Origin of the sequence: Luteimicrobium sp. NPDC057192, from assembly GCF_042670205.1 — a bacterium.
GTDB lineage: Bacteria > Actinomycetota > Actinomycetes > Actinomycetales > Cellulomonadaceae > Luteimicrobium.
The window spans coordinates 129,403-185,586 of record NZ_JBHUWD010000001.1; the positions used below are offsets into that span (position 1 = coordinate 129,403).

At 71.9% G+C, this 56,184-nt stretch carries 53 protein-coding genes and 3 tRNA genes (1 of these 56 only partly in view); 32 read left to right on the forward strand and 24 right to left on the reverse strand.

The window, feature by feature from the left end:
- Positions 1-134: 134 nt before the first annotated feature.
- From ACFT5B_RS00660 to rpmH, 5 genes are all read right to left on the reverse strand, one after another.
- Positions 135-638, reverse strand: coding sequence for a protein jag (locus ACFT5B_RS00660; RefSeq protein WP_386796041.1), 504 nt, complete (start codon positions 636-638; stop codon positions 135-137).
- A 91-nt stretch (positions 639-729) separates the two neighbouring features.
- Positions 730-1,878, reverse strand: a complete 1,149-nt coding sequence (gene yidC, locus ACFT5B_RS00665; RefSeq protein WP_386796042.1) for a membrane protein insertase YidC — start codon at positions 1,876-1,878, stop codon at positions 730-732.
- Positions 1,879-1,919: 41 nt separating this feature from the next.
- Positions 1,920-2,228 carry a membrane protein insertion efficiency factor YidD gene (yidD, locus tag ACFT5B_RS00670; protein ID WP_386796043.1) on the reverse strand — a complete coding sequence of 103 codons (309 nt, stop codon included), beginning with the start codon at positions 2,226-2,228 and terminating at the stop codon, positions 1,920-1,922.
- The gene (rnpA, locus tag ACFT5B_RS00675; RefSeq protein ID WP_386796044.1) at positions 2,225-2,572 is read right to left on the reverse strand and encodes a ribonuclease P protein component; all 348 of its coding nucleotides are present in this window, start codon (positions 2,570-2,572) and stop codon (positions 2,225-2,227) included. Before rnpA ends, yidD begins: the two co-directional genes overlap by 4 nt.
- Positions 2,573-2,581: 9 nt before the next feature.
- Entirely contained in the window at positions 2,582-2,719 is a 138-nt protein-coding gene (rpmH, locus tag ACFT5B_RS00680; RefSeq protein ID WP_036955291.1) for a 50S ribosomal protein L34, read from the reverse strand.
- A gap of 708 nt (positions 2,720-3,427) precedes the next feature.
- Here rpmH and dnaA point away from each other — a divergent pair.
- From dnaA to ACFT5B_RS00735, 11 genes are all read left to right on the forward strand, one after another.
- On the forward strand, positions 3,428-4,960 hold the full coding sequence (dnaA, locus tag ACFT5B_RS00685; protein ID WP_386796045.1) for a chromosomal replication initiator protein DnaA: 1,533 nt from the start codon (positions 3,428-3,430) through the stop codon (positions 4,958-4,960).
- Positions 4,961-5,378: 418 nt separating this feature from the next.
- A complete protein-coding gene (gene dnaN / locus ACFT5B_RS00690) occupies positions 5,379-6,509 on the forward strand; it encodes a DNA polymerase III subunit beta (RefSeq protein ID WP_386796046.1) in 1,131 nt (376 codons plus the stop codon).
- An 85-nt stretch (positions 6,510-6,594) separates the two neighbouring features.
- Entirely contained in the window at positions 6,595-7,497 is a 903-nt protein-coding gene (gene gnd, locus ACFT5B_RS00695) for a phosphogluconate dehydrogenase (NAD(+)-dependent, decarboxylating) (protein WP_386796047.1), read from the forward strand.
- A gap of 82 nt (positions 7,498-7,579) precedes the next feature.
- Entirely contained in the window at positions 7,580-8,836 is a 1,257-nt protein-coding gene (recF, locus tag ACFT5B_RS00700; protein WP_386796048.1) for a DNA replication/repair protein RecF, read from the forward strand.
- Positions 8,826-9,452, forward strand: coding sequence for a DUF721 domain-containing protein (locus tag ACFT5B_RS00705; protein ID WP_386796049.1), 627 nt, complete (start codon positions 8,826-8,828; stop codon positions 9,450-9,452). Before recF ends, ACFT5B_RS00705 begins: the two co-directional genes overlap by 11 nt.
- A 188-nt stretch (positions 9,453-9,640) precedes the next feature.
- A complete protein-coding gene (gene gyrB, locus ACFT5B_RS00710) occupies positions 9,641-11,746 on the forward strand; it encodes a DNA topoisomerase (ATP-hydrolyzing) subunit B (RefSeq protein WP_386796050.1) in 2,106 nt (701 codons plus the stop codon).
- Between the two features lie 94 nt (positions 11,747-11,840).
- A complete protein-coding gene (gyrA, locus tag ACFT5B_RS00715; protein ID WP_386796051.1) occupies positions 11,841-14,480 on the forward strand; it encodes a DNA gyrase subunit A in 2,640 nt (879 codons plus the stop codon).
- A 5-nt stretch (positions 14,481-14,485) separates the two neighbouring features.
- Positions 14,486-15,343, forward strand: a complete 858-nt coding sequence (locus tag ACFT5B_RS00720) for a DUF3566 domain-containing protein (protein WP_386796052.1) — start codon at positions 14,486-14,488, stop codon at positions 15,341-15,343.
- A gap of 95 nt (positions 15,344-15,438) precedes the next feature.
- A tRNA-Ile gene (locus ACFT5B_RS00725) sits at positions 15,439-15,515 on the forward strand.
- Between the two features lie 23 nt (positions 15,516-15,538).
- On the forward strand, positions 15,539-15,658 hold the full coding sequence (locus ACFT5B_RS00730; RefSeq protein WP_386796053.1) for a DLW-39 family protein: 120 nt from the start codon (positions 15,539-15,541) through the stop codon (positions 15,656-15,658).
- A 16-nt stretch (positions 15,659-15,674) separates the two neighbouring features.
- Positions 15,675-15,750: transfer RNA gene (locus ACFT5B_RS00735), tRNA-Ala, on the forward strand.
- 140 nt (positions 15,751-15,890) lie between these two features.
- Here ACFT5B_RS00735 and ACFT5B_RS00740 read toward each other — a convergent pair.
- Entirely contained in the window at positions 15,891-16,319 is a 429-nt protein-coding gene (locus tag ACFT5B_RS00740; RefSeq protein WP_386796054.1) for an ester cyclase, read from the reverse strand.
- Between the two features lie 60 nt (positions 16,320-16,379).
- On the opposite strand from ACFT5B_RS00740, the gene ACFT5B_RS00745 reads away from it, so the two are divergent.
- Positions 16,380-17,009: a TetR/AcrR family transcriptional regulator gene (locus tag ACFT5B_RS00745; protein WP_386796055.1), complete on the forward strand. Its 630-nt coding sequence runs from the start codon at positions 16,380-16,382 to the stop codon at positions 17,007-17,009.
- 102 nt (positions 17,010-17,111) lie between these two features.
- Here ACFT5B_RS00745 and ACFT5B_RS00750 read toward each other — a convergent pair whose 3' ends face one another.
- Positions 17,112-17,927: an oxidoreductase gene (locus tag ACFT5B_RS00750; protein WP_386796056.1), complete on the reverse strand. Its 816-nt coding sequence runs from the start codon at positions 17,925-17,927 to the stop codon at positions 17,112-17,114.
- A 56-nt stretch (positions 17,928-17,983) separates the two neighbouring features.
- Between ACFT5B_RS00750 and ACFT5B_RS00755 the strand changes: the two genes are divergently transcribed.
- Positions 17,984-18,646, forward strand: coding sequence for a TetR/AcrR family transcriptional regulator (locus ACFT5B_RS00755; protein ID WP_386796057.1), 663 nt, complete (start codon positions 17,984-17,986; stop codon positions 18,644-18,646).
- A 66-nt stretch (positions 18,647-18,712) separates the two neighbouring features.
- Here ACFT5B_RS00755 and ACFT5B_RS00760 read toward each other — a convergent pair whose 3' ends face one another.
- Positions 18,713-19,726, reverse strand: a complete 1,014-nt coding sequence (locus ACFT5B_RS00760) for a hypothetical protein (RefSeq protein ID WP_386796058.1) — start codon at positions 19,724-19,726, stop codon at positions 18,713-18,715.
- Between the two features lie 93 nt (positions 19,727-19,819).
- On the opposite strand from ACFT5B_RS00760, the gene ACFT5B_RS00765 reads away from it, so the two are divergent.
- Positions 19,820-20,359 (forward strand): peptidylprolyl isomerase, encoded by a 540-nt coding sequence (locus tag ACFT5B_RS00765; RefSeq protein WP_386796059.1) that lies wholly within the window; start codon positions 19,820-19,822, stop codon positions 20,357-20,359.
- A gap of 172 nt (positions 20,360-20,531) precedes the next feature.
- Positions 20,532-21,239 (forward strand): rhomboid family intramembrane serine protease, encoded by a 708-nt coding sequence (locus ACFT5B_RS00770; RefSeq protein ID WP_386796060.1) that lies wholly within the window; start codon positions 20,532-20,534, stop codon positions 21,237-21,239.
- Between the two features lie 109 nt (positions 21,240-21,348).
- Here the strand turns inward: ACFT5B_RS00770 and ACFT5B_RS00775 are convergent, their stop codons facing one another.
- A complete protein-coding gene (locus ACFT5B_RS00775) occupies positions 21,349-21,612 on the reverse strand; it encodes a cell division protein CrgA (protein ID WP_386796061.1) in 264 nt (87 codons plus the stop codon).
- Between the two features lie 149 nt (positions 21,613-21,761).
- Here ACFT5B_RS00775 and ACFT5B_RS00780 point away from each other — a divergent pair, with 149 nt between their 5' ends.
- The 3 genes from ACFT5B_RS00780 (at position 21,762) to ACFT5B_RS00790 (ending at position 23,572) form a co-directional block, all read left to right on the forward strand.
- The gene (locus ACFT5B_RS00780; protein ID WP_386796062.1) at positions 21,762-22,586 is read left to right on the forward strand and encodes a DUF881 domain-containing protein; all 825 of its coding nucleotides are present in this window, start codon (positions 21,762-21,764) and stop codon (positions 22,584-22,586) included.
- Between the two features lie 177 nt (positions 22,587-22,763).
- Entirely contained in the window at positions 22,764-22,943 is a 180-nt protein-coding gene (locus ACFT5B_RS00785; protein ID WP_386796063.1) for a hypothetical protein, read from the forward strand.
- The gene (locus ACFT5B_RS00790; RefSeq protein ID WP_386796064.1) at positions 22,940-23,572 is read left to right on the forward strand and encodes an aminodeoxychorismate/anthranilate synthase component II; all 633 of its coding nucleotides are present in this window, start codon (positions 22,940-22,942) and stop codon (positions 23,570-23,572) included. The genes ACFT5B_RS00785 and ACFT5B_RS00790 overlap by 4 nt, the downstream gene beginning before the upstream one ends.
- A 106-nt stretch (positions 23,573-23,678) precedes the next feature.
- Here the strand turns inward: ACFT5B_RS00790 and pknB are convergent, their stop codons facing one another.
- From pknB to ACFT5B_RS00825, 7 genes are read right to left on the reverse strand one after another with little or no spacing between them, the layout of a single operon-like run.
- Positions 23,679-25,853 (reverse strand): Stk1 family PASTA domain-containing Ser/Thr kinase, encoded by a 2,175-nt coding sequence (pknB, locus tag ACFT5B_RS00795; RefSeq protein WP_386796065.1) that lies wholly within the window; start codon positions 25,851-25,853, stop codon positions 23,679-23,681.
- Positions 25,854-27,317: a protein kinase gene (locus ACFT5B_RS00800; protein WP_386796066.1), complete on the reverse strand. Its 1,464-nt coding sequence runs from the start codon at positions 27,315-27,317 to the stop codon at positions 25,854-25,856.
- Entirely contained in the window at positions 27,314-28,768 is a 1,455-nt protein-coding gene (locus tag ACFT5B_RS00805) for a peptidoglycan D,D-transpeptidase FtsI family protein (RefSeq protein ID WP_386796067.1), read from the reverse strand. The genes ACFT5B_RS00800 and ACFT5B_RS00805 overlap by 4 nt, the downstream gene beginning before the upstream one ends.
- A complete protein-coding gene (locus ACFT5B_RS00810) occupies positions 28,765-30,411 on the reverse strand; it encodes an FtsW/RodA/SpoVE family cell cycle protein (protein WP_386796068.1) in 1,647 nt (548 codons plus the stop codon). The genes ACFT5B_RS00805 and ACFT5B_RS00810 overlap by 4 nt, the downstream gene beginning before the upstream one ends.
- Entirely contained in the window at positions 30,411-31,844 is a 1,434-nt protein-coding gene (locus tag ACFT5B_RS00815) for a PP2C family protein-serine/threonine phosphatase (RefSeq protein ID WP_386796069.1), read from the reverse strand. The genes ACFT5B_RS00810 and ACFT5B_RS00815 overlap by 1 nt, the downstream gene beginning before the upstream one ends.
- 6 nt (positions 31,845-31,850) lie before the next feature.
- Positions 31,851-32,417, reverse strand: a complete 567-nt coding sequence (locus ACFT5B_RS00820; RefSeq protein ID WP_386796070.1) for an FHA domain-containing protein — start codon at positions 32,415-32,417, stop codon at positions 31,851-31,853.
- A gap of 10 nt (positions 32,418-32,427) precedes the next feature.
- On the reverse strand, positions 32,428-33,189 hold the full coding sequence (locus ACFT5B_RS00825; protein ID WP_386796071.1) for an FhaA domain-containing protein: 762 nt from the start codon (positions 33,187-33,189) through the stop codon (positions 32,428-32,430).
- Between the two features lie 302 nt (positions 33,190-33,491).
- Here ACFT5B_RS00825 and ACFT5B_RS00830 point away from each other — a divergent pair.
- A tRNA-Leu gene (locus ACFT5B_RS00830) sits at positions 33,492-33,574 on the forward strand.
- A gap of 489 nt (positions 33,575-34,063) precedes the next feature.
- On the opposite strand, the gene ACFT5B_RS00835 is transcribed toward ACFT5B_RS00830, so the two are convergent.
- Positions 34,064-36,376 carry a hypothetical protein gene (locus ACFT5B_RS00835; RefSeq protein ID WP_386796072.1) on the reverse strand — a complete coding sequence of 771 codons (2,313 nt, stop codon included), beginning with the start codon at positions 36,374-36,376 and terminating at the stop codon, positions 34,064-34,066.
- Between the two features lie 649 nt (positions 36,377-37,025).
- Here ACFT5B_RS00835 and ACFT5B_RS00840 point away from each other — a divergent pair.
- Both ACFT5B_RS00840 and ACFT5B_RS00845 read left to right on the forward strand, forming a co-directional pair.
- Entirely contained in the window at positions 37,026-37,424 is a 399-nt protein-coding gene (locus ACFT5B_RS00840) for a RidA family protein (protein WP_386796073.1), read from the forward strand.
- On the forward strand, positions 37,424-37,981 hold the full coding sequence (locus ACFT5B_RS00845) for a DUF1697 domain-containing protein (protein ID WP_386796074.1): 558 nt from the start codon (positions 37,424-37,426) through the stop codon (positions 37,979-37,981). Before ACFT5B_RS00840 ends, ACFT5B_RS00845 begins: the two co-directional genes overlap by 1 nt.
- A gap of 11 nt (positions 37,982-37,992) precedes the next feature.
- On the opposite strand, the gene ACFT5B_RS00850 is transcribed toward ACFT5B_RS00845, so the two are convergent.
- Positions 37,993-38,976 carry an NADP-dependent oxidoreductase gene (locus ACFT5B_RS00850; RefSeq protein WP_386796075.1) on the reverse strand — a complete coding sequence of 328 codons (984 nt, stop codon included), beginning with the start codon at positions 38,974-38,976 and terminating at the stop codon, positions 37,993-37,995.
- 125 nt (positions 38,977-39,101) lie between these two features.
- Between ACFT5B_RS00850 and ACFT5B_RS00855 the strand changes: the two genes are divergently transcribed.
- Positions 39,102-40,076, forward strand: a complete 975-nt coding sequence (locus tag ACFT5B_RS00855) for a GlxA family transcriptional regulator (RefSeq protein WP_386796076.1) — start codon at positions 39,102-39,104, stop codon at positions 40,074-40,076.
- Between the two features lie 111 nt (positions 40,077-40,187).
- Positions 40,188-43,859 carry a discoidin domain-containing protein gene (locus ACFT5B_RS00860; RefSeq protein WP_386796077.1) on the forward strand — a complete coding sequence of 1,224 codons (3,672 nt, stop codon included), beginning with the start codon at positions 40,188-40,190 and terminating at the stop codon, positions 43,857-43,859.
- A gap of 256 nt (positions 43,860-44,115) precedes the next feature.
- On the opposite strand, the gene ACFT5B_RS00865 is transcribed toward ACFT5B_RS00860, so the two are convergent.
- On the reverse strand, positions 44,116-45,063 hold the full coding sequence (locus tag ACFT5B_RS00865; protein WP_386796078.1) for a hypothetical protein: 948 nt from the start codon (positions 45,061-45,063) through the stop codon (positions 44,116-44,118).
- A 65-nt stretch (positions 45,064-45,128) separates the two neighbouring features.
- Here ACFT5B_RS00865 and ACFT5B_RS00870 point away from each other — a divergent pair, with 65 nt between their 5' ends.
- A complete protein-coding gene (locus ACFT5B_RS00870) occupies positions 45,129-45,695 on the forward strand; it encodes a PadR family transcriptional regulator (protein ID WP_386796079.1) in 567 nt (188 codons plus the stop codon).
- 10 nt (positions 45,696-45,705) lie between these two features.
- Here ACFT5B_RS00870 and ACFT5B_RS00875 read toward each other — a convergent pair whose 3' ends face one another.
- Entirely contained in the window at positions 45,706-46,764 is a 1,059-nt protein-coding gene (locus ACFT5B_RS00875; RefSeq protein ID WP_386796080.1) for a hypothetical protein, read from the reverse strand.
- A 155-nt stretch (positions 46,765-46,919) separates the two neighbouring features.
- Between ACFT5B_RS00875 and ACFT5B_RS00880 the strand changes: the two genes are divergently transcribed.
- Genes ACFT5B_RS00880 through ACFT5B_RS00910 form a run of 7 tightly spaced genes read left to right on the forward strand, consistent with a single transcriptional unit; the run spans position 46,920 to position 52,086 of the window.
- Positions 46,920-47,882, forward strand: a complete 963-nt coding sequence (locus tag ACFT5B_RS00880) for a diguanylate cyclase domain-containing protein (protein WP_386796081.1) — start codon at positions 46,920-46,922, stop codon at positions 47,880-47,882.
- Between the two features lie 25 nt (positions 47,883-47,907).
- Entirely contained in the window at positions 47,908-48,297 is a 390-nt protein-coding gene (locus tag ACFT5B_RS00885; RefSeq protein WP_386796082.1) for a hypothetical protein, read from the forward strand.
- Between the two features lie 34 nt (positions 48,298-48,331).
- On the forward strand, positions 48,332-49,018 hold the full coding sequence (locus ACFT5B_RS00890) for a uracil-DNA glycosylase (RefSeq protein WP_386796083.1): 687 nt from the start codon (positions 48,332-48,334) through the stop codon (positions 49,016-49,018).
- Complete coding sequence (locus ACFT5B_RS00895; RefSeq protein ID WP_386796084.1) at positions 49,015-49,539, forward strand: hypothetical protein; 525 nt, start codon at positions 49,015-49,017, stop codon at positions 49,537-49,539. Before ACFT5B_RS00890 ends, ACFT5B_RS00895 begins: the two co-directional genes overlap by 4 nt.
- Entirely contained in the window at positions 49,536-50,204 is a 669-nt protein-coding gene (locus ACFT5B_RS00900; RefSeq protein ID WP_386796085.1) for a histidine phosphatase family protein, read from the forward strand. Before ACFT5B_RS00895 ends, ACFT5B_RS00900 begins: the two co-directional genes overlap by 4 nt.
- Before the next feature lie 56 nt (positions 50,205-50,260).
- Entirely contained in the window at positions 50,261-50,797 is a 537-nt protein-coding gene (locus ACFT5B_RS00905) for a MarR family winged helix-turn-helix transcriptional regulator (protein WP_386796086.1), read from the forward strand.
- Positions 50,794-52,086, forward strand: coding sequence for an MFS transporter (locus tag ACFT5B_RS00910; protein WP_386796087.1), 1,293 nt, complete (start codon positions 50,794-50,796; stop codon positions 52,084-52,086). Before ACFT5B_RS00905 ends, ACFT5B_RS00910 begins: the two co-directional genes overlap by 4 nt.
- Here the strand turns inward: ACFT5B_RS00910 and trpS are convergent.
- Together trpS and ACFT5B_RS00920 are read right to left on the reverse strand one after the other, a co-directional pair.
- Complete coding sequence (gene trpS / locus ACFT5B_RS00915; protein ID WP_386796088.1) at positions 52,067-53,152, reverse strand: tryptophan--tRNA ligase; 1,086 nt, start codon at positions 53,150-53,152, stop codon at positions 52,067-52,069. The two genes, ACFT5B_RS00910 and trpS, sit on opposite strands and share 20 nt — an antisense overlap.
- A gap of 29 nt (positions 53,153-53,181) precedes the next feature.
- Positions 53,182-54,156, reverse strand: a complete 975-nt coding sequence (locus ACFT5B_RS00920; protein WP_386796089.1) for an NAD-dependent epimerase/dehydratase family protein — start codon at positions 54,154-54,156, stop codon at positions 53,182-53,184.
- Positions 54,157-54,281: 125 nt separating this feature from the next.
- Here ACFT5B_RS00920 and ACFT5B_RS00925 point away from each other — a divergent pair, with 125 nt between their 5' ends.
- Positions 54,282-54,971, forward strand: a complete 690-nt coding sequence (locus ACFT5B_RS00925) for a TetR/AcrR family transcriptional regulator (RefSeq protein WP_386796090.1) — start codon at positions 54,282-54,284, stop codon at positions 54,969-54,971.
- Positions 54,972-55,272: 301 nt separating this feature from the next.
- Here ACFT5B_RS00925 and ACFT5B_RS00930 read toward each other — a convergent pair whose 3' ends face one another.
- Positions 55,273-56,004, reverse strand: a complete 732-nt coding sequence (locus ACFT5B_RS00930) for a DUF4232 domain-containing protein (RefSeq protein ID WP_386796091.1) — start codon at positions 56,002-56,004, stop codon at positions 55,273-55,275.
- Between the two features lie 69 nt (positions 56,005-56,073).
- Positions 56,074-56,184, reverse strand: partial view of a sensor histidine kinase gene (locus ACFT5B_RS00935; RefSeq protein WP_386796092.1) — the final stretch only. Its footprint extends 1,227 nt past the window's final position; 111 of the gene's 1,338 nt are visible here — the last part of the coding sequence; its start codon lies off the right edge, out of view — the gene reads right to left on this strand; its stop codon occupies positions 56,074-56,076.

The following is a 56,184-nucleotide window of genomic DNA, read 5'->3' on the forward strand; positions in this document are numbered from 1 at the left end:
TTTGGTGTTTGGGGGGGGCGCCCCCCCCGGGGGGCCACCCGGCGGGCCCCCGGGGCGGGCCCGTGTTTGGGGGGGGGGGGGGCGCGCCCCCCCCCCCCCCCCCCCGCGACTGGACCCTCACCGACTGCACCCGGTCACACCGGCAGAACCACCACGTAACGCTGAGGCTCGACGCCTCGCGAGTCGCTCGTGAGGCCTGAGGCCGCGACCTGGTCGTGCACGACCTTGCGCTCGAAGGCGTTCAGGGGATCGAGCGCAAGCTCCTTCCCCGTCTCCTTCACCGTCGCGATGGCTGACGTGGCGATCTCGACGAGCTCAGCCCGGCGCCGCGCGCGGTAGCCCGCGACGTCCAGCATGAGGCGGCTGCGCTCCCCCGTCTTGGTCTGGACGGCGAGCCGCGTGAGCTCCTGGAGAGCTTCGAGAACTTCGCCATCAGCACCGGCGAGGTGCCGCAGCGCCGCCGCGTCGTCGGCGACGATCTCGACCGCCGCCCGGTCGTTCTCGACGTCGATCTCGATGTCGCCGTCGAGGTCGGCGATGTCGAGGAGCTCCTCGAGGTAGTCGGCGGCGATCTCGCCTTCCTCCTCGAGCCGCTTCGTCGGGCCCGGCTCGGCGGGGTGCGTCTCGGAGGACGTCATGTGATTCTCCTTCAGTACAAGCGGACGGCCAGCGCTGCGACGCTGCAGCGCCTGGTCGAGGGGATCTCAGGCCGCGGAAGCGGCGCGGGTGCTACCGCTTCTTGCGCTTCTTGCCCGACCCGGGCCCTGCCGGCCGCTGCTTCGCCGTGCCGGCCGAGCCGCTCGGCTTGCCCGCCTGCTTGGTGCCGCTGGCACCAGCCGACTTCGCGGCCTGACTCGTCGAAGCCCCCCGCGCGGGAGCCTCGTCCGCGGCGGTCGCGGGCGGCTCCGCAGCGACGTTCGACTCGGCCACGGCGCCGGCCGGCTTCGCAGGACCGCGGTTCCGGTCCTTGCGCTTGGGCTGCTGACGCTGACCGCGGGGCGCCTCGATGATCAGGGGCTCCTCGGGGATGATCCCCTTGGCGCGGTCGCGCGCTGCCTTCTTCTCCTTGTAGATGCGCTCGGCCTCGGAGCCCGGCGCCGGCATGCGCTTGATCGTGTAGAACTGCTGCCCCATGGACCAGAGGTTCGTCGTGGTCCAGTAGACGAGAACACCGATCGGGAAGTTGATGCCCGAGATGGCGAAGATCACCGGGTAGCCCCAGAGCATGAGCTTCTGGGTCTGCGCCATCGGCCCCTGGAGCGCCGCCTTCGGCATGTTCTTCATCGTCAGCTGACGCTGCGTGAAGAAGGTCGTCGCACACATCGCGACGATGAGGACCGCCGCCGCGACCTTCGCGTTGGTGCCGTCGGCACTCTTGAACACGTCCGAGAGCTGGGCACCGAAGATCTGTGACGTCTCGATGTCGTGCGCGACCGAGGAGTTGATCGGCCCGATCGCGCCTCTGTCGCCGTCAGCGATCTGAGGCAGGTGGTTGAGCACGCGGAACAGCGCGAAGAAGATCGGCGACTGCAGCAGGATCGGAAGGCACGAGGCGAACGGGTTGGTCCCGTGCTTGCGGTACAGCGCCATCGTCTCGCGCGAGAGCGCCTCGCGGGACGCCGGGTCGCTCTTGCCCTTGTACTTCTTCTGGATGGCTTGCAGCTCCGGCTGCATCATCTGCATGCCGCGCGACGCCCGGATCTGCCGGAAGAAGAGCGGGATCAGGATTATCCGGATGACGATCACGAGCCCGACGATCGACAGAACCCACGCAAAGCTGGGCCCTTCGGAGAAACCGATGTGAGTCAGTACCCAGTGACAGGCGTACATGATCCAGGCGACGGCCCACTCGATGGGCCCGAGGATCGTGTCGAACATGTGTCAGAGCTCCCTGGTTCGGGGGTTCCCGTGGCGCGGCATCAGACCGCAGTGCCAGACAGGTGGTGGTGGTCGGTGTGCTGACCCTCGTGCAGGGTCGGCGAACGCCACTCCCCGAGCGGCGGGACGTCGTCGACGCCGCCCTTGCTCCAGGGGTTGCAGCGGAGGAGCCGCCAGGCGGCCAGGACGAGTCCCTTGAGGATCCCGTGCCGCTCGACCGCCGTGACGGCGTAGCTCGAGCAGGAGGGGTAGTACTTGCAGGTGGCCGGCCGCATGGGTGAGACGAAGCGCTGGTACCACCGGATCGGTGCGATGAGCACGCGGCGCGGGAGCGTCCTGGCGAGGCTCATCGAGCGACCTTCCGGAGGGCGGAGCGTACGGCCCCGTCAAGCTCGTCCGACAAGACGGTGAAGCTGACATCGGCCGCCGCGGGCAGCGCGCGGACGACGACCGCCGTGCCAGCCGGAAGCATGCCGACGACCGGGAGCGACGCGGCCCGGAGGCGGCGCTTCACGAGGTTACGGGTCACGGCGTTCCCTACGGCCTTGGATACGACGAAGCCGACCTTGGTAGGTCCGCCCCCTGTTGCGGGAGCGAGATGGACCACCAAGGTCGACCGTCCCGCGCGAACCCCCGTCCGAACGGTTCCGCTGAACTCCTGCGGACGACGGAGGCGGTGCGCTGCGGGCAGCACCGTCGAGGGTCAGGCGGAGAGCTCGGCGCGGCCCTTGCGGCGGCGGGCCGAGAGGATGGCGCGGCCGGCGCGGGTACGCATGCGAAGACGGAAACCGTGGGTCTTCGCGCGGCGGCGGTTGTTCGGCTGGAAGGTGCGCTTGCTCACGGGGCTCTCCAAGAACGTCGGGAGGGTGCGTCCCCAGCAACGCCAGGGATCGCGGTCGTACACGTCTGTTGCTCCGGGACTCGCGTCGTGCTTGCCACACAACCGGGGCACGCGCGACGCGAAGTGAGTGCGCGGGCACGCCAAGAAAGCCCAGAACGGCTGTCCCACGCTACGTCACGACCGGCTGGCGGGTCAAACGCGGCCTGGCGCGACCCGGCGCCAGCCCGCTCGGGGCCACCAGCACCGCCCCGCGTGCGGTCGACGGGTACGAGCGGCCGCCTCAGCGCATGCGCTGCCCCCAGCGTGCCAGAGCGAGAACGGACTCTGCCGACGGGTTCTTTCCACACCTGGGGACGACGAGGGGCGCAGCACCGCTCCGTCATCCACAGCTCCTGTGGGAATCTCCGTCTCCGCAGGTCCCGGGGCTGAGACAAGTCTGGACCGCAGCGGTGCGATCCCAGCGTTTGCACAACGTCCATCCACCGTCCACCGTGGTGTGAACGACGTCACCCTGTTACCCACAAGCTGTGGACAACTATGTGGACAGCGATCCTCCGTGGCAGACTGAACCAGCCCCGCGAGCGGTCCGGCACGCCTGCCTCCGAGTCCGCGCCGGGGCCGTCGTCGACGGCATCACACGGGCGTCCTGCCTCGACGGAGGACTACCCAGCAGACCGCCACCACCCGTCGTCCCGAAGGATCTCGACCGTGCCCAACGAGCCAGCCACCATCGCCGCGGTCTGGTCCGCAGCACGAGCACAGCTCGAGAGCGACCCGGACGTCACGCCTCGCCAGCGGGGGTACGTCCGGCTGGTGGCCCCCCTCGCGCACATCGACGACACGGTCTTCCTCAAGGTCTCGGACGAGCCCATCCGCTCCTTCATCGAAACCAACCTCCGCGCCGACCTCGTCGGGGCCTTGGCCGGCGTCCTCGGGTACGAACCCAAGCTCGCCATCTCGGTCGACCCCGACCTGCAGATCGACGACGCCGACGTCGAGCCGTTCGTCCGCCAGGCTGCCACCTCGGCCGCGGGTGCGGCCACGGCCCGCCCCGGTGTCGAGGAGGACGCCGACCGCGCGCCGCTCGCCGGGACGCACGCCGCCTTCGGCACCACGGTCCCGCTGCCCGACGCCGGCGCGCCGGGCGGGATGCGGGCGGCGCAGCACGCGCCTCGCCACGCCGAGCCGTCCGCGCCGCTCGGCGAGAACAGCCGGCTCAACCCGAAGTACCTGTTCGAGACGTTCGTCATCGGCGCGTCCAACCGGTTCGCGCACGCGGCCGCGGTCGCGGTCGCGGAGGCTCCGGCGAAGGCGTACAACCCGCTCTTCATCTACGGCGACTCGGGCCTCGGCAAGACCCACCTGCTCCATGCGATCGGCCACTACGCCCAGAGCCTCTACCCGAACGTCCGGGTGCGGTACGTGAACTCGGAGGAGTTCACCAACGACTTCATCAACTCGATCGGAGAGGGCAAGGCGGGGGCGTTCCAGCGGCGCTACCGCGACGTCGACGTCCTCCTCATCGACGACATCCAGTTCCTGCAGGGCAAGGAACAGACGATGGAGGAGTTCTTCCACACGTTCAACGCGCTGCACAACGCAAACAAGCAGGTCGTGATCACCTCCGACCTGCCGCCCAAGCAGCTCAACGGCTTCGAGGACCGCCTGCGGTCCCGGTTCGAGTGGGGCCTCATCACGGACGTCCAGCCGCCGGACCTCGAGACCCGCATCGCGATCCTGCGCAAGAAGGCGCTCCAGGAGCGCCTGGACGCCCCGGACGACGTGCTCGAGTACATCGCGAGCCGGATCTCGACGAACATCCGCGAGCTCGAGGGCGCCCTGATCCGCGTCACGGCGTTCGCGAACCTCAACCGCCAGCCGGTCGACCAGTCGTTGGCCGAGATCGTCCTCAAGGACCTCATCACGGACGACGACGCCGGCGAGATCACCGCCGCGAGCGTGATCGCGCAGACGGCCGCGTACTTCGGTCTGACGATCGACGACCTGTGCGGCAGCTCGCGCTCGCGCGTGCTCGTGACCGCCCGGCAGATCGCCATGTACCTGTGCCGCGAGCTGACGGACCTGTCGCTGCCGAAGATCGGCCAGCAGTTCGGGGGCCGCGACCACACCACGGTCATGCACGCGAACCGCAAGATCAGCGAGCAGATGGCCGAGCGTCGCTCGATCTACAACCAGGTCACGGAGCTGACGAGCCGGATCAAGCAGCAGCATCGCGGCTGACGAACGTTTTGCCCGCTTCGACGTTGTTCACACTTGTGCACAAGCCTGTGGATGAATGTGGACGGCGGTCCGTGAGCCTGTGGACCGGCGGCCGGCGGCGGTGGACGCGATGTGTGCACGGATCGGACGTCCACATCGGGCGCGACTTGTCGACATCCGATCCCCCACGATGTCCACAGGGGTGGAGAACCTCTGACCTGCGGCGAGACACGTCTTCCACAGTCTGCACAAGGGCTATGACGACGACGAGACCTATCTCCGAGGGGCCGCCACGCGCCGTCAGAGCGTGCGGTGGTCCCGGGCGCACGGCTCGGCTGACGGTGTCGGTCCTGTCGCGTAGGGTGCTTCCAGGAATGGCGCGCTCGTACCGCACCCGGTCGGCGCCACAGAGCAGGGCTGGCACCGAAGAGGGAGTGGCATGAAGTTCCGGGTCGAGCGTGACGTCCTCGCCGAAGCCGTCACGTGGACCGCGCGCACGCTGCCCACGCGTCCTCCGGCGCCCGTCCTCGCGGGCGTCCTGCTCGACGCCGACGCCAGCGGTGTCCTCGGCCTCGCGAGCTTCGACTACGAGGTCTCCGCACGCTCCCAGGTCCCCGCGGACGTCGCCGAGGCAGGACGTGCGCTCGTCTCGGGTCGGCTCCTCGCCGAGATCTCGCGCTCGCTGCCGGACAAGCCGGTCGACGTCGCGCTCGAGGGCTCGAAGATCACGATGACCTGCGGTGCGAGCCGGTTCACGCTCCTCACCATGCCCGTCGAGGACTACCCCGCGCTCCCCGCGATGCCGGAGACCTCGGGCTCGGTGTCCGGCGAGGACCTCACGCACGCGGTCGCGCAGGTCAGCGTCGCCGCCAGCCGGGACGACACGCTCCCCCTCCTCACCGGCGTGCGCGTCGAGATCGAGGGCGAGAAGGTCACGCTGCTCGCGACCGACCGGTACCGGCTGGCGCTCAAGGAGCTGACCTGGAAGCCGGCGTGGCCCGACTTCTCGACCGTCGCGCTGGTCCGTGCCCGCACGCTCTCCGACGTCGCGAAGTCGCTCGGCGCCTCCGGCGACGTCGACGTGGCCCTGTCCACGGGGCAGGGCGTCGACCTCATCGGCTTCGAGGCCGGCGGCCGCCGGACGACGTCGCTCCTGGTCGACGGTGACTACCCGCCCGTGCGGCGGCTGTTCCCCGACGAGACCCCGATCCACGCGGTGGTCGCGACCCAGCCGCTGATCGACGCCGCGAAGCGCGTCGCGCTGGTCGCGGAGCGCAACACCGCGATCCGGCTGTCGTTCACCGACGGCCAGGTCGTCCTGGACGCGGGCCAGGGCGACGACGCGCAGGCGTCGGAGGCGCTCGAGGCCAAGCTCGAGGGCGACGACATCTCGGTCGCCTTCAACCCCCAGTTCCTCCTCGACGGCCTGGGTGCCCTGGGCGCCGACTTCGTGCGCTTCGGTTTCACGCACCCGAACAAGCCCGTCGAGTTCACCGGCCAGGACTCGCTCGACGGTGTCGAGCGTTCCGACTACCGGTACCTCCTCGTCCCGATCCGCTTCGCGAGCTGACCGCGCGTCCGCGGACGGGGCGAACGGACCACCGACCTTCATCAGCACGCCCGGACCGACGAGCCCGAGCAGGAACGGAGCGACCATGGAACCCGTCCGCCACCTCGGACTCGTCGGGCTCGGCCGGATGGGTGCGGGCATGCGCGAGCGGCTGCGCCGCGCCGGCCTGACCGTCACGGGCTACGACCGCAACCCCGACGTGTCCGACGTCGCGTCGCTCACGGACCTCGTCGCGGCTCTTCCCGAGGGCGGCCGGGCGGTCTGGGTCATGGTCCCCGCAGGAGCCGTCACGCAGGGCGTCATCGACGAGCTCGCCGGCCTCCTGGGCCCGGGTGACGTCGTCGTCGACGGCGGGAACTCGCGCTACACGGACGACCAGCTCCACGCGGCGGCCCTGGCCGAGCACGGGATCGGGTACGTCGACGTCGGCGTGTCGGGCGGCGTGTGGGGCCTGCAGAACGGCTACGCGCTCATGGCCGGTGGGGACGCGAAGCACGTCGAGGCGCTCCTGCCGGTGTTCGACGCGCTGCGTCCCGAGGGGCCGCGCGAGGAGAGCTTCGTGCACGCCGGCGAGGTCGGCGCGGGCCACTACGCGAAGATGGTCCACAACGGCATCGAGTACGGCGTCATGCAGGCCTATGCCGAGGGTTACGAGCTGCTCGAGGCCAAGGACATCGTCACCAACGTGCCCGGCACGTTGCGCGCGTGGAGCCGCGGCACGGTGATCCGTTCCTGGCTGCTCGACCTCTTGGTCAAAGCCCTCGAGGAGGACCCGGACCTCGCTGCCATCGACGACTGGGTCGACGACTCGGGTGAAGGTCGGTGGACCGTCGACGAGGCAATCGAGAACGCCGTCCCGCTCCCCGTGATCACGGCCGCGCTGTTCGCCCGGTTCGCCTCGCGACAGCCCGACTCCCCCGCGCTCAAGGCGGTCGCGGCCCTCCGCCAGCAGTTCGGCGGCCACGCGGTGAAGCCCGCGGGCTCGTGACCTGCGCGTCCGCGGCGACCTCGGGGACGCCGTCCGCCCTCGTCCCGCCCGCTTCCCCGCCCCGACGACGACGCAGCACGTCATGTACGTCTCCCACCTCTCCCTGACGGACTTCCGGTCGTACCCGTCGGTCGACCTCGAGCTCGAGCCCGGCGTCAACGCGTTCGTGGGCCCGAACGGCCAGGGCAAGACGAACCTCGTCGAGGCGGTCGGCTACCTGGCGACCCTGCGCAGCCACCGGGCGCCGACGGACGCCGCGTTGATCCGCGCCGGGGCGAGCCGCGCCGTCGTCCGTGCCCGGGTGGTGCGGGGCGACCGGGCGAGCACCATCGACCTCGAGCTGGTGCCCGGGAAGGCGAACCGGGCGCGGATCAACCGTGCCCCGGTGCCGCGACCGCGCGACGTGCTCGGGCTGGTCCGCACGGTCGTGTTCGCCCCGGAGGACCTCGCCCTCGTCAAGGGCGATCCCGACGGTCGACGACGGTTCCTCGACGACCTGACCGTCCTCCTCGTGCCCCGGATGGCGGGCGTCCTGCAGGACTACGAGCGGACGGTGCGGCAGCGGTCGGCGCTGCTGAAGTCGGCGGGATCGGCACGGTTCGGCCGCGGTCGGGGCCGGACCGCTCCCCCGCCACCCGAGGACGGTGAGGCGCCGTCGTCCGAGCTGTCGACCCTCGACGTGTGGGACGCGAAGCTTGCGGGGCTGGGCGGCCAGATCGTCGCGCTGCGGGCACGTCTCGTGGCCGCCCTCACGCCGTACGTCCACGACGCCTACGAGGCCGTGAGCGCCGGCCAGGGGGCCGCAGCGACCACGTACCGCCCGTCGCCCGGGCTCCCGGACGAGGGTGCCATCCCGAGCCCCGCCGACGCGGAGGCCGCGCTCCTCGCCGCCATGGCCGAGCTGCGCCCCAGGGAGCTCGAACGCGGGGTGTGCCTCGTCGGTCCGCACCGCGACGACGTGGAGCTCCGCCTCGGCGACCTGCCGGCGAAGGGCTACGCGAGCCACGGTGAGTCGTGGTCGTTCGCGCTGGCGCTGCGGCTGGCGTCGTACCGCCTCCTCACGGCGGGACCGTCGACGCTGCCCGTCGGCCCGGGCGGCGGCGACGACGCGCCGTGGGCCGACCCGCTCGGTGCGGGCTGGGCCGAGGACAGCGAACCGGTGCTCGTGCTGGACGACGTGTTCGCCGAGCTCGACGCGCGCCGTCGGGACCGCCTGGCAGACCTCGTCGCCGATGCCCGGCAGGTCCTCATCACCGCGGCGGTCGCGGGAGACGTCCCGGCGAGCCTCGTGGGAGCGCGGTTCGACGTCCACCAGGGTGAGGTCACGCGTGTCCCGTGACGAGCGGCGCCCGGACGTCCCCGATCCCGAGCCCTCGGGCCGGGACGGGCGCGGTCCCGCCGCGCCCGACGACGACGCGCAGCCCCGCGACCCGGCCCTCCCGGTCCACGAGGTCGCGGACGACCTCACTCCCCCGCACGAGGTCGCGCGCGAGGCGCTGGCGCGCGCCAAGCAGGCCGCGCGGGCCAAGGGGCTGCGTCCGGGCGTCGTCCGGCGCCCGCTCGTCGCGGACGGACCGCAGCGCGTCCACAACCCCGGGGGCCGCGACCCCCAGCTCGTGGCCGACGTGCTCGCGAACCTGCTCAAGGCCCGGGGGTGGGTCGAAGGCGTGTCGGTCGGGGGCGTCGTCGGGCGCTGGCCGGAGGTCGTGGGCGAGTCGGTCGCGGCGCACTGCGTGCCGGAGTCCTTCGACGACAAGGTGCTCGTCGTCCGGGCCGACTCGACGGCCTGGGCGACGCAGGTCGAGCTGCTGGCGCCGAGGCTCCTCGAGGCGTTGGCGCGGGAGGTCGGCGCGGGGGTGGTCGAGCAGGTGCGCGTGCTCGGTCCCGGGGGCCCGAGCTTCCGCCGCGGACGCCGTTCCGTGCAGGGCCGGGGGGCCCGTGACACGTGGGGTTGAGGGCCGCGTGGAGGTTGTGGAGATCGCTGTGGATAAGGGCCCGCTTCCGGGCGTTTCCAGCGATTCCCAGGTAGACTGTGTGGTGTACAGACGCGCGTGGGTCACCACCTCCGCCGCCGGCACCAGGCTGGTGAACGGCCGGCCCGAGTGTCACGAGCACGACAGGTGGTGACGTCCACGCGCGAGTCATGACGGGAGAGTTGTCGCACGTGACGGAAACGACCGGTAACCCAGGTTCCGAGACGACAGGTGGTTCGCCGGGCGGCACGTACGACGCCAGCGCCATCACCGTGCTGGAGGGTCTGGAGGCCGTCCGCAAGCGGCCGGGCATGTACATCGGCTCGACGGGTGAACGGGGCCTGCACCACCTGGTGTACGAGGTGGTCGACAACTCCGTCGACGAGGCGCTGGCCGGCTACGCGGACCACATCGACGTGACGATCCTCCCCGACGGCGGCGTCCGCGTCGCCGACAACGGGCGCGGCATCCCGGTCGGGATGCACCCGACGCAGGGCAAGCCCACCGTCGAGGTCGTCATGACCATCCTCCACGCGGGCGGCAAGTTCGGCGGGGGCGGCTACGCCGTCTCCGGCGGTCTGCACGGCGTGGGCGTGTCCGTGGTCAACGCGCTCTCGACCCGCGTGCTCACGGAGGTCCGTCGCGAGGGCTACGTGTGGCGCCAGGAGTTCGCGGACGGCGGTACGCCGGTCACCGGGCTCGAGCGCGGCGAGGAGAACGACGAGACGGGCACCACCCAGACGTTCTGGGCCGACCCGACGATCTTCGAGACCACCGAGTACGACTTCGAGACGCTGCGGGCGCGCTTCCAGCAGATGGCCTTCCTCAACAAGGGCCTGCGGATCTCGCTCACGGACGAGCGGACGCAGCACCACGACGTCCTGGCAGACGAGGTCGTGGGTGCGCCGGCGGCCGGAGACGACACGCCGCCCCAGGTCCCGGCCGACACCGTGACCACGACCGAGAGCGGCGCGATGACCGTGAGCTATCGGTACGACGGCGGTCTGACGGACTACGTGCGCCACCTCAACGCCGCGAAGCGTGTCGAGATCGTCAACCCGGAGATCATCGACTTCGAGTCCGAGGACACCGACAAGCACATCTCCGTCGAGATCGCGATGCAGTGGACGACCGCGTACTCGGAGTCTGTGTTCACCTACGCCAACACCATCACGACCACCGAGGGCGGGACGCACGAGGAGGGCTTCCGTGCCGCGCTGACCTCGCTGATCAACCGGTACGCGAAGGACAAGGGCATCCTCAAGGAGAAGGACGACAACCTCACGGGTGACGACATCCGCGAGGGGCTGACGGCCGTCCTCTCGATCAAGCTCGGCGAGCCCCAGTTCGAGGGCCAGACCAAGACGAAGCTCGGGAACACCGAGGCCAAGACGTTCGTGCAGCGCGTCGTGAACGAGCAGCTCGGCGACTGGCTCGACTCGCACCCGAACGAGGCGCGCGACATCATCCGCAAGGCCATCCAGGCGTCGGCGGCTCGTGTGGCGGCCCGCAAGGCGCGCGAGGCGACGCGCCGCAAGGGCCTGCTCGAGTCGGGCGGCATGCCCGGCAAACTCAAGGACTGCCAGTCGAACCGCCCCGAGGACTGCGAGGTCTTCATCGTCGAGGGTGACTCGGCGGGCGGTTCCGCGGTGCGCGGGCGCAACCCGCACAACCAGGCGATCCTCCCCATCCGCGGCAAGATCCTCAACGTCGAGCGCGCGCGCCTCGACAAGGCTCTCTCGAACCAGGAGGTCCAGGCGCTGATCACGGCCTTCGGGACCGGGATCGGTGAGGACTTCGACCTCGCGAAGCTGCGCTATCACAAGATCGTGCTCATGGCTGATGCGGACGTCGACGGCAAGCACATCTGCACGCTCCTGCTGACGCTCCTGTTCCGCTACATGCGGCCCCTCATCGAGAACGGGCACGTGTTCCTCGCGCAGCCGCCGCTGTACCGCATCAAGTGGTCGAACGCGGAGCACGACTACGTGTACAGCGACCGTGAGCGTGACGCGGTCGTCGCGGACGGCCAGGCCCACAACAAGCGCCTCCCCAAGGACAACGGGATCCAGCGCTACAAGGGTCTCGGGGAGATGGACTACACCGAGCTGTGGACGACGACGATGGACCCGGAGCACCGCACCCTGCTCCAGGTCACGCTCGACGACGCGGCCGCGGCGGACGAGGTCTTCTCGGTCCTCATGGGCGAGGACGTGGAGTCGCGGCGCAGCTTCATCCAGCGCAACGCGAAGGACGTGAGGTTCCTGGACATCTGATCTCTGTCGTCTTGTACATGATCTCGACGCGATCGTCAGCCGATGTACAAGACGCAGCAGTGCCCAGGCCCCACGAGGAGAACAGAGGAATTTCGTGACCGACACCCCTGAGAACGACCAGCCGCAGCAGCCGACCGGGGACGGCACCGCCGTCCTGCACGGGCGCATCGAGGCCGTCGACCTCAACGTCGAGATGCAGCGGTCGTACCTCGACTACGCGATGAGCGTCATCGTGACGCGCGCGCTGCCCGACGTCCGGGACGGACTCAAGCCGGTCCATCGCCGGGTGCTCTACGCGATGTACGACGGCGGCTACCGCCCTGACCGCGGGTTCAACAAGTGCTCGCGCGTGGTCGGCGACGTCATGGGCAAGTACCACCCGCACGGCGACAGCGCGATCTACGACGCGCTCGTCCGGCTGGTCCAGGACTGGTCGCTCCGCTACCCGTTGGTCGCGGGGCAGGGCAACTTCGGCTCGCCCGGCAACGACCCGGCCGCGGCTCCGCGGTACACGGAGTGCCGCATGGCGCCGATCGCCATGGAGATGGTCCGCGACATCGACCGCGACACGGTCGACTTCCAGGACAACTACGACGGCAAGACGCAGGAACCGTCGGTCCTCCCTTCGCGCTTCCCGAACCTGCTGGTCAACGGCTCGGCGGGGATCGCCGTCGGCATGGCGACGAACATCCCGCCGCACAACCTGCGCGAGGTCGCGGAAGGCGTGCGCTGGGCGCTCGCCCACCCGGAGGCGACCAAGGAGGAGCTGCTCGAGGCGCTCATGGAGCGCATCAAGGGACCGGACTTCCCCACCCACGCGACGATCCTCGGCCGGCAGGGCATCGAGGACGCCTACCGCACGGGTCGCGGGTCGATCACGATGCGCGCCGTGGTCGAGGTCGAGGAGATCCAGGGCCGCACGTGCCTCGTGGTCAGCGAGCTCCCCTACCAGGTCAACCCGGACAACCTGGCCGAGAAGATCGCCCAGCTCGTCCGCGAGAACCGCATCCAGGGCATCGCGGACATCAAGGACGAGACCTCGGGCCGCACCGGCCAGCGCCTGGTCATCGTGCTCAAGCGCGACGCCGTCGCGAAGGTCGTCCTCAACAACCTGTACAAGCACACGCAGCTGCAGGACACGTTCGGCGCCAACATGCTGGCGCTCGTCGACGGCGTGCCGCGCACGCTGTCGCTCGACGCGTTCGTCCGGCACTGGGTCGCGCACCAGATCGAGGTCGTGGTCCGCCGCACGCAGTTCGACCTGCGCGAGGCCGAGAAGCGCATCCACATCTACCGCGGCTACCTCAAGGCGCTGGACCAGCTCGACGAGGTCATCGCGCTCATCCGCCGCTCCCCCGACGCCGACGCCGCGCGCGACGGCCTCATGGAGCTGCTGGGCGTCGACGACATCCAGGCCCGCGCGATCCTCGACATGCAGCTCCGCCGTCTGGCCGCGCTGCAGCGCCAGGAGATCATCGACGAGCACGACAAGCTCGAGAACCTCATCGTCGGGTACAAGGCGATCCTGGCCTCGCCCGAGCGTCAGCGCGAGATCGTCCAGGAAGAGCTCGACGAGATCGTCGCGAAGTACGGCGACGACCGCCGGACGAGGATCCTCCCCTACGGCGGCGACGTCTCGATCGAGGACCTCATCGCCGAGGAGGAGGTCGTCGTCACGATCACGCGCGGCGGCTACGCCAAGCGGACGCGGAGCGACAACTACCGCCAGCAGCGGCGAGGCGGTAAGGGCGTGCGTGGCGCGCAGCTGCGCGAGGACGACATCGTCGACCACTTCTTCGTCACGACGACGCACCACTGGCTGCTGTTCTTCACGAACCTCGGCCGCGTGTACCGCGCCAAGGCGTACGAGCTGCCCGAGGGCGGCCGCGACGCCAAGGGCCAGCACGTCGCGAACCTCATGGCGTTCCAGCCGGACGAGCGCATCGCCCAGGTCCTCGCGCTGCCCGACTACGACGCCGCCGAGTACCTCGTGCTCGCGACCCGTCGCGGGCTCGTGAAGAAGACCCGGCTGCAGGAGTACAACTCCCCCCGGTCGGGCGGCCTGATCGCGATCAACCTGCGGGAGGACGACGAGGGCCGCGCGGACGAGCTCGTCGCCGCGCTCCTCGTCGACGCCGGGAACGACCTCATCCTCGTGTCCCGCAAGGGCCAGTCCGTGCGCTTCACCGCGACGGACGACGCGCTGCGGCCGATGGGACGGGCCACGTCGGGCGTCACCGGCATGAAGTTCCGGGAGGACGACGAGCTCCTCGCCGCAGACGTCGTGCGCGAGGACGCCTACCTGTTCACCGTCACGGAGGGCGGGCTCGCGAAGCGGACCGCGCTCACCGTGGAGAACTACCGCGTCCAGGCCCGTGGCGGCCTGGGCATCAAGGTGGCGAACCTGCCCGCATCACGTGGAGACCTTGTGGGGGCTCTCGTGGTCGACCGCGACGACGAGGTACTCGTGATCATGGAGCGTGGAAAGATTGTGCGCTCCGCCGTCGACGAGGTGAACCCGACCGGCCGTTCCACCCAGGGCGTCACGTTCGCGAAGCCCGACAAGGGCGATCGCATCATCGGGGTGGCTCGGAACGTCGAGCGCAACCTCGGTGACGATCGGGATACCGTGGAAGCGACCGACCAGGCCGTGCCCGACGACGGCGCCGACGCCCCCACGGGCGATGCCGGTGACGCAGGGTCAGCCGGCACCGACACGACGATGCGAGGATGAGCCGGATGACCGACGAGAAGCACACCGCTCCCCCGGCGATCGCACCGCAGGCGCCCGCGCCCCGGCCCGACCTGCCGACGGTGCGGGGTCCCGTCGCGGTCCCGCCCCCGCCGCCGTCGTCCGTCGCCACCGACGACCGCACGCACCAGCGCTACCAGGGTTCCGCGCAGACGGACGCCACGAGCGACAGCGGGACCGGTGCTGTGACCTCGACGCTCGCCGCGATGCGGAAGGCCGCCAAGAAGGTCACCTCCGTGGTGACGGGCGAGGGCGGCCTCGAGACCGGCGCGACGCCCGTCGTGGCGTCCGCCTCGGCGCCGGCGCAGACCCAGCAGGCACGTCCCGCCGCCCAGCCGGCGGCCGCGCAGCAGCCCCAGGGCCAGCAGCAGTACGCGTACGCCGGCGCGGCCGGCTACGCGGGCGCTCAGGCGGCTCAGCCGCAGCCGCAGGTCCAGGCGCAGGCGCAGCCCTCGATCCAGCCGACGGCGGCACACGCCGGGTCGGCGCGCCGCGTGCGGCTCGTGGTCTCCCGGGTCAACCCGTGGTCGGTCATGAAGATGGCGTTCCTGCTGTCGATCGCGATCGGGATCATCACGGTCGTGGCGGCCGCCGTCGTCTGGACGATCCTCAACGGGATGCACCTGTTCGCGAACGTCAACGACCTCGTCGAGTCGGTCGTCGGCGACGAGACGCAGGTGAACGTGCTCCAGTACGTGGCGTTCTCCCGGACCATGTCGCTCGCGACGCTGATCGCGGTCGCGAACATCGTGCTCATCACCGCGCTCTCGACGCTCGGTGCGTTCCTGTACAACATCGCCGCAGCGCTCGTGGGTGGGGTGCACGTCACGCTGACGGACGACTGATCGGTTTGGGCGCGGCGGCGCACCTGGGGTAGTCTCAGTGCGCCGCAACCCCGCCGACGGCCGTTCACCACGGTCGCGACGAACTGCGCGGCTACGGGCCTATAGCTCAGACGGTTAGAGCGCTTCGCTGATAACGAAGAGGTCAGAGGTTCAAGTCCTCTTAGGCCCACCACCGAACCCATCGAAGGGGGACGTATGAAGAAGCTCCTGCTGCTCCTGATCGCCGCGGGCGTCGGGATCGTCGTCTGGCGCAAGCTCCGGGACGACGGCGGCGCACGCGATCTCTGGGCCGAGGTCACCGACACCTTCGAGTGACACCGGCTCCGTGTCCGGGGCCATGGCGCAATTGGTAGCGCACCTGCTTTGCAAGCAGGGGGTTAGGGGTTCGAGTCCCCTTGGCTCCACCAGCTCACACCGGTCCGACCTCCGCACGGCGGTCGAACCGGGACCAGGGCGGCGAACGACTCTCCGAGTCGCATCGCCGCCCTGTCGTCTTCGCTGATCTCGATGCCGTCGCCCTCTTCTGACGTCGCCGGTCGCTTCTTCGTCAGGCGTGGCTGGGCGCGTTGCGGGGGTCGAAGCCGACCTGCAGCAGCAGCCCAAGTTGGTCGGCCACACCCCAGTGCTCCACCATCTTCCCGTCCTCGAACCGTCCCACGTCGAAGACGTCGACCTCGACCGGCCGGTTCGTGGGAGGGAAGCCCATGACGGAGCCGGTGTTCACGCCGCGGGCTCGATTCCTGGTCCAGACGATGGCACCGGAGACGACCAGGTCCTCGACGGTGAGCGAGAAGTCGCTCATCCAGCGGTGCAGGACCCGGCTCACGCCTTTTGCCCCTTCAAGACCCGCGTTGTTCCCGCGCTGGTGCTCCTCGACGTCGGCTGCCATGAAGGCGTCCAGCACCGACTCGTCGCCGGCACCAATTCCTTCCTCGACGATCCGGCGGAAGCGCTCACCAACATCGATCGGATCCATGTCTCTCATCCCCTTGAGATAGAGCCAGACTCTATTCAAATAGAGTGTTACTCTATCCGGGTGTCTGTCAAGACCCCTGCCGATCCACCGAGCCGGCCGACGCTCCGGCAGGAGCAGGCGGCGGTCACGCGCAGCCGTATCCTCACAGCCGCCCGGCGCCTGTTCTTCCGCGACGGGTATGCCGCGACCACGCTCAAGACGGTGGCGGCGGAGGCGGGGGTCGCGGTCCAGACCGTCTACGCCGTCTTCGGCAGCAAGTCAGCGATCCTGACCGAGCTGCGCTGGATGGTGGTGGATCTCCCCGAGGCAGAGGTCGCGAGGCGCGAGGCCATGGCTGCGGCCACCGTCGAGGGAAGACTCGCCACCTTCGCGCACTCGATTCGTCTCCGATGGGAACTCACGGGTGACGTCGTACAGATCGACCAAGACGCGGTACGCACCGACTTGTCCATCAAGGTCGAGATCCAGCCGGCGGAGAGTCGCCGTCAAGCAGGAATCTCTGCGTTCTCCCGCGCGCTTGTCGACGACTTCGGACTCGCCATCGACACCGCACGACTGGCTGCTGCACTGGACGCCCTGACGATGTACCGGCTTTATGCCCAGCTTGTCGGGGTCCACGGGTGGAGTCCCGACGAATACGAGGCGTGGCTCGGAGCCCAGCTGGTGGGCAGCTTGGACTCGATCGCCTAGTTCCGACGATCTCGGGTTCGTCATCGGGGACACTCCGTGCCTCATCGGCCAGGCCGAGACTCAGCTCGGTTCCGCACGGTCGACGGACGGCGGGGGAGAGGATCAGGCGTAGCCGAACTGCTTGCGCGTCAGGGCGTCGAAGGCGCGGTCCGGGAGCACGGTGGCCAGCGCGACCGCGGTGCCGGCACCGGGGCCGATACGGTACCGGGTGCGCGGGCGGTCGACGACGGCGGCCTTCGCGACGAGCGCCGCGACGTCCTCCACGCTCGAGGTCTGCTTCTTGATCGCGGCGCCGGTGAAGTAGCGACGCATCGCGGCGGCCATGCCGGCGTACGGCCCGTCGCCGGACGCGGCGTCGAGGTGGTCCATCGCGGTGTCGTGCCAGTCGGTGTCGACATAGCTGGGCTGGACGAGCGTCACGTCGATGCCGAACTGCGCCACCTCCCCGCGGAGCGAGTCCGAGAGTGCCTCGAGCGCGAACTTCGAGGCGTGGTACCAGCCCCCGAGCGGCGCCGCGAACTCCCCGGCGAGCGAGGAGACGTTGACGATCCGGCCCTTGCCCTTCTCGCGCATCCCTGGCAGCACCGCCTGGATCAGCCCGACCGCGCCGAGGACGTTGACCTCGAGCTGGGCACGTGCGGCGTGGAGCGAGGTCTCCTCGACGCTCCCGAACTCGCCGTACCCGGCGCAGTTCACGAGCACGTCGATCGATCCGGCGGCGTCCGTCACGGCGTTGACGGCCCGGTATATCGACGGCTCGTCGGTGAGGTCGAGGGAGACGGGCGTCACGCCGTCGAGCCGGGCGATGGCCGCCGTGGTGCGTGCGGCGCCGAAGACGGTGAGCCCCTGCGCGGCAAGGAGCTCGGCGGTGCGTGCGCCGATCCCGGACGAGGCTCCGGTGACGAGTGCGACAGACATGCGACTACCCTTTCTGTGTACATCATTCACAATAAGAGGAGGTTACAGTGAACGACATGCACAGTCAACAGGATCGCGCGCTTCGGCTGCTCTGGGGCGTCGAGACCGCGACCAACCGCGGGCCCAAGGCCCGCTGGACGCCCGAGGACATCGCCGCCGCCGCCGTCGTGCTGGCCGACGAGGGGGGTCTGGACGCGGTCTCGCTCGCGCGGGTCGCGGCGCGCCTCGACATGACCACCACGGCGATCTACCGCTACGCGGACTCGAAGGCGACCCTCGTCGAGCTCATGGTCGACGTCGCGGTGGGGGAGCCGCCGCGGGACCTCGGGCCCGACTGGCGCCGGGCGTGCCGCGACTGGGCGCACCGGCTCGCTGAGCGCTACGCCGCCCATCCGTGGCTGAGCGACGTGCGACCGGCAGGGATGCCCCGCCAGCCGCACGTCTACGGCTGGATCGACGCGCTCGTCCGGGAGATCCCCGACGACGTCGCCGTCGACGCGCTGCGCCTCGCGCTGCTGCTCGACGGGATCGTGCGCGCCCACGCCGGCGTCGAACGGGGGCTGCGCGAGACCGAGCCGGTCCCGTGGCTCAGCGAAGCGGTCGCGGCGCGCTACCCGGCCCTCGCCGCGGCACCGGCCCAGGACGTGTCGGACCCGCGCTCGGAGCTGGAGTTCGCGCTCGACGCCGTCCTGCGCGGGGTCTCGACGGTGAGCGACTGAGCAGCGCGGCGTGACGCAGCACCGCCCGCCGCGACCCGAGGTCGCGGCGGGCGGTGCCGGGGAACGTCAGGACTCCTTGTCCTCCGAGTCGACGCCGGTGATGGTCTCGGCGGCCTTGTCCGCGGCCGACTCGACCGTGTCCGAGGCCGCCGGCGCACTGGACTCGCGGGGCTTGCGCGGACGCGGCGTGGCCTTCGAGGCCGCCTTCTTGGTGGCGGAGACGGCCTGGTCGACGGCGTCCGAGACCTTGTCGGTCAGGTCGTCGGTCGCGTCGCTGACCTTCTCGCCGAGGTCACCGGCAGCGTCGGCGACCTTGTCCCGCGCCTCGCGGCCCCGGGCCACCGTCAGGCCGGCTGCCTCACCGACGGCCTCCGCGGCGTCTCCCGCGGCCTCCTTGGTGTTGTCGACGAACGCGCCGAAGCTGTGCGACGGCGTCGGGCCCGGCTCGGCCCACGGGTCGACCTGGGGGCGGGAGCGACGCCAGGCGCCGAAGGCAGCGAGCCCGGCGACGAGCAGGCCGAAGAACCACCACTTCTTGTGGGACTTGCCGCCGCCGTCGGCGGACTCGGCGATCTTGGCCGCTCGGCCGCTCGAGGAGCCGACCGCCTTGCGGACCGCTTCCGCCCCACCCACCGTCTCGGCACCCACCGACTCGGCCGCCGCCCTGGCGACCTCCGCGACCTTCTCCGGCGCCTTGTTGAGGGCGTCCGCGCCGGCCGTCAGCCCGACGCTGGTCGCCTTGCCCGCGCCCTCGCCGGCCTGGGCCGCGAGGGCGTTGATGCGCGCCACGATGCGGGGCAGGAACTCGTCGATGAGGCGGTCGTGCGCCGAGTCGATCACGGGACCGGCCTTCACGGCGGCCTTCTCGACCTGGGGCGCCGCGGCCTGGAGGCTCTGGTGGTAGGCGTCCTCGAGGCGCGGCTTGAGCCAGTCGAGGAACGCTTCGACGCGTGGCGTCGTCCAGTCCTTGGCTGCGATCGCGGCGTCCTTGGCGGCCGAGGCCGCGTCCTGTGCCTGACCGGCGAGCTGCGCCGCCTGGTCCTTGAGGTGCTCGGTGTCCACCGCGGTGCGCTTGGCCATGGGTGCTCCCTCTCCTGAGGCTGTCCTGATGTCGGTCGCTGACCTCCCACTCTGCCACCGAGTCCACAGGGCTCGCATGCGAGAATGGGGGACATGTTCGCAACCCTGCACACGAGCGCCGGGGACATCCGGCTCGAGCTCCTCGAGAACCACGCACCCAAGACGGTGGCGAACTTCACGGGGCTCGCCACCGGCAGCAAGACGTGGACGGACCCCCGCACGGGGGCCGAGCGCAACGACCCGCTGTACTCGGACGTGATCTTCCACCGCGTCATCGACGACTTCATGATCCAGGGCGGTGACCCGCTCGGCACCGGTACCGGTGGCCCGGGTTACACGTTCAACGACGAGATCCACCCCGAGCTGCAGTTCGACCAGCCGTACCTCCTGGCCATGGCGAACGCCGGCAAGCGCCGCAACCCGATCACGGGCGAGGTCGAGGGCACCAACGGCTCGCAGTTCTTCATCACGACCGTCGCCACGCCCTGGCTGACCGGCAAGCACACGATCTTCGGCCGTGTCGCGGACGACGAGAGCCGCGCCGTCGTCGACGCGATCGGCAAGACGCCGGTGCGCCCGGGGGACCGCCCGGTCGAGGACATCGTCCTCCAGTCGGTGACGATCGAGGACTGACACCATCTCCACGCCGATGCCGCCCGGCCCCCAGGGGCCGGGCGGTCCTGCTCCCGCCGAGGTACCCGTCTGCCCGCGTCACCCCGACCGGGTCTCGTACGTGCGCTGCCAGCGGTGCGGCAGGCCGGCGTGCCCGGAGTGCCAGCGTCCCGCCGCTGTCGGCATCCAGTGCGTGGACTGCGTCCGCGAGGGGAAGAAGAACGCCCCCACGCCGCGCGGCGTCTACGGCGCCACGCTGCGTTCCGGTCGTCCCGTCGTCACGCTGACCCTCATCGGGATCTGCGCGGTGAGCTGGATCCTCCAGCTCGTGACCGACGGCTCGTGGACCGAACGGTGGGCGTTCGCACCGTTCATCGCGCAGCACGAGCCGTGGCGGTTCCTCACCACGGCGTTCCTGCACAGCACCAACCCGCTGCACATCCTGTTCAACATGTACGCGCTGTGGATCATGGGCCAGTTCCTCGAGCCGCTGCTCGGGCGGGCGCGGTTCCTCGCGTTGTTCGTGCTGACAGCGCTGGCCGGGTCGGTCGGGGTGCTGCTGCTCGCCGGTGGGCCCAGGCACCAGGCCTGGTACACCGCCGCGATCGGTGCGTCGGGCGCCGTCTTCGGTCTGTTCGGCGCCGCGATCCCTGTGCTGCGTCAGCGGGGGATGCAGGCGACCCAGATGGTCGGCCTGATCGTCGTGAACTTCGCACTCGGGTTCTTCATCGCGAACGTGGCCTGGCAGGCGCACCTGGGCGGCATGATCGCCGGGCTCGCCCTCGGTGCAGCCTTCGCGTACGCGCCGCGCGAGCGTCGTGCGCTGGTCGGTTGGGGCGCGTCGGCGCTCCTGCTCGTCCTGCTGGTGGTGCTGTCCGTGCTGAAGTACGCGTCCGTCTGACCCGGTTATCCACAGGGAAGGCGACTCTCCCCAGGGTTACTCACAGGTGTGGAGTTACATGCGTGTAGTTATCCACACCGTCGTCCACCGCTGGGGACATCGCCACGCATCACTTCCAGCGCGTGAGCATCCCGAAGCCGGCGATCATGAGCCCGAAGCCGATCGCGAGGTTCCACCGGCCGATCGGGGGGATCGGCAGGTCCGACTTGCCGCTCGTCAGGTAGAAGACCACGACCCACGCGAGCCCCACGATCATGAGCCCCAGCACCACGGGGACGAACCACGCGGGGTTGCCGGTCTGGTGGCGGGCGGAGACGGCGACCGTCTCCGAGGGGCCGGCGGACTTCTTCTTGCGGCGCTTGGACTCGGGCACGAGGAGAGTTCCTTGCTCTGGCGGCCGTGGCCGGCGTTCGTTGTCGGGCGGTCCGTCTGGTGGGCGTCGTCGTCGACCCCCGCCAGGCAGGACCCCAGCGTAGCGGTCCGTGCAGGGAGCACCGTGCCACCCCTGCGACAATGGGCGCCATGACCACCGGAGCGGGCGAGCAGGCGCCACGCGACGGCGGCCGCGCCGCGCGCCGCCTCGTGTCGACGATGCGCGCCCGGCTCGCCCCTCGCCGTGTCCGCGCTGCCCTCTCCGTCGCATTCGTCCTCGCGCTCGCCGGGGTCCTGTTCACCGCGTCCGCCCAGCTCGCACGCGGTACCGAGCGGCGGCACCCCGAGGACCTGCCCCAGCTCGTCCAGTCGGAGGAGGACCGCGCCGACGGGCTGTCCGGCCGGGTCGACGCCCTGCGCTCGGAGGTCGACGGCCTCACCGCGGCGCAGCCGGGTGCCGTTCCCACGGGGGACGCCACCACCATGGAGAACAGCGGCGTCGAGGCGGGGCTCGTCGGCGTGACGGGACCTGGCGTCGTCGTCTCGCTCACGGACGCACCCACGACGGGCAACTACCCGGCGGAGATCACCCCCGACGACCTGGTGGTCCACCAGCAGGACGTCCAGGCCGTCATCAACGCGCTGTGGTCCGGGGGAGCGGAGGCGATGATGCTCATGGACCAGCGCGTCACCGCGACGACGGCGTTCCGGTGCGTCGGCAACGTCCTGTCGCTCGGCGGCCGGCTCTACTCGCCGCCGTTCAAGGTCACCGCCATCGGCGACCAGGATGCGCTGCGCGCCGCGCTCGACCGCTCGCCCGAGATCGCGATCTACAAGCAGTACGTGCAGGCCGTCGACCTGGGCTGGAAGGTCAAGGACGACGACGACCTGTCGCTGCCCGCCGCCCCTCCGCCGAGCCTGCAGTACGCGAGCGTGCCAAAGGGCACGGACCCCTTCGGGGACGCCTCCCGCTGACCCGTCCTCCGCGAAGTACCCCGGGATGCCGGGGTACCTCGCGAGGTATGCGGGATGCCGGGGTACTTCGCGAGGTATGCGGGGTGCCGGGGTACTTCGCGGTGGAAGGGGCCCCGTGAGCCGGGAGCGGTGGGGGATACTGGGAAACCGATCTGTCCGACGAACCGAGGATTGCGCATGTACGGAGCGCTGTGGCGGCTCCTGCCCGGCCCGGCGTGGCTGCGCGTTGTCCTGCTCGCCGTGCTCGCCGCCCTCGTGGTGGTGGTCCTTTTCCGCTGGGTGTTCCCCGCGCTCGAGCCCTACATGCCGTTCGACGAGCAGACCGTCGTGGACACGACCCCTGGAGCCACCCCATGAGCAGCCCCCGCATCCTCGTCGTGGACAACTACGACTCGTTCGTCTACACGATCGTCGGCTACCTGGACCAGCTCGGCGCCGAGACCGTCGTCGTGCGCAACGACGCCGTCCCGCCGCGTGCGGAGCGGGGCGGGTTCGACGGCGTGCTGATCTCGCCCGGCCCCGGCGACCCGAAGGGCGCGGGCGACTCGCTCGACGTCATCCGGGACTGCGCGGCGTCGGGCACCCCGCTGCTGGGGGTCTGCCTCGGCCACCAGGCGCTGGGGGAGGCCTTCGGCGCGACCGTGACCCACGCCCCCGAGCTCATGCACGGCAAGACGAGCCTCGTGGAGCACCACGGAACCGGTGTCCTCGCGGGCCTGCCCGACCCCTTCACGGCGACCCGCTACCACTCGCTCGCCGTCGTGCGAGACACCGTGCCCGACGAGCTCGAGATCACCGCCCAGACCGCGAGCGGCGTCGTCATGGGGCTGCAGCACCGCACGCTGCCGCTCCACGGCGTCCAGTTCCACCCCGAGTCCGTCCTCACCGAGGGCGGGCACCGGCTCCTCGCCAACTGGCTCGAGGTCTGCGGGTCCGACGACGCGGTCGCGCGTTCCGAGGGTCTCGCGCCGCTCGTGCGCCGCTGACGCCGGGCGCGTACCCGCCCGGCGCGCCGCCTACCGCCACCCACGACGACGGCCCGGCACCTCCGCGAGGAGGTACCGGGCCGTCGTGGCGTCGGCGAGCCGCGGATCAGAGGCCGAGGAAGCTCTTGATCTGGTCGGCGTAGTCGTCGCCTCGGCCCAGGCCCTGGGTGGAGCCGTCTCCGCCCCCGGTCCCGTCGCCGTTTCCGTCCCCGTTCCCGTTGCCGACGCCCGGGTCCGTCGACTGGCCGTCGCCGGGGGTCGCGGGCCCTGAGGACACCGTGAGGACGACGGTGTCGCCGACCTTCACCTGGGTGCCCTGCTTCGGGTTGGAGTCCATGACGATGCCTGCCGGAACCGTGTCGTCCGCCACGAGGTTCGGCCCGTTCGGGTCCACGTTGAGGCTGAGGCCTCCGAGGGCGTCCTCGGCCTCTTCCTGCGTCTTGCCGACGAGGTCCGACGGGATCGTGACCGTGGTGTCCTCTTCCTTGCCGATCGTGAGCTTGATTCGAGTGCCCTGCTTCACGGATCCAGCGGCGGGCGCCTGCGACAGGACGCGGCCGACCTGGCTCGCATCCGGGGTCTCCTGCTCCTCGGTGTCCGACTGGAGCCCGGCCTTGTCGAGCGCGTCGAGAGCCTCGTCCCGTGTCTTGCCGACCAGGTCGTCGAGGGTCACGAGACCGTTCGAGACGTACAGCATGATTTCGGTGCCCTTGTCGCGTACCGAGCCAGCCTTGGGGTCCGTGCGAGTGACGGCGTCCTGCGGCACGTCCTTGCTGTTCTCCGAGCGCACCTCGTCTGCGACCGTGAACCCGGCTTCCTTGAGCTTCTCTCTGGCGTCCGCCTGGGACAAACCCTTGACGTTCGGGACGGAGTCGGTCTTGGGTCCTGCGGAGAAGTACACCTTGACGCTGGTGTCCTCGGTTGCCGAGGCGTCGGCACCGGGGTCCTGCCTGGTCGCCTGGCCGGTGGGCTTGTCGGACTCGTCGTCGACGAGCTTCTCCATCTTGAGGTTGGCGTCCGCGAGCTTCTGCTGGGCCTTGTCCTCGGTCAGGCCGATGACGCTGGGAACCGTCACCTGCTTGACCGGCGGCGTCTTGTTGCCGTTGAGGAGCAGCATCGTGATGATCGCTGCGATCGCGATCACCCCGATCGTCACGAGCGTCCAGATGAGGGCCTTGTTGGACTTCTTCTCCGGCTCCTCGTCGCCGGGGCCGGCGTCGTCGGGGAACATCGACGTCTGCGTGGGCGGCGGCACGGCGGCCGGGGTCGCGGCGCCCCAGCCGGCGGCGGTGGGGGTCAGGACCTGGGTGGCGCCGTCGAACGCGACGGTGGGGTTCGGGTCGGCGAACGCGGCTCCGGCGGCTGCGCCGGCGACGGCGCCCGCCCCGAGCGCGCCCAGCCCGGGCGCCGACACGGCGCCACCGCGCATCGCGGCGTCGAGGTCGCTGCGGAACTCCGCGGCGGACCCGTAGCGCTGGTTGCGGTCCTTCATGAGGGCCTTGAGCGTGATGCGGTCGAGGACCTCGGGCACGTCGGGGGCGACGTCGGAGGGCTTCGGGGGCACCTCGCCGACGTGCTGGTACGCGACGGCGACGGGGGAGTCGCCCTGGAACGGCGGGCGGCCCGTGAGCAGCTCGAACAGCAGGCAGCCCGTGGAGTACAGGTCGCTGCGGGCGTCGACGGTCTGGCCGAGGGCCTGCTCGGGGGACAGGTACTGCGCGGTCCCGACGACGGCCTGCGTCTGCGTCATCGTGGCGGCGGAGTCGGCCATCGCGCGGGCGATGCCGAAGTCCATCACCTTGACCGCGCCCGTGGGCGTGATCATGACGTTCGCGGGCTTGATGTCGCGGTGGACGATGCCGGCGTGGTGCGAGTACTCGAGCGCCGACAGCACGCCCGACGTGATCTCGATGGCCTCGTCGATCGGCACGGCGTGACCGTCGCGGAGGATGTCGCGGACCGTGTGGCCCTCGACGTACTCCATGACGATGAACGGCGTGTGAGCGGTCTGCCCCGACGCCTGGTCGGTCTGGATGTCCTCGCCCGTGTCGTACACGGCGACGATGGCCGGGTGGTTCAGCGCGGCCGCGGCCTGCGCCTCCCGACGAAAGCGTGCGAGGAACGACGGGTCGCGTGCGAGGTCGGCACGGAGGATCTTGATCGCGACGGTGCGACCGAGACGCGCATCGTGCCCGATGTGCACCTCGGCCATGCCGCCACGACCGATCAGCTCGCCGACCTGGTAACGGCCGCCGAGGATCCGTTGCGGGTTCTCCACCACCTACGTGTCCTTCTCGTTCGACGGGTCGTCCGAGGCGTGCGGGGACGCCACGGACAGGAAGATCATCCCATCCCCGTGGGGATGCAGGTTCGAGCTCTCGGAACGGTCGTGCCCTCCGGCGCGCCCGAGGATGGCCGCGACGAGCACGACGAGCACCAGCACGACGAGCGCGACGGCCGGCCAGGGGAAGCCGCCGAGCCGGATGCCGAAGATCCCGGGCAGGTGACGCGACCCGGGGCCCGTGCTGCTGCGGCCGGCCGGGGTCGAGGCCTGCGCGGCGCGCGCCGCGGCGCGGGTCGGCGGGACCTCGACGGGCGCGGGCGCGACCTCGGTCGCGACGACGGAGGCGTCGCCGCGCGGGCGTGCCGCAGGCCCGCTCGCGTGCGGGGTGGGACGGCGGGACGACGGGCGCTCCGCCAGGTGCTCGCGGTGGCGCCCGGCGGGCCGGGCGGTCGACCGCTCGGCGGCGCGGGACTGCACGACCCGGCGCGACGGGTAGGCGCGCGGTGCGTCCTCCTCGGACGCCTCGGCACGCGGCGGTGCGCTCGGGACGGCGTTCCGCGGAGGCCACGCCCGCTGCTCGGACGGCGGCGGCGGCGCGATCGTCTCGGTCGCACGCGGGCCGGCGCTCCGGCGCGAGCGCGCGACCCGGAGGCCGATCTCCTCGAGCGTGTCGGCCAGCTCGGCCGCGCCCGCGGGCCGGCGCATCGGGTCCTTGGCCAGCATCGACAGGACGAGCGCCCCGAGCTCCTTGTCGACGCTCGCGGGCAGCGCGGGGACCGGCTGGTTCACGTGCGCGACGGCGATGTCGACCGGCGTCGGGCCTGTAAAGGGGCGGCGCCCCACGAGCGACTCGTACGCGACGATGCCCAGCGCGTACACGTCCGACGCCGGGGTGGCGGGCTTCCCGATCGCCTGCTCGGGGGACAGGTACTGGGCCGTGCCCATGACCATGCCGGTCGCCGTCATCGGGACCTGGTTGGACGCGAGCGAGACACCGAAGTCGGTGAGCTTCACGCCGCCCGTGCGCGACAGCAGGATGTTGCCCGGCTTCACGTCGCGGTGCACGACGCCGGCCTCGTGCGCGGCCGCGAGACCCCGCGCCGCCTTGGTGAGGATGGGGACGAGGCGGTGGGCCTGCAGCACGGGCTCACGCTCGAGCAGGTCGGACATGGGCTCGCCGATGACGAGCTCCATGACGAGGTAGCCGGACCCCTGCTGCTCGCCGTAGTCGTACATCTGCGCGATACCCGGGTGCGAGAGCCGCGCGTTGTTGCGCGCCTCGGTGCGCAGCCGCTGCAGGAAGTCGACGTTGCCTGCGAACTCCTCGCGCAGCACCTTGACCGCGACCTCGCGGCCGAGCGCGGTGTCGGTGGCGACCCACACCTCGCCCATGCCGCCGACGGCGATGCGCCGCACGAGGCGGTAGCGGTTGCCCAACGAGAGGCCCTGGGTCGGCTTCATCCGTTGAGCACCGCCTGCATGACGGCCTTCGCGATGGGGGCGGCGGTCGCGCCGCCCGTGCCTTCGGCGCCCTGCTGACCACCATGCTCGACGATCACCGCGACGGCGACCTTGGGGTCGTCGGCGGGCGCGAACCCGGTGAACCAGGCGTGCGGCGCCTGGCCGGGCGTGTTCTCCGCGGTGCCGGTCTTGCCGGCGACGGTCACGCCCGGGATCTGGGCGGCGGTACCCGTTCCGGACCGCACGACGTCCTCCATCATGCTCTTGAGCTCGTCCGCGGTGTGCTGGGACACCGACGTGCGAAGGGTGGACGGGGAGGTCTGGGACACGACCCGCAGCGACGAGTCGCGGACGGTGTCGACCAGGTAAGGGGCCATCTGCTCGCCCCCGTTGGCGATGGCGGCGGAGATCATCGCCACCTGCAGCGGGGTCACCTTGTCGTTGCCCTGCCCGATCGACGCGCGCATGAGCTCGGCGGTGTCGGCGGTCTTCGGGAAGTGGCTCTCGGTGACCGTCATGGGGATCGACAGGGGCGTGTCGAAGCCGAACTTCTTGGTCTGCTCGCGGAGCGCGTCCTCGCCGACCTTCACCCCGAGCCCAGCGAACGCCGTGTTGCAGGACATCTCGAGGGCGGCGTCGAGCGTCATCTTGCCGCTCGGGGAGCAGACCTCGTTGGCGAAGTTCGTGAGCGGCTTGTTCGACCCCGGGTACTTCAGCGTGTGCGGCGCGGGGATGACCGTGTCGGGCGTGTAGTCGCCCGTCTCGAGCGCGGCCGCCGACGTGACCAGCTTGAACGTCGACCCGGGCGGGTACGTGTCGCCCTGGATCGCCCTGTTCGTCAGGGGCGAGCCGTCGTCGTTGAGGAGCTTCTGCCAGTTCTTGTTCGCCTGGGCGGTGTCGTGGCCCGCGAGCTTGTTCGGGTCGTACGACGGCGACGAGTACAGCGCGAGGATCTTGCCGGTCTTGGGCTCGATCGCGACGACGGCGCCCTTCTGGTCCCCGAGCGCCTGCTCCGCGGCCTTCTGCGCCTTGGCGTCGATCGTGAGCTCGACGGACGCGCCCTGCTGCTGCTCGCCCGTGAAGAGCTGCCGCAGCCGCTGCATCCACAGCTCGTCGGCGGTGCCGTTGAGCACGGAGTTCTCCGACGCCTCGATCATGGTCGGCGCGAACACGAGCGAGTAGTAGCCGGTGACGGCGGCGTAGAGCGAGCCGTCGGCGTACTTGCGCTGGAACTTGAACGGGTCGTCGACGGGCGTGGACTGTGCGACGGCCTTGCCGTCCACGACGATCGGGCCCCGGAAGACGCCGTACTGGCGGTAGAGGGTGCGCACGTTGCGGCCGTCGTTGTTGAGCTTGTCGGCCTGGAAGAACTGGTAGTACGTCGTCGCAGCCATGAGGGCCAGGAACATCACGAGCACGACGGTCGCGAGACGGCGGATCGGGACGTTCATCCGCGGGTCACCTCCCCGGTCGCGTCGTCACCGGGGGGCGGCGGCGGGGGAGGAGTCGGCCGCACCGACGGCACGCTCGTCGTCGACGACGGCAGCTCGCCCGGCAGCACGATCTCGGTGGCGGCGGTGCCCGGGTCGGGGAGCACGATCTCGGTGGCGGCCGTTCCCCCGCCCGGCGTGGGCGGGGCGGAGGCGAACGCCCCCGGGCCGGAGGGGTCGTCGTCGGGCAGGATGCCACCGGGGGCGACCTGCCCGCGCTCCGGCGCGAACGACGGCCGGCGCGCGCTGTCCGAGATGCGCAGCAGCAGACCGATGACCAGCCAGTTCGCGAGCAGGGACGAGCCGCCCTGGGCGACGAAGGGCAGGGTCAGGCCGGTCAGCGGGATGAGCCGCGTGACCCCGCCGACGACCACGAAGAGCTGCCAGGCCATCGTGAACGCGAGGCCCGCGGCGAGCAGCTTGCCGAAGCCGTCACGGACGCCGAGCGCCGTCCGGAGCCCGCGCTGTACCACGATCAGGTAGACCATGAGGATCGCGAGCATCCCCGTGAGGCCGAGCTCTTCGCCGAGCGACGTGTAGATGAAGTCAGAGAACGCGTACGGCACGAGGTACGGGTACCCGGCGCCCCAGCCCGTGCCGAACAGGCCGCCGTTCGCGAGCCCGAACAGGCCGCGCACGAGCTGGCCGGAGCCCGGCGCCGCGTTGTAGACGTCGCTGTCGAACGCGTGCAGCCAGATGTCGAACCGGACCTGGACGTGTGCGAACGCGCTCGCCGCGAAGACCGCGCCGAGGCCCATGAGCACGAGGCCGATGAGCACCCAGGAGAACCGCTGGGTGGCGATGTAGAGCATCGCGACGAACAGGCCGAAGAACAGGAGCGACGTGCCGAGGTCGGTCTCCGCGACGAGCACCAGGATCGAGGCCGCCCAGACGACGAGGATCGGCCCGAGGTCCTGCAGGCGGGGGAGCTGGAGCCCCATCACCTTGGGGCCGGCGAGCGCGAGCGTGTCGCGGTGCGTCACGAGGTAGCCGGCGAAGAAGATCGCGAACGCGATCTTCGCGAGCTCCGCGGGCTGGAGCGACAGCGGGCCGATCGAGACCCAGATGTGGGCGCCGTTGATCGTCCGGCCGACGTGCGGGATGAGAGGCAGCACGACGAGCCCGAGACCGACGAGCATCGCGATGTACGTGTAGCGGCGGAGCAGGCGGTGGTCCTTGAGGAACCAGACGACGGCCAGCGCGGCGATCACCGCGATCGCGGTCCACTCGAGCTGACGGCCGGCGAGGTCGTGCGGCTTGGCGGACGACTGCGACGCGAGGTCCAGCCGGTAGATCATCGCCAGGCCGACCCCGTTGAGCGCGATCGTCGCGGGCAGGATCACCTGGTCCGCGTACGGCGCCTTCCACCGCAGGATCAGGTGCGCGAGCAGCGCGACCGCGACGAAGCCGAGCGCCTGCGCGTAGAAGTCGCCCGGCAGACGGTCCACGACCTTGATGCTGACCAGCGCGTACGCGCCGATCCCGATCGCCAGCGCGACGACCAGCAGCCCGAGCTCGGCACGGCGCGCGGGCCGGGGCAGCCTGGCCTCGTCCACGGCCGACGACCCGGCCCCGCGGACGGGTGCCTGCGCCACAGCAGCCATCACGCGTTCTTCCCCGAGGTCGCCGGGCCGTGCGTGGTCTGCACGGTCGGCTTCGTGGGGGCGGTCGTCGTGGTGGGCGTCGCGCCCGGCGTGGTGGTGGGCGCGGGCGTCGCGAGGGTGGGCGTCGGGGTCGGGGTGGGTTCCGGCGTCGCCGAGTCGGTGACGACCTGGGCGGCGCGCACGCGCGCGTCGGCGAGCGAGTCCGCGGGGATCGTGGCCGTCAGGCGGTCCTGCACGTACGACGGCAGGGTGTCGACGGCCGTCCCGGTCAGCTCGACCGGCGACGAGAGGTGGAGCGGGCCGATGCTCTGGGGCACGCCCTGGAAGACGGCGACCTGGCCGTCGGACTCACCGACGAAGTACTGGTCCTGCGTCCAGCCGTACGCCGCGTACCCGCCGCCCAGCAGCACGAGGACGAGGACGAGCGTGAGCGTGACCCCGAGCGCACGCCGCCGGCCGCGGGGCTTGGCGCCGGCGGCCAGCGCCTCCTCCGCCTCCGGGTCGTCGTTCACTCCGGGCGCGCCCGCGGCCGCGGCGTCGTCGTCGTCCGGTGCCGTGCTCCCGGAGACGAGCGGCGCCGTCCCCGGGACGAGGTCGTCGCGCAGCGCGCTGCCCACGACCTCGGCCTGCGTGGGGAGCGGCTCGTCGGCGAGCGCGTCGGCGGGGTGCGGGACCGCGCCCTCGGCCGGGTGCTCGAGGTCCGCGTCCAGGTCGACGACGTCCGCGACGATCGCCGTCACGTTGTCCGTCGAGCCCGCGCGCAGGGCGAGCTGGATGAGCGTCTCGGCGCACTCGCCGGGCTCGACGACCGAGATGAGGATCTGCGCGATCATGTCGGGCGTCACGAACCCGGACAGGCCGTCGGAGCACAGCAGCCAGCGGTCGCCGGGACGGGCCTCCCGCACCGACAGGTCGGGCGTGAGGTCGACCTCGAAGTCGCCCAGCACCCGCATGACGACGTTGCGCTGCGGGTGGTGCTCGGCGTCCTCCGGGGCGATCCGGCCCGTGTCGACGAGGTGCTGGACGAACGTGTGGTCCGTCGTGACCTGCGTCAGCTCGTCGTCGCGCAGCAGGTACGCCCGGGAGTCGCCCAGGTGGGCCATGACGAGCTGGTTGCCGGCGCGGAGGATCGCCGTGACCGTCGTGCCCATGCCCGCGAGCTGGGGCTCGGCCTCCGACCGGTCGACGATCGCCTGCTTGGCGGACCCGATGGCGTGCTCGAGCTCGTCGAGCGCGCCGTCCGGGACGTGCTCGTGCCCGTCCAGGGGCACGAGGGCACGGATCGCGAGCGTCGACGCGATGTCACCGCCCGCGTGCCCGCCCATGCCGTCGGCGACGGCCAGGAGGTCGGGTCCCGCATAGCCGGAGTCCTGGTTGTCAGCGCGCACGAGCCCGACGTCGGACCGTGCCGCGTAGCGCAGCGCGAGGTTCATCCGCGGCTACCCCTGCAGGACCATCGTCGTCTGGCCGATCCGGATCTCCTCGCCCGGCTGCACGGCCACGGGCACCTCGAGGCGCCGGCCCTCGAGGAAGGTGCCGTTGGTCGATCCGAGGTCCTCCACGTACCACGCTCCGTTCTGCGGGAAGATCCGGGCGTGACGCGACGACGAGTAGTCGTCGTCGAGCACGAGCGTGCAGCTCGGGGCCCGCCCGATGAGCACGGCCGACGTCGACAGGGGCAGCGTCGTGCCGCGCAGCGCGCCCTCCGTGACCACGAGGCGCATCGCGGCGCTCTGGGCGAGCGCGGGGGTGCGGGTGACGCCCGCGGCGGGGGTCGGGTTCGGCACGGAGGAGTGGTGCGCCCCGACGACGACGGCGCCCTCGGCGCTCGGCGCGCTCAGGACGCCCGGCGCGGGCGCGGGCGTGGCGTGGAGCTCGTCGGCGCGGGTGTGCGGGGGGCGCGGATCGGCGAGGTCACGACGCAGGACGCGGATGGAGAACAGGACCAGCAGCCACAGCAGGACGAGGAAGCCGAGCCGGAGCAGGGTGAAGGTGAGCTCGCTCATCGAGGCCCGATCACCCGGCCTCGTCCGCCGCGCCGGTCCAGAACATGATCCGGGTGCGACCGATCGTGAGGCTGTTCCCGTCGAGCAGCGTCGCTGCGGGAACCTGGTGGCCCTCCACGAACAGGCCGTTGGTGGAGCCGAGGTCCGTCGCGACGACGCCGTCGGGGGTGACCCGGATCTCCAGGTGGCGGCGGGACACACCGGGGTCGTCGACCACGATGTCCGCCTCCGAGCCACGGCCGATGACCGTGACCGGTCCGGTCAGCAGGTAGCGCTGGCCGTCGATGTCGATGAGGGGGTGGCGCAGGCTGGGCGTCGGGGCGCTCGGGACCGGGCCCGGGCCGTAGCCGGGCTGGCCGTTCCCGTTCCCGTTGCCGTTGCCGTTGGCGGGCACCGAGCCGCGGACGCTCGCCGAGTGCACGAGGTACTGGCCCGGTTGGAGGCCGGCGTCGGCGTCGAACGTGACGGAGACGGGACCGACGAACGCGTAGTGCTGCTCGGCGGCGTGGTCGGTGACCGTCGAGGCGAGCTCGTCGGCGAGGGCCTCGGCTCCCCAGTCCTCGATGCGCGCGAAGTCGTCGCTCGCCAGACGGATGGTGAACTCGTTCGGGGCGACGGCGCGGTCGCGGCCGACGACGGCCACCCGGTCGTCCACCTCGCGGCGCAGCGCGCTCGCCAGGTCCACGGGCTTGACCTCACCTCGACCGAGCTTCGCGAATGCGTTGTTGAAAGCGCGCTCCACGTTCTGCTCGAAGCGGTCCAGTACGCCCACAGCGCCCTCCTCCCTCGGTCGTGCAGCACGATCGACGGGCCGCCCTGCGGGTCGGGGCGTGCCTCCGGTCGGTCGGTGACAGTGTGTCAGTGTGCGGTGTTGGTCGGTCACGTGGCGAACGAGCACCGGTTGGGCATGGTCGCACGCCCTTAGATCGTAGCCAGCCAGGCGCGCGGCTCCGACGCCGGGTGCGGGAGTCCTGGGGATCGAATGCGGGGGCGGTGTGGAGATCCGGGCCCCACGAGGCACCCGACCAGCCGGTTCGGAGCCCACCCCTGCCGCGTGCTAATCTTCTTCGGCGCGCGCGAGTGGCGAAATGGCAGACGCGCTGGCTTCAGGTGCCAGTGCCCGCAAGGGCGTGGGGGTTCAAGTCCCCCCTCGCGCACACAAGGAGGGTTTCGGCTTCAGGGCCGGAGCGCTTTCGGAAAGTCCCGGTCAGGTGATCCTGGCCGGGACTTTCTGGGTCCCAGGGCCAGTGCGGAGCGGTGGACGACGGCGTTCGCCGGTTCTGGTCGTGGCCGGCCAGGGCTTGGGGCGGGTCGGGCGGTGTGCGGAGGCGTCGGAGGGCACCTCGGAGTGATCTTCTTGGCCGCATGCCCGTCACGGTCAGTTCCAGGCAGCGCCGCGCCCAGCGGCATCGACCGACCAGTCCGCGTAGGAGTGCACCCTCATTCTCGGCGGCTCACGGTGTGCCGAGACAGCCAGTCCGGGGTCAGTGCATTTCCGGCACCACCCACATAGACGGGCGCCTCCCGATGGGAAGCGGTTCCGTTTCGTCGCCCGGTCCGCCTGCCGGCGTGCTCGGTACCCACCGGCGGGAGAGCGCCAGCGGGTGCCGGCCCTCGGGCGACACCTCCCGAATGCTTCGAAATCGTCAGCGGACGGCTCCCGTTCGGTAACTCGTGACGGACCTGGTCGTGTAGCCGGACCGGTAGCCCGTCACTGTCACCGTGAGGTGCTTGCCACGCGCCCGTGACGGGACCACGAAACGCGCGGTCGTCCGCGTCGCGATCGTCAGCCCGTTGGCCCTCCACACGTATCTGATCGACGAAGGCGTAGGTGACCATGTCCCGCGGCTCACCGTGAGCGTCCTGCCGACCCTCACCGTGCCGGTGACCTTGGGTCGCGGGGCGACGAACGTTCCCGGGGCGACCGCGATAGTCGCTGCGCTCGTCGCAGACGCTTTCGTGTATCCGGTCCTCGAGCCGGTCACCGTGACCGTCAGCCGCTTGCCGCGGGCTGAGGCGGGCACTACGAACGCGCTGGTCGTTCGGGTCGCGATCGTGACCCCGTTCGCCTTCCAGACGTACGTGATGGTCGAGGGTGTCGGCGCCCAGGCTCCCCGGCTCACGGTGAGGGTCTTGCCGACCTTCGCCGTGCCGGTGACCTTGGGTCGTGGGGCCGTGAACGTGCCGGGCGCGACGGTGGCAGTGGGCGCGCTCGTCACGGAGGACTCGTAGTACTGCTTGAGTCCCGTGATGGTCACGGTGATCCTCTTGCCGGCCGCCGACGCCGGGACGGTCAACCTGCTCGAGGTCGCGCCCGAGAGTGTCACGCCGTTCGCCTTCCACACGTAGCGGTAGCCGGTCGGTGTCGGTGACCACATGCCAGGGACCGCGCTCAGGGTCTGGCCCACCTTCGGTGTCCCCGCCACCGACGCGGTCGCCGCAGTGAAGAGGGCGGGCATGACGGTGACCGGCCGGTCCAGGCGGGAAGGAGCAAAACCTTGACCACCCTCGTAGACCGTCGTGAACGTGTACCTGCCTGGCACCAGCTCGTCCTCGCTCCCGAGCCAGAGCCGCGCTTGCCCGGTCGCGTCCAGATTGGCACCCGAGCCGAACTGAGTGCCATTCGTGTAGTTGAGGTGGACGATGCCTACCGGAGAGCGACCGTCGGACGTCACCGTTGCCTTGACGGTGTCCGGCATCTGGCCGTATCGCCACGACGCCGGTAGGTCGTTCGCGACCTTGGTCGCCGACGCCGGCTGCACCACGACGTCGCCAGCCCATGACGCCGCGTCGGCGTCGCCCCAGCCCTCGTAGACAGCACGAACCGTGTACGAGCCGGGCGGGAGGCCGAGCTCGTCGAGGCATGTGCGGTCGATCCCTGTGCTGGTGTAGCCGTACTTCGTCTGGCCGTCGACGCTGATCGAGAGCTCGTCGTGCGGCCACCACCGGGGCGACCCGTCCGCGGTCGCCAGGTCGAGGCACATCGTGTCCTTGGGGTTCGAGGTCGCCGGCCAGCTCGATGGCCCGGACGCGGTGATCGCCACGGGGCTGGGCTCGGCGAAGTCGAGGCTGGTGCTGACGGTCCGTGTCACGAAGGGCGAGCCGAAGAAGGTCGCGTCGATCCCGTAGGTGCCGGGCAGCTCGTGGTCCGAGGCCGAGAACAGAACCTCTCCGACCCCTCCGAAGGCGCCGGCGTTGCGGAGCTGTGAGGTGCGACCGTCGGGGGCTCGAACGTCCATGGACACGATCCCGTCCGCAGGGGTGCCGTCCGGGAGGGTGGCGGTGACATCGAACCTCGCGGTGTCGGCCACGCGGAGCGTCCGGTCCGCCGGGACGGTGGCATTAACGGCGACGTCGACCGGGATGGCATCACCGACCATGAGGGCCCAGTGGATCGCGTGGCCGGTGTCTCCACCGACCGCGGAGAAGACGGCGCGGTCGCTCGGCACCGCAGGGAGGGCGGCGTCGCGCGAGCTCAGGCCCCAGGTCAGGATCGTGCCGTCGTCGAGCGCGGCCGCACCCTCGCCGTCGTCCATGGCGGTGAGGGAGATGATCGACCGGCCCTCCGGAGCGGCCGCCTTCTCCACGCCGTCCGACGCGATTACCCTGCCGTCGTCGGTCGCAGCGATGAAGTCGTCCCGTCCTGTGTCGATGCCGACGAAGCGTGTCCCGGTCGGGGGCGTCACCACCGTGGCCACGTCCTCAGGTTCCTGTCCGTCGCAGTAGACGTAGGCCCCGTCGCTCCGGAGCGCCGCCCACCGGGCCATCTCGCCGTGCGCCGAGACGGCCGTGTATCGCAGGCCCGACCCGGGCGTGAACGCGGCGGTGCAGGGCGCGGGGTTCCCGCCCAGGTCCCCCAGCACGCCGTCGGAGCGGAGGGCATAGGCCCCGGAGATCGCGGTGTACGTCGTCCCCGCCGGCGGCTCCGTGACGTACCGCCCGTCCTGCGAGACGACCACGCCGTCCGACCTCAGCAGATGCCCGTACCAGGACGACTGCGCAGCAACGGCCACGTAGGTCGTCCCGTCAGGTGGTGAGACGGTATGCGAGCCCCACGGAATGTCGACTCGTCCGTCGCTACGGAGGACGAGCAGGTCGAGACCGTCCGACGAGATGGCCGTCGCGTGCACGCCAACGTCGAGCGCGGCGGGCGCCGTCGGCACGCCGCCTGGGCTGTAGGCCCAGGTGCGATCGCCCCAGACGACCACCTGCCCACCCTCAGGGCTCGGCATCCCCTCCTGGACGAAGGTGGGGTCGAGTCGGGCATCGACGGGTTCGCCCCCTGGTGAGGCCGTGGTGGTCGACGTCGCTGGGAGCGTAGAAGCTGCGCCGCCGGTCGTCGTGGCGAGCCCGAGCACGAGCCCGGGCGCTACGAGCGACGCACAGACGCGCCCGCGAAGAAGCAGAGACTGTCGAGACGCTGACGTCGGCATCGAACGCTCCAGCAGACGGGGCGCGGCTCGCGCGCCGAACGACCAAGTTGCGTGACTCTATCGGTCACATCGGGTGTTCGGGGCACAAGAGGCGCCCACGCACCCGCTGCGGCCAGTGCAGCTGGGATGTACAGGTACGTGCGTCGTGTCACAGGTGGCGCTTAGGTTGGTCATCATGACGATCGAACGCCTTCGCCCTCAGGGTCTGGTGAACAGCCCCGCGTTCAGCCACGTCGCCGTCGTGCCGCCGGGCGCGACCACGATCTACGTCGGTGGGCAGAACGCCGTCGACGCCGACGGCGCGCTCGTCGGCGACGGGGACGTCGCGGCCCAGGCGGTGCGCGCGCTGGAGAACGTGCGGACAGCGCTCGCCGCGGCGGGCGCCACGCTCGCGGACGTCGTGCAGTGGACCGTGCTCTTCGTGGCGGGAGCCGACGTCGCCGCGGCCTACGGAGCGATCGCGCCCGCCCTCGCGTCCGAGGAGCCTGGTCTCGTCACGGGCGGCAGCGTCGTCGCGCTCGGCGTGCCGGGCGCGCTCGTGGAGATCAGCGCGGTGGCCGTCGTGGAGCGGTGATGACGTCGGGCGTCGTGCTGCTGCGCGGCATCAACGTGGGCGGCCGGAACCCGGTGCGGATGCCGGACCTCGTCGCGTGCTTCGAGGCCGCCGGGTACGACGACGTCCGGACCCACCTGCAGAGCGGGAACGTGCTGTTCGCTGCGGCGCCCGCGGCGGCACCACCGTCGGGACCGGAGCTCGAAGCCGCACTCGACCGGCTCCTCGTCGAACAGCTCGGCTTCGCGGTCCCGACGGTGGTGCGGAGCCGCGACGAGCTCGCGGCGACCGTGGGGGAGGCGCCTGCCGGTCACGGGTCCGACGACCTGCGGAGCGACGTCTTCTTCCTCAAGGCGCCCCTGACGGTCGAGGAGGCGATGGAGCAGATGCCGGAGCTGCGCGAGGGAGTCGACGCCGTGGCGCCGGGGCCGGGTGCGATCTACTTCTCGCGGGTGGCCGCCCAGGCGAGGCGGACCCGTATCCAGAAGTTCTTCGCCCTGCCCGCGTTCCAGCACGTCACAGCGCGTTCGTGGCGCACCACGACGCGCCTGCTCGAGCTTCTCGACGCCACGGGCTGACGCCCACTGGGTCAGTGGTCGACGCGGAGCACGATCTTGCCGCGCGTTCGTCCGGTCTCCCCCGCCTTGTGCGCCTCCGCGACGTCGTCGAGCGCGTACACCGCCGCTACCTCGACCTCCACGATCCCCCGCTCGAGCAGGCCTGAGATCGTCGCCAAGGCTGCGCCGTCGGGCTCGACGAGGAACGGCGTCGCACGGACGTCCGCCGTGCGGGCGGCCTCGGCGACGTGGGCGGGCACGCCGCCGGGGACCGCGACGAGGATCCCGCCTGGGCGCAGCACGTCGACCGCGCGTCGCGTCGTGTCGTCGGGGCCGTCGCCGACCAGCTCGACGACGACGTCCGCACCGTCGATCTCGTCCTCGAACCTGGTCCGGGTGTAGTCGACGACCTGGTCGGCGCCGTGCGCGCGGAGCCAGTCGTGGTGCCGCTCGCTCGCGACGGCCACCACCTCGGCGCCGAGGTGGTGTGCGAACTGCACGGCGAAGTGCCCGACACCCCCCGCCGCGGCCGTCACCACGACCTTCTGGCCCGCCTGGACGCGTGCCGCGTCGACGAGCGCCTGCCACGCGGTGAGCGCGGCGAGCGGAACCGCGGCGGCCTCCGCGGACGTGAGGTTCGCGGGGGTCCGCACGAGCTGACGCGAGGGGGCCGTGACGAACTGCGCGTAGGCGCCGGCCTGGCGGGGGAACCACGGCATCCCGAAGACGCGGTCGCCGGGGGCGAGCGTCGTGACGCCGAACCCGACCTCCGCGACGACACCGGCGACGTCCCAGCCGAGGACGAACGGCGGCTCGCCGAGCACGTGCGCCATGCCGGCACCGCCACGGGTCTTCCAGTCGACGGGGTTGACCCCTGCGGCCTCCACCCGGACGAGGACCTCGGTGGGCAGCGGCACGGGGCGCGGCACGGTGGACAGCGTGAGTACGTCGGCGTCGCCGAAGACGGTCTGGGTGACGGCGGTCATGGTGGGCGGTGGGGTCAGGTCGTTGCTCATGCTGCTCAGTCTTCGCGGCCGCCGCGGGGCACCAGAAGTGGCTTGCGGGCCATCATCCGCTCACTTCAGGACGTCGTGGTCGCTCTCGACGTGGCCGAAGGCGTGTGGCCGCTATCGTCTCGGACATGGTGCACCGCGTCGCTGTTCTCGCGCTGGAGTCGGTCGTAGCGTTCGACCTCGGGATCGCCGCCCGGGTGCTCAACGAGGCGCGGGGACCCGACGGGGAGCCGCTGTACGACGTCGTGACGTGCACGATCGGCGGTAGGCCGGTGCGGACCGACGGCGACCTCCTGCTCGCGGCCGCCCACGACGAGAGCGCGCTCGCGTCGGCACAGACGGTCGTCGTCGCGACTCAGGAGCCGACCGGCCGGCTCCTCGCGGAGGGCGCGCTGGAGCCCGAGGTCGCGCGGGCCCTCGCCCTCATCAGGCCCGAGGCGCGCGTCGTCAGCCTCTGCACCTCGGCGTTCGTCCTCGCGGCCGCGGGTTTGCTCGACGGCCTGAAGGCGACGACGCACTGGGCGCTCGCGCTGCGCTTCCGCGAGCTCTTCCCGGCGGTGCGGCTCGATCCCGACGTGCTCTTCGTGGACAACGGGCGTGTGCTCACCGGTGCGGGCGCCGCCGCAGGGATCGACCTCTTCCTGCACCTGGTCCGCCGTGACCACGGGAGCGCGGTCGCGAACGTCGCTGCCCGGCACTGCGTCGCCGCGCCGTGGCGGGACGGGGGACAGGCGCAGTTCCTCGAGCTCCCGACGCCGTCGGCGACCGCGAGCACCACAGGCCCGACGCGCGCGTGGGCCCTCGAGCACCTCGCCGACCCGTTGTCCTTGGAGCGGCTCGCGGCCCACGCGCACCTGAGCGTGCGGACCTTCACGCGGCGCTTCCGGGCCGAGGTCGGGGTGAGCCCGGCGCAGTGGCTGACCCGGCAGCGTCTCGAGCGTGCCCGGTGGTTGCTGGAGTCGTCGGGCCTCCCGGTCGAGCAGGTCGCCAGTGCCGTCGGCCTGGGGAGCCCGATGGCGTTGCGCCGTCACTTCGCGGCGACGTTCGGGGTGTCGCCGTCGACCTACCGGCGCACCTTCCGCGGGGTCGAGGTCGCCGCCTGACCGTCGCGGACGTCCGATCCGCCCGTTGACAACGATGTCACCGGTGTTGAAGACTCCACGCGAACGCGACGGTCACCGCGGACCGTCGACGGCACGAGGAGGCCCCCGAGGATGTCGGACCACACCACGACGGACGCGCCCGCCGATCCGAGCGGCGGCTCGGGCTTCAGCCGCCGGAAGTTTCTCGGGGTCAACGCCACCGTGCTCGCGACGGTCGCGCTCGCTGCCGCGACGCCGTCGGCGGCCCGGGCGGCAGGACGCGTCAACCCGGCCCTCCGGGGAACCGACCTCGCGGTCTACCGGCCCGTCTCCGTCTCGTCGACGGCCCTCGCGCCCGCCGCGCCAGAGTTCGCCGTCGACGGTCTGAGCGAGGTCGGCGTGAAGGGGACCGGCTGGCGCGCGGGCGACGGCGCCGACCAGTGGATCGCCGTCGACCTCCAGGGGCTCTGCACCGTCACCGGGGTGCGCGTGACGTTCGAGGCCCAGCAGGGCGACCCGGCCTTCGAGCCGACCCCCGGCGACAACCCGCGGAGCGGGACGACGGGCTGGGAGATCCTGTCGAGCTACGCGAGCGCGTTCGCGGTCCAGACGTCGCGCGACGGGAAGTCGTGGTCCACGGCCCGCAGCGTCACCGACTCCTCGGGCGGCGTCGTCGACGTCGTGCTCGACGCGCCCGTCAAGGCCCGCTGGGTCCGGCTGCGCTCGAGCGCGCTGTCGACCACGAACCCGCTCGGCGTGAACGGCTTCGAGGTCTACGGGTCGGCCCCCGCCTCCCGGCCTCCGGCGACGGGCTGGACCGACTGGCCGACCGACCACCGTCCGGCGCCCGTGCTCCGGGTCGCGGACGACGGGACGGTCCCGGTCGAGTCGGGCTGGCGCCTCACGTTCGACGAGCGCGTCGGCGGCGCGGACGGCGCGGCGCTGTCGTCACGCGGCGTCGACACGAGCGGGTGGCTCCCGGCCACGGTGCCCGGGACCGTGCTCGCGACCCTCGTCGAGCGCGGTCTGCTCCCGGACCCGGTCTTCGGCCTCGACAACCTGCACGTGCCCGAAGCGCTGTCCCGGCACGCGTGGTGGTACCGCCGCGAGCTCACCGTGCCGCACGGCCTCGACACCGGCGCCGGGCGGCACGTCTGGCTCGAGCTCGACGGCGTCAACCACGAGGCCGAGCTGTGGCTCAACGGCACCCGGCTGGGCACGCTGAGCCACCCGTTCGCGCGCGCGTCCTACGACGTGACCGACGCGCTCGAGGCGCACGGCAGCCAGGTGCTCGCCGCGCGGCTGAGCCCGATGCCGAAGCCCGGGAGCCCCGGCGACAAGGGCCCCGACGGCTCGGCGTACACGGACGCCGGGTCCGATCTGGTGAACCAGGCGTCGCCCACCTGGCTGTCCGTGACCGGCTGGGACTGGATGCCCGCCGTCCGCGACCGCGCCACGGGCATCTGGAACCACGTCCGGCTGCGGTCGACGGGGGCGCTCGTCGTGGGCGACCTGCGGATCGACACGACGCTCCCGGGCCTTCCCGACCTGTCGGTCGCCGAGCTCGCCATCACGGTTCCGGTGACCAACGCCGACGACGTCGCCCGCACCGCTCAGGTGCGCGTCGCGCCTCTCCCCGGCGTCAGCGCGACCCGGACGGTCACCGTCCCGGCGGGCGCGACCGTCGACGTCACGTTCACGCCGGAGAGCGACGCCGCGCTCCGCGTCCGCGACCCGGAGCTGTGGTGGCCCAACGGCTACGGCGAGCCCGCGCTGCACGATCTCGTCGTCAGGGTCACCGACCGGGGCAAGGTCAGCGACACCCGCACGGTCCGCTACGGGATCCGGCAGTTCGACTACGCCTACGGCTCGCCGCTCGCCCCGCCCTCGGGCTCGGACCGCGTCGAGCAGACCGTCGACGTCGGGAGCGCGACCGCGCGGTACGTGCGCATCTACGCCGACTCGCGCGCCAGCATGTGGGGCGTGTCCATGTGGACGCTGTCCGTCCTCGACGCCGCCGGCACCGACCTCGCGCGAGGCAGGCCGGTGGAGGCGTCGTCCGTCGACCAGCCGGGGCACGAGGCCCCGAACGCCGTCGACGGCGACCCCTCGACACGCTGGTCCTCGAACTACACCGACGGCCAGTGGATCCGCGTCGACCTGGGCAGCGCCGCCACGTTCGAGAAGGTAGCGATCGTCTGGGAGACCGGGCTCGCGGCGAAGTTCCGCGTCCAGACCTCGCCCGACGGCGACTCCTGGACCGACGTGAAGTCCGTCGACAACGGCTCGACGCCCCTCCAGCTCAGCGTGAACGGCACCAAGGTCCTCTGCCGGGGCGGCAACTGGGGCTGGGACGAGCTGCTGCGCCGGGGGCTGGACGGCCGGCTCGAGGCCATGGTCCGCATGCACCGGCACATGAACTTCACGATGATCCGGGTGTGGCTCGGCACGAGCAACCGCGAGGAGCTGTACCGGCTCTGCGACGAGAACGGGATCCTCGTCTGGAACGACTTCCCGCTCGCCTGGTTCCTCGACCCGCCGGACCACGCGCTGTTCCTGGCCCAGTGCCGCGACACGGTCCTGCGCTACCGGACCCACCCGTGCCTCGCCGTCTGGTGCGGGGCCAACGAGGGGACGCCGCCCGCCGAGGTCGACAACGGGCTGCGGGCCGCGGTCCGGGAGCTCACACCGCTCCTGTACCAGAGCAACTCGCGCGAGGGCATCGTCTCGGGCGGCGGCGCGTACTGGCACGTCTCGCCCGACCAGTACTACACGGGCGGCGGCACGTGGAACAGCTTCGGGTTCCACACGGAGGTCGGCATCCCGACCGTCTCCGTGGCGGCGAGCATGCGGAACCTCGTCGGCGACGGGCAGGAGTGGCCGCCGGGTGACGCGTGGTTCCTCCACGACTGGGCCACCAAGGGCGCGGCGGGCGTGTCCGGGTACCGCGACGTCATCGAGAAGCAGCTCGGCGACGCGACCGACCTCGACGACTTCTGCACCAAGGCCCAGCTCGTCAACTACGAGGGCATGCGGGCCATGTTCGAGGCCTGGAACGCCAAGCTCTTCGAGCCGGCGTCCGGCCTCCTGCTGTGGATGAGCAACCCGGCCTGGCACTCCACCGTCTGGCAGACCTACGACTACGACCTCGACGTCAACGGCAGCTACTACGGCGCGCGCAAGGGCTGCGAGCCCCTCCACGTCCAGGCCGACGCGACCGACTGGACGCTCCGCGTCACCAACCACACGACGACGGCGCTGCGGGGCGCGCGCGTGCGGGCCGAGGTCCTGGGCCTCGACGGCAGGGCGCTCGCGGACCCGGTGACGGCGGACGTGACCGTCGGGCCGTCCGCGACGACGGCGCTGTCGAAGGTGCCGTTCGGCGACGACCTGCCCGCCGCGCACCTGCTGCGGCTCCGGCTGACCGACGCCCACGGCGCGCTCGTCTCGGAGAACGTCTACTGGCGCTACCGCAAGGACGAGGACCTGCGCGCGCTCGGGTCGCTCGGGCGGGCGCGGCTGACGGCGCGCGCGTCGTGGCGGCGAGCGTCCGGCAAGGGCGAGGTGACGGTCCGGAACGTCGGGTCGACGGTCGCGGCGATGGTCCGCGTCTCGCTGCGCGACCGGGTGTCGGGCGAGCGCGTGCTGCCGGTGCTGGCGAGCGACAACTACGTCTGGCTGCTGCCGGGGGAGTCGCGCACGCTGACGCTCGAGGACGCCGGCTGGGCGAGGCACGAGCCGCCCGTGGACGTCGTCGTCGAGGGGTACAACGTCGAGACGTTCACGACGCGCCCGGCGCTCTGAGCGCCCGACGTCGTCGTCGGCCGCTCTGCTGGAATGGAGGGCATGGAGCTCTAGCGGCTCGCGCCCGACTCCCCCTCGCCGGGGTGGTCGAGCACTACGGGGTGGTGCGGGCGCCTGCACCACCCGAGGAGCTGCGCCGCTGTCCTGATGCCGGACGGGCGCGCCACCGTGCTGCTGTGCCTCGGCGTACCCGGCCTGCGGCTGCGTCTCGGGTCGTCTACGGCGCGGACCCGACCGGCACGCTGACGGGCCTGCGTCAGCGTGCCGCGTGAGCCTGGACGGTCTCCGCGTACAGGCCGAACGCGGGCTTCGGCTGGTAGCGGAGATCGGTCAGTCCGAAGCTGCCGAAGAGAGAGTCGTCGTCGGTGGCGTCGCGCAGCGAGAAGTGGGTGTAGGACTCGACGCACGCCGTCGGGTCGAGCACCGCCGTGACCATGGCCCCGACGAGCTCGGCCTGCCGTGCTTCCCCGCGGCCCGCGCCCGTCGGGCAGCCGTGCTCGGTGAGGCGTAGCGGTAGGTGGTCCAGGCCTGCAGGCAGCAGGGCTAGACGGCGGTGCTCGGCGAGGAGCCAGGAGCACGCGGCGCCGGTGTCCGCTCCGGGCGGCAGCGGACGGAAGACGTCGGGAAAGGCGTCGAGCCCGACGTGGTCCAGCGAGGCGCGAAACGCGTCTCCTCCGAGTGTTGTCAGGCGGCTGAAGAAGCCCGGGTCGCCGAACAGGACCGTGGTGTTCGTGCCGACCGTGGCGTCGAGCCCGAGCTGTGTGATCGCGTCGCGAGCGGCGGCGACGCCGGCGACCACGGCGTCGAGCACCGCTGGGTAGGAGCCGTCGAGCGTCGGGTTGTCGACGACGTTGATCTCCTCGCCGACCTGCACGGTGTCGAGCACGGCGGCGTAGGTCTCGATCATGGTCCGCACGAACCGGCGGTATCCGGACACGTCGCCGCGTGCGGACTGGTACTGCAGGACGAGGTCGAGGCGGCACCCGCTCGCGGTGTACGCCAGCACGTCCGTCGGGGCCTGCGTCGTCGTGTCGCCCGCGGAACGCTGGTCGTGGAACCGCGCATACGCGCGGACATGGAACGGAGCGCCGGCCCGCAGCGCGTCGATGGCCGTCAGCGCCGCGGCGGGGTCGTCCGGCACGTCGCCGAGGAGCGTGCCGTCCGCGGTGCCGAGGGCGCCGCCCGGGTAGATGCCGAAGCGCATGTTCGCTCACTTCCTCTGGGTCGCGTGAGGCGAGCATAGTCTAAATAGACGGTAGTCTGACGGGTGTGCCCGGATCTCTCCTCAAGAACCCCGTGATCGTCTCGGTGCTCGGCCTGCTGGTTGAGCGACCGCTGCACCTCTACGCGCTCTCCCACGAGCTGGATCGTCGGCTCGACGCGCAGGGGCTGCCGCTCGGACGCGGCTCGCTGCGGAACGTCCTGACGGCGCTCGTGGAGGCGGGCTGGGTGGGCGTCGACGAGCGGGAGACGCCGACCGGGACACGGTCCGTCTTCGCGACCACGGAGGCGGGGGTGCGCGAGCTACGGGACCGCGTCGAGCGACAGATCGCCGACCCGCGGGCCGACCACGACCACATGGCGCAGGCGGTCGCGTACCTCGGACTCCTCGACCCGGCGGACGCAGCGGACCTGCTTCGGCGCCGAGCGGCGGAGGTGCGGGCGATCATCGAGGCCATCCGTGCGGGCATCGACGCCGCAGGCGCCGCGGACCTGCCTGAGCTCTACGTGGTGGAGGGCGGGTACGCGCTCGCGCTGCGCACCGCCGAGGCGACCTGGCTCGAGGAGACCGCCCTCCGCATCCAGGCGGGCGAGCTCGCCTGGCCCGCCTCGTAGCCGGGCCGCGTCAGGCCAGCGCCGCGGCGACGTCGGCGTGCAGGCGCAGCAGCGGGACCGTCCGCTCGGCCGGTCCGCGTCCGAACCCGCACTCGGTCGCGATCCCGAACTCCGGCACGGCGGTCCGGGCTGCGGCGGCACGGCGGAGCGCGCCCTCGACGCCGTCCTCGTGGTGCACGAGCCCGAGGAAGACGGTCGCGCCGTCGGGCCACGCGGCGTCGGCCAGAGGCGCGAAGTAGGCCTCGTCGTCCCGCTCGATCGGGACGGGCAGGTGGATCCAGTCGACCCGGCGCTCCACGGTGCGGGCGATGCCCGTGACGACGTCAGCGAGCGTGCTCGCGTCCTTCGGCTGGACGAAGTGGTGCTCCTCGACGTCGCCGTAGCAGAGGTGCCAGCCCAGGGAGACGTCGTCGGGCACGGCGGCGGCGTAGCGGGCGGCGCGCTCGACGACGCCGGCCAGCACCTCGGCAGGCTCGTCGGACCACCACGCGCGCATCCGGTGCCCGCGGATCTCCACCCGCTCCAGGAGCCCGAACTCGAGCGCGGTGTCCCACTGGATCGCGAGATCGTCGTGGGGGACGCCGTCGAGGATGCGAGCGAGCTCGGCGAGGACCGCCCGCTCGTACACGGGCTCGACGGGGGCCTTGGCGTCGTCGGCGAAGAAGCTCCCGACCACGCCCGCCGCGGTGGGCAGGGAGACCTGGAACCGGACGCCGGCGGGGATCACGCCGCCGTCGCGCAGCCGGGAGAACGTCGCGTACGACTCGAGGGCGGCGTCCGCGTAGCCGAGCGGCGGGAGCTCGAGCGACGCGGCGTCGATGCCCGGGGCGAGCGCGATGGGCCGGTTGTCGAAGAGGCCGCGCAGCAGCGGGCCGGGCTCGCCGGTCCGCACGAGGCCCGGCGTGGCGTCGAAGCGCGACTTCTGGAACTGGATCCAGTAGAAGCGCTCGCCGACCTCGCCGTCGGGGATGCGGGCCACGCCGTCCCCGAGGGTCTCGGCGACGACACGGAACACGGACTCGGCGTCGGGCTGCGAGACGCTGCCGACCAGGTGGGAGAGCACGGGCACGTCCCCATTCTCGGTCACGCCGACGACCCGCGCGGATCCCCGGTCGGCGTCGGGGACGAACGTCGCGCGACGCCCCGCGGACGACGCGGCGAACGTCCGCGGAACATCGCACCAACTCCCTCCCGCACCGCCGCGCGCGCCGACATACTCCGGCTGTGCACGACGAGATCTCCCGGCTTGCCCGCAACGTCGCGTCCCGTCCCGGGGCCGCCCTCGCCGGTGTCGTCGGCGACCTCGCGCAGCCCGTCCTCGTCGTGGGGGCGACCGTCCCCGTCGGGCAGCTCGAGGTCCTGTTCCGGCGGCCCGAGGTGTCGTGCGTCGTCGTCCAGGACGAGGACGAGCAGGCGCGTACCGGCATCGTCACGCGGGCCGGACTCGCCGCGGCGCTGACCGGTCGGCTGGGGTACGGGCGTGCCGTCCTCGACCGCAAGCCGACGTCGTCGATCGCCGACTGGTCGCCGCTCGTCGTGCCGCCGGGGCTCCCGGTGTCCGAGGTCGCGCTCTCCGCGATGGCGCGCGTCGACGAGCGCCGGTACGACGACGTCCTCGTCGCCGGGTCGAGCTGGAGCAGCGCGAGCACCGCCGACGTCATGCGCTCGCTCGTCGCGGCCCTCACCGACCGGTCGACGCACGACCCTCAGACCCGGCTACCCATGCGCGCCCCGACCTGGCACGCACTGGCCCACCGGTGCGGGCTGCTGCGGGGCAGCGGGACCCGCGTCGTCCTGCTGCTGCTCGACGTGCGCGACATGGCCGGGATCAACGCCCGCCACGGGCAGGGCGGGGGAGACACGATGCTGCTCGCCCTCGCCGCACGGCTGCAGGCGGCGCTTCCCCGAGGCTGCGAGGCGGGACGCGTCGACGGGGACCGGTTCGCCGTCCTCGCGACGCTTCCCGCGATGGACGACATCACCGCCGCCGCCTCCGCGGACGCCCTGCGGCAGCACCTGCTCCGGGAGCTCGCCGTCCCGCCCGAGGGCGTCGAGCCCGCGCTGTGGCCGGTGCTGCACTCGTCGGTCGTGTGGTCCGTCGCTGGCGCCGGGAACCCCGACGAGCTGATCCGCGAGGCCGAACGGCGCCTGCTGCGGTCGGCGGCGGGGCTCGCCCGGGCGTCGTGACCGGCGTCGTGCCTACGGTGGGGGCATGGTGCACGACGGCCGCCGGACGAGCCCCCGCCGGATCACGGACCTCGCCGAGGGTGAGGTGTTCGTGTTCGGGTCGAACGCGTCCGGGGCGCACGGCGCCGGGGCCGCGCTGACGGCGTACGAACGGTTCGGCGCGGTCTGGGGCCAGGGCCACGGCCTCCAGGGGCGGTCGTACGGGATCGACACGATGTCCGGCTGGGACGCGCTCGTCGCCGACGTCCGGGAGTTCCTCGCGTTCGCGCGCGAGCATCCGGAGCTGACGTTCCTGCTGACGCCCGTGGGTACGGGCATCGCGGGCTGGGACGCCGCCGAGGTCGCGCCGCTCTTCGTGGACGCCCCCGACAACGTGCTGCTGCCGGAGTCGTTCGCGCCGCTCCTCGACCGCTGACCGCGGGGTCGCCGGAGGCCTCTAGGCTGGCCGCGTGACGACGACGACGCCCGCCCCCCTCACCGAGCTCCTCGACCCGGGCTGGGCGCGCGAGCTCGCACCTGTCGAACCGGTCGTGCGCCGGATGGGCGAGTTCCTGCGTGCGGAGAACGCCGCGGGCCGCGGCTACCAGCCGTCCGGCTCGAACGTGCTGCGCGCGTTCACGTACCCGTTCGACGGCGTCCGCGTGCTCATCGTCGGCCAGGACCCGTACCCGACGCCCGGCCACCCGATGGGGCTGTCGTTCTCGGTCCAGCCGCAGGTACGCCCGCTGCCGGGGAGCCTGCGGAACATCTTCACCGAGCTGCACGACGACGTGGGCGTGCCCACGCCCTCGACCGGCGACCTCACGCCGTGGTGCGAGCAGGGCGTGATGCTTCTCAACAGGGTGCTGACGGTCGCGCCGGGCACCCCCGGGTCGCACCGCGGCCAGGGCTGGGAGGAGGTGACCGACCGGGCGATCGACGCGCTCGCGGCGCGCGGCGGTCCGCTCGTCGCGATCCTGTGGGGACGCGACGCGCAGTCGCTGCGGCCTCGTCTGGGCGACATCCCGGTCGTCGCGACGACGCACCCGTCACCGCTGTCCGCGTACCGCGGCTTCTTCGGCTCGAAGCCGTTCTCGCGCGTCAACGAGCTCCTCGCCCAGCAGGGCGCCGAGCCGATCGACTGGACCCTGCCGTGAACGCCCCCGTGGGCGTGGAGCGGACCTGGTACGAGGTCGGCGGGCGGACCGACGACGTCGCGCTGGTCACCGAACGCTTCGCGACCGTCGCCTCCGCGCTCGGTCGGTACGTCGACGAGGCCGACGTCGACCTCCGGGTCGAGCGCACGGATCTTCCGGCCGTCGTGGGGACCGCGATCGCGTCGCTCCGCGCACGGCGCCGCGGACGGTGGGCCCGGCACGTCCACGTGCGGGTGGCCGAGCGTGGCAGGGGGGTCGACGACCCGTCGGACGACCCGCAGGTCCGGCGGGCGCGCGCCGACGTGCGTCGCGTGGCCGCGTACACCCACGTCACACTCGTCGGCGCCGACGGCGCGCTCGTCGCCGCCGTCCACGACGGCCTCGTGACGGCCGCGCTGACCCCGGTCGAGGTGGCGCTCGTGACGTCGAGGCTCGTCGAGCAGCCGAAGGAGATCGTGTCCCCGCCGACCGGGCTCGCCGCGCTGCTGTCGCTCCGCCCGCGCGGTCCGGAGCGGTCGTGACGGCACCGCCCGGAAGGGCCGGCTCCCCCCGCGAGGTGCTGGTCGTCCGGCACGGTGAGGCATACAACACGGTCGCTCCTGACGGACGCCGCGCCGTCCCCGATCCCTCGAACCCGCCGCTGACGGCCCGCGGCGAGGCGCAGGCCGCGCTCGTCGCGACCGTGGTCTCCGCCTTCGCGCCCGACGTCGCCGTCTCGAGCCCGTTCCTGCGCGCCGCGCAGACCGGTGCCGCGGCGCTCGCGGACGTCGTCGTGCCGGCGGAGCTGGACGTCCGGCTGTGCGAGCACTTCGTGTACGACCCGATGCGTGCTTTCGCCGGCATCGACCTCGCCGACTACCGAGCTCGGTTCGGCGGGCTGTACGCGATCGACGACGCCCTGGGGGACCGGGCGAGCTACCCGCCGTTCCCCGAGGACGACTCCTCGGTGACCCGGCGGATCGCGTCGCTGGCCGACGGGTGGCGCGCGCGGCATGACTGGTCGCGGGCGGTGTTCGTGGGGCACGGCGCGACCGTGTCGGAGCTCGTCCGGGCGCTCGTGCCGAGCGCCTCGGTGGTGGCGCCCGACGTCGGGCACTGCTCCGTGACGCGCCTCGTCGAGAGGCCGGACGGGGAGTGGGACGTGGTCTGGCTGTTCGACGTCGCGCACCTCGCGGCGGGGGAGTGAGCCGCTCGCGCGTGGCCATGTGACAGCACTTATATAAGTGCTGTTACGATCCTGTCATGCCCTCTGAGCGCCCCATGCCCGCGCGCCTGCAGCAGGCCGTCTGGCGGCCCCTCACGCTCCTCATGCGGGACCTCGACGACCAGATCGCCTCGCTCTACACGACCGCCGGGATCGAGGGCCTCAAACCCCGGTACTCGCTCCCGCTCGTCTGGCTCGACGAAGCCGGCCCCCTCACGATCCGCGCGCTCGCCGAGCGTTGCGACGTCACGCACTCAGCGATGAGCCAGACGGTCTCCGCGATGCGCGACGCCGAGCTCGTGCGCACCGTGAGCGGGCCCGACGCACGCACGCGCCTCGTCGAGCTCACCGACCACGGCCGCTCGCTCGTGGACTACCTCGTCGACGAGTGGAACGCCACGGAGGCGGCGATCCGCGAGCTCGAGGCCGAGCTTCCGTACCCGCTCACCCGCGTCGTGGACGACATCCACGCCGCGCTCGCCCGCCGCTCGTTCCCCGACCGCATCGCCGCCCGGATGACCCCGCGACGCCCCGCCGCCGCCGGGCCGGACGCAGCGGCCACCGACCCGTCGTGAGCGTCCTCACCGCCCTCGTCGACGTCCGTCCGCTCAAGGACGCTCCCTTCCGCCGGCTGTGGCTCGGCTCGACGGGAAGCCAGCTCGGCAGCCAGATGACCGCCACCGCGGTCATGCTCCAGCTCTGGGACGACACCGGCAGCACCGCGTGGACCGGAGCCGTCGGTCTCGCCCACGTGATCCCGCTGGTGGCGGTCGGGCTGCTGGCCGGGTCGTTCGCCGACCGCCACGACCGCCGCCGCATCGTCCTCGGGGCCACCGTCGCTCAGCTCGTCGTCTCCGGGGCGCTCGTCGCGCAGGCCCTCGCGGGCGGCCTCCCGCCGGCCGCGCTGCTCGTCCTCGTCGCCCTCCAGACGACGGCCGGCTCCGCGGGCGGGCCCGCCAGCCGCACCTTCGCGCCGGCGCTCCTCGGACCCGGTCGCCTCGCCGCGGGATTCGCGCTCATGGGCATGTCGTTCCAGCTCGCCGTGCTGCTCGGACCGGCGCTCGCGGGCCTCATCGCCGGCGTGTGGGGCGTCGCGGTCTGCTACCTCGTCGACGCCGTCAGCTTCCTCGGGTCCCTCTACGCCGTCTGGCGGCTGCCGGCGCTCCGCGCCGAACGGACCGACGCCCCCACGCGCGGCGCGTGGGCCACCGGGATCCGCGACGCCGTCGACGGCCTGCGGTACGTCGGGAAGCACCAGCTCGTGCGCGCAGCGTTCGTCGTGGACCTCGCGGCGACCGTCCTCGCGATGCCGGTCAGCCTCTTCCCCGCCCTCAACGACGAGCGCTTCGGGGGAGCCCCCCAGACCTTCGGCCTGTTCGCCGCGGCGCTCGCGGGCGGCGGGATCGTCGCGAACGTGCTGTCCGGGACGTTCACGCGCCGCGGCAGACCCGGCGCGACGATGCTCGTCGGTGCGATCTGCTGGGGCGTGTTCCTCGCTGCGGCCGGAGCAGTGCAGTCCGGCTGGGCCACCCTGCTGTTCCTGGCCCTCGCGGGCGCCTCGGACACGACCTCCGTGGTGTCCCGCGGGACCCTCGTCCAGACCGTCACCCCCGACGCCTACCGCGGGCGGGTGGCCGCTGCCGAGATCGCCGTCGGTGCGGGCGGTCCGGACCTCGGGAACCTCCGCGGCGGGCTCGTCGCCGGGGTCACCTCACCGACCGTCGCCATGGTCAGCGGCGGGATCGCGTGCGTGGCCGTCGTCGGGGCGCTCGCCACGCGAGTACGCGGCCTGCGGTCCTACCGCGTGCCGATCGAGGAGCCGCAGCCCGTCGCCGGGAGCGGCGTCAGTACACCATCCCCATAGCGGCGCGGACCTCGTCGAGCGTCTTCTCGGCGACCTCGTTGGCCCGGTCGTTCCCGCGGCGCAGCACCTCGCTGACGTAGCCCGGGTCGGCGGCGAGCTCGGCACGGCGGGCGCGGTGCGCGGCGAAACGCTCGTTCACGGCCTCGGTGACGAACGCCTTGAGCGCGCCGCCGCCGCCGTCGCCGATCTCCTCGGCGATCTGCACCGGGTCACCGTCCGTGCACAGCGCCGCCGACGTGAGGAGCGCGGAGACGCCCGGCCGGTTCTCCGGGTCGAACGTGATGTGGCGGTCCGAGTCGGTCGGTGCCTTGCGGATGATCTTCGCGGTCTCGTCCGCGGTCATGCCGAGCGCGATCGTGTTGCCGTACGACTTCGACATCTTGCGGCCGTCGAGGCCGGGGATCTCGGGCGACTCCGACAGGAGCGCCTGCGGCTCCGGGAACACCGGGTTCTTCTTGGCGTAGCGCTCGTTGAAGCGCCGCGCGACGACGCGGGTCTGCTCGATGTGGGGGAGCTGGTCCTTGCCGACCGGGACCAGGTTGCCCTTGCAGAACAGGATGTCCGCGGCCTGGTGCACCGGGTAGGTCAGCAGCAGCCCGGACAGCGCCCGCTCCGACGCCGCCAGCTCGGCCTTCACCGTGGGGTTCCGGAGGAGCTCGGCCTCCGTGACGAGCGACAGGAAGGGCAGCAGGAGCTGGTTCAGCGCCGGCACCGCGGAGTGCGTGAAGATCGTCGACCGGTCCGGGTCGATCCCGGCCGCGACGTAGTCGAGCACGAGGCCTCGGACGTTCTCCTGGATGTTCCCGGTCGTCTCGCGGTCCGTGATGACCTGGTAGTCAGCGACCAGCACCCACGTCTCCACGCCCTGGTCCTGCAGGACGACGCGCGACGCGATCGTGCCGAAGTAGTGCCCGAGGTGGAGCGCGCCCGTGGGGCGGTCACCCGTCAGGACGCGGTAACGCTCGGGGTGCGCGTCGAGGTCCGAACGGATCGCCTCGGTGCGGCGGAGCGACTCGGCGAACGTGTCGGACGTCGCGGTGGCGGGGGAGCTGGCGGTGCTGGACACGTCCCCGAGGGTATCGCGGCGCGCCTGTCTCACCCCCGTGCGTCCACGGGTCGCGCGGCGAGGTAGGCGTCGACGGTCGAGCGGACGGCGTCGTCGAACGGGGTGGGTTCGAGGCCCAGGGCCGCGTCGCTCGCGGACGAGTCCATGACGAGCGGGCGCGTGAACAGGTGGACCATCTCGGCGACGCCGCGCATCTGCCGGCTCCCGATCCCGACGACGCGCAGGACCCACCCCGGGACGGCGGAGACCGTCGGCGCGGGACGTCCGGCGGCGAGCGCGTAGGCGGCGGCGATCTCGCGCTGGCTGCAGGTCGCGGCGACGGGGGCGAACCAGATGCCGTCCGTCGCGCCGTCAGCGGCACCGGTCGAGCGGTGGTGGTCACGGGCGAGCTCGCCGGCGCGAATCATCGCGGCGCCCAGGTCGGGCAGGTAGGTCCAGGAGTGGGGGAGGTCGGCGCGCCCGATCGGCCGCACGGTGCCGCCCGACGTCGCCGGGCCGAGCATGCGATCGCCGGCGTGGGCGTTGGCGCCGGCCCCGGGGCCGAAGTAGTCGGACGCGACGACGCTCGCGGTCGGGACGGGTGACGCGGCGCGCGCGGCCAGGAGCTGCGCGCGCACACCGGGCTTGCCGCCTGTCGCGTCGTGCCGGGTCGCCTCGGTGATGGTGCCGGACCCGTCGAACGCGTACAGGCTCTCCGGAAACACGACGACGGCGCCCGCGGCCTCGGCGGCCGCGAGGACGGTGCGCTCCGCGGCAGGCAGTTCGCGGGCCCAGACCTTCGCGTCGTACGCGGAAGCGTGGATGCAGTAGTGGATGATCTCGGCGTCCTGGACGGCCGCGGCGAGGGCGCCGGCGTCGGTGACGTCGACCTTCCGGCGCTCGACGAGCGGGTGGTCGAGGCCCGAGCCGGACCGGGTGAGGACCCGGACGGGCATCCCCTGCGAGACGTACTGGCGGGCGACGGCGGTGCCGATCGGTCCGGCTCCGGCGATGACGACGGTCATGGTCATGTCCTATCTGTGAGCAGTGCTCTCGGTTGCTGACGACACGAGCATGCACCTGCATCGTCCGAAAAGCAAGAGCGGTGCTCACTTTTGTGTCCCACGACCTCGTGGGGCAGGATCAGGGGATGGCACCCACGCCCCGGCAGCTCGCCCGAGAGCACACGATGCGCGAGATCGTGCGGATCGGCCGCTCCCAGCTCGCGACCGTCGGCCCCGCGGACCTCTCCCTGCGCGCCGTCGCGCGGGAGCTCGGTGTCGTGTCGTCCGCGGTGTACCGGTACGTCAGCAGCCGCGACGAGCTGCTCACCCTCCTCATCGTCGACGCCTACGACGAGCTCGGCGACGCGGTCGACACCGCCCTCGCCGACGCCCCCGGTGCCCCGCGCGACCGCCTCCTCACGGCGACCCGAGCCGTCCGGAGCTGGGGGCTCGGCGACCCGTCGAGCTACGCCCTCCTGTACGGGACCCCCGTCCCCGGGTACGCGGCGCCGGCCGACCTCACCACCCAGCCGGGGACCCGGGTCGTGCTGGCCCTGATGCAGATCGTCGTCGACGCCTCGGAGGCGGGCAGGCTGCAACCCCAGCAGCGCGAGGTCCCGGACGGCGTCCGCGCGGACATGGAGCGCCTGCGCGCCGAGTTCGGCTTCGAGCTCCCGGTGCGGGCGATGGCGGCCGCGTTCCAGCTCTGGTCGGGCCTCTTCGGGCTCGTCTCGTTCGACGTCTTCGACCAGTGGGGCCCCGACACGCTCACCGACCGGGACGGCTTCTTCGACTACCAGGTCGGGCTGCTGGCCGACCTCGTGGGGCTCGCGTAGGCGACGTGCCCGCAGGCGCAGCCGGCCGTCGTCGGGCATGAGAAAGCCCGTGGGCTGGCGGTCTGGTCCCCCATGGAAAGGGAGGACCGCCTGTCGCGGTGGACGATTCCGCGACACCCACGGGCCCGGTGATGGCGTTGGTTTCGCCAGCTCGTCCGGAGACGTGCCGCGCGAGCTAGCGCGCGATCACCTCATGCGTCCGAAGAGTCTTCACTGGTCGGATCACCTCCTTTCCCATGTGCCGACGACGCTACGCCCGCACCTCGTCCCGAGCCAAGCAATTTCGCCGACGGGGGAGCGGTCAGTCCGCGCCCGGCTGGATGGCCTGCGTCTGGAGGAGCTGGACCTTGGTGCTCGTGCACGCCGTGAGGCCCGACGCCTTGACGAAGATCGAGTGCGTCTCGCCCGGCACGTACACGCGCAGGCCGTCGGCCTTCTTCGGCTTGCAGGTGCTCGCCGGGTAGTTCGCGGCCTGGCCGATCCGCAGCGGGGCGTGCGCGTGCCCGTTCGGCAGGAGGGTCACGGTGGCGTGCGGGCTCGACCGGTCGAAGGTCGCTGCCGCGCCGAGCTGCGTGCCGTTGCTGTCACCCACGAACGACACTCCCGGCCAGCCTTGCAGCTGGCAGGGCGCGCTGCCCGTGTTCTTCAGGACGAGGAACGGGAACGTGCTCCCCGCGCCGCCGCCGTCGCCCTCGGTGAGGGTCCCGGTGAGGTGGTCGGCGGTGCAGCGGGCGACCCGCAGCGAGCTGGGCGTCGGCGTGGAGCCGGTGCCCGTCGTCGTGCGCGGCGTGGCGTCCGGGGCCGGGACTGTGGTGGGTGGGGCGCTGTCCGCAGCGCCGGCCGTGTCGGCGGGGGCCGGGGCGGACGTCGGGGTCGACCCGGCGTCAGCGGGCGCGCTCGACGCGGCGCCGCCTCCGTCGTTGTCGCAGGCGGCGAGCGTGCCTGCGCTCAGCAGTCCGACGACGACGAGCGCGACCGCGCCCGTGGTCGTCCGCGCCAGGTGCGGCGCGTGCAGGGGGTGTCGACGAGTCATGCCTCGAGTCTCGTCCCGGGTCCATGAGGGGAGCATGAGGGCGTCCCTCACGGTGTGCTCACGCACCTGTCACCGGCTCGGCGGCGGCGTCCCTCCGGGCGGCAGGTGGAGCGTCGCGCGCAGCCCGCCCGACGGCGCGTCGTCGAGCGTGAGGTTCCCACCGTTGACCCGCGCCGCCCA

Excerpts from the sequence above, each read along its gene's own strand:
- ACFT5B_RS00730 (WP_386796053.1), top strand. The coding sequence starts at position 15,539 with ATGAAGAAGCTCCTGCTGCTCCTGATCGCCGCGGGCGTCGGGATCGTC.
- ACFT5B_RS00720 (WP_386796052.1), top strand. The coding sequence starts at position 14,486 with ATGACCGACGAGAAGCACACCGCTCCCCCGGCGATCGCACCGCAGGCG.
- ACFT5B_RS00800 (WP_386796066.1), bottom strand. The coding sequence starts at position 27,317 with ATGAAGCCGACCCAGGGCCTCTCGTTGGGCAACCGCTACCGCCTCGTG.
- ACFT5B_RS00820 (WP_386796070.1), bottom strand. The coding sequence starts at position 32,417 with ATGAGCGAGCTCACCTTCACCCTGCTCCGGCTCGGCTTCCTCGTCCTG.
- ACFT5B_RS00920 (WP_386796089.1), bottom strand. The coding sequence starts at position 54,156 with ATGACCGTCGTCATCGCCGGAGCCGGACCGATCGGCACCGCCGTCGCC.
- ACFT5B_RS00865 (WP_386796078.1), bottom strand. The coding sequence starts at position 45,063 with ATGCGCTTCGGCATCTACCCGGGCGGCGCCCTCGGCACCGCGGACGGC.
- yidD (WP_386796043.1), bottom strand. The coding sequence starts at position 2,228 with ATGAGCCTCGCCAGGACGCTCCCGCGCCGCGTGCTCATCGCACCGATC.
- ACFT5B_RS00930 (WP_386796091.1), bottom strand. The coding sequence starts at position 56,004 with ATGACTCGTCGACACCCCCTGCACGCGCCGCACCTGGCGCGGACGACC.
- ACFT5B_RS00815 (WP_386796069.1), bottom strand. The coding sequence starts at position 31,844 with ATGAACCTCGCGCTGCGCTACGCGGCACGGTCCGACGTCGGGCTCGTG.
- dnaN (WP_386796046.1), top strand. The coding sequence starts at position 5,379 with ATGAAGTTCCGGGTCGAGCGTGACGTCCTCGCCGAAGCCGTCACGTGG.
- ACFT5B_RS00810 (WP_386796068.1), bottom strand. The coding sequence starts at position 30,411 with ATGGCTGCTGTGGCGCAGGCACCCGTCCGCGGGGCCGGGTCGTCGGCC.
- gyrB (WP_386796050.1), top strand. The coding sequence starts at position 9,641 with ATGACGGGAGAGTTGTCGCACGTGACGGAAACGACCGGTAACCCAGGT.
- yidC (WP_386796042.1), bottom strand. The coding sequence starts at position 1,878 with ATGTTCGACACGATCCTCGGGCCCATCGAGTGGGCCGTCGCCTGGATC.
- ACFT5B_RS00765 (WP_386796059.1), top strand. The coding sequence starts at position 19,820 with ATGTTCGCAACCCTGCACACGAGCGCCGGGGACATCCGGCTCGAGCTC.
- ACFT5B_RS00750 (WP_386796056.1), bottom strand. The coding sequence starts at position 17,927 with ATGTCTGTCGCACTCGTCACCGGAGCCTCGTCCGGGATCGGCGCACGC.
- ACFT5B_RS00855 (WP_386796076.1), top strand. The coding sequence starts at position 39,102 with ATGGTGCACCGCGTCGCTGTTCTCGCGCTGGAGTCGGTCGTAGCGTTC.
- ACFT5B_RS00840 (WP_386796073.1), top strand. The coding sequence starts at position 37,026 with ATGACGATCGAACGCCTTCGCCCTCAGGGTCTGGTGAACAGCCCCGCG.
- ACFT5B_RS00785 (WP_386796063.1), top strand. The coding sequence starts at position 22,764 with ATGTACGGAGCGCTGTGGCGGCTCCTGCCCGGCCCGGCGTGGCTGCGC.
- ACFT5B_RS00755 (WP_386796057.1), top strand. The coding sequence starts at position 17,984 with ATGCACAGTCAACAGGATCGCGCGCTTCGGCTGCTCTGGGGCGTCGAG.
- ACFT5B_RS00805 (WP_386796067.1), bottom strand. The coding sequence starts at position 28,768 with ATGAACGTCCCGATCCGCCGTCTCGCGACCGTCGTGCTCGTGATGTTC.
- ACFT5B_RS00780 (WP_386796062.1), top strand. The coding sequence starts at position 21,762 with ATGACCACCGGAGCGGGCGAGCAGGCGCCACGCGACGGCGGCCGCGCC.
- ACFT5B_RS00850 (WP_386796075.1), bottom strand. The coding sequence starts at position 38,976 with ATGAGCAACGACCTGACCCCACCGCCCACCATGACCGCCGTCACCCAG.
- ACFT5B_RS00790 (WP_386796064.1), top strand. The coding sequence starts at position 22,940 with ATGAGCAGCCCCCGCATCCTCGTCGTGGACAACTACGACTCGTTCGTC.
- ACFT5B_RS00740 (WP_386796054.1), bottom strand. The coding sequence starts at position 16,319 with ATGGATCCGATCGATGTTGGTGAGCGCTTCCGCCGGATCGTCGAGGAA.
- ACFT5B_RS00845 (WP_386796074.1), top strand. The coding sequence starts at position 37,424 with ATGACGTCGGGCGTCGTGCTGCTGCGCGGCATCAACGTGGGCGGCCGG.
- ACFT5B_RS00760 (WP_386796058.1), bottom strand. The coding sequence starts at position 19,726 with ATGGCCAAGCGCACCGCGGTGGACACCGAGCACCTCAAGGACCAGGCG.
- ACFT5B_RS00860 (WP_386796077.1), top strand. The coding sequence starts at position 40,188 with ATGTCGGACCACACCACGACGGACGCGCCCGCCGATCCGAGCGGCGGC.
- ACFT5B_RS00925 (WP_386796090.1), top strand. The coding sequence starts at position 54,282 with ATGGCACCCACGCCCCGGCAGCTCGCCCGAGAGCACACGATGCGCGAG.
- recF (WP_386796048.1), top strand. The coding sequence starts at position 7,580 with ATGTACGTCTCCCACCTCTCCCTGACGGACTTCCGGTCGTACCCGTCG.
- ACFT5B_RS00905 (WP_386796086.1), top strand. The coding sequence starts at position 50,261 with ATGCCCTCTGAGCGCCCCATGCCCGCGCGCCTGCAGCAGGCCGTCTGG.
- gnd (WP_386796047.1), top strand. The coding sequence starts at position 6,595 with ATGGAACCCGTCCGCCACCTCGGACTCGTCGGGCTCGGCCGGATGGGT.
- ACFT5B_RS00885 (WP_386796082.1), top strand. The coding sequence starts at position 47,908 with ATGGTGCACGACGGCCGCCGGACGAGCCCCCGCCGGATCACGGACCTC.
- ACFT5B_RS00660 (WP_386796041.1), bottom strand. The coding sequence starts at position 638 with ATGACGTCCTCCGAGACGCACCCCGCCGAGCCGGGCCCGACGAAGCGG.